The 46,928-nt window shown below is 72.3% G+C and carries 46 protein-coding genes and 1 rRNA gene (1 of these 47 only partly in view); 27 read left to right on the forward strand and 20 right to left on the reverse strand.

Going from position 1 to position 46,928, the window contains the following annotated elements; all coding sequences use genetic code 11:
- Positions 1–11: the final stretch of a putative quinol monooxygenase gene (locus ACH4PU_RS28445; protein ID WP_398277980.1), read on the forward strand. Its footprint begins 295 nt before the window's first position; 11 of the gene's 306 nt are visible here — the last part of the coding sequence; the start codon falls outside the window, past its left edge; its stop codon occupies positions 9–11.
- A gap of 110 nt (positions 12–121) precedes the next feature.
- Positions 122–1,249, forward strand: coding sequence for an AAA family ATPase (locus ACH4PU_RS28450; RefSeq protein ID WP_398277983.1), 1,128 nt, complete (start codon positions 122–124; stop codon positions 1,247–1,249).
- A gap of 184 nt (positions 1,250–1,433) precedes the next feature.
- Here the strand turns inward: ACH4PU_RS28450 and ACH4PU_RS28455 are convergent, their stop codons facing one another.
- Together ACH4PU_RS28455 and ACH4PU_RS28460 are read right to left on the reverse strand one after the other, a co-directional pair.
- Positions 1,434–1,889, reverse strand: a complete 456-nt coding sequence (locus ACH4PU_RS28455; protein WP_398277986.1) for a DUF6228 family protein — start codon at positions 1,887–1,889, stop codon at positions 1,434–1,436.
- Positions 1,890–2,277: 388 nt separating this feature from the next.
- Positions 2,278–3,114 carry a helix-turn-helix transcriptional regulator gene (locus ACH4PU_RS28460; RefSeq protein WP_398277989.1) on the reverse strand — a complete coding sequence of 279 codons (837 nt, stop codon included), beginning with the start codon at positions 3,112–3,114 and terminating at the stop codon, positions 2,278–2,280.
- A 114-nt stretch (positions 3,115–3,228) separates the two neighbouring features.
- On the opposite strand from ACH4PU_RS28460, the gene ACH4PU_RS28465 reads away from it, so the two are divergent.
- From ACH4PU_RS28465 to ACH4PU_RS28480, 4 genes are all read left to right on the forward strand, one after another.
- Positions 3,229–4,293, forward strand: coding sequence for an aldo/keto reductase (locus tag ACH4PU_RS28465; protein ID WP_398277992.1), 1,065 nt, complete (start codon positions 3,229–3,231; stop codon positions 4,291–4,293).
- Between the two features lie 405 nt (positions 4,294–4,698).
- Complete coding sequence (locus ACH4PU_RS28470; RefSeq protein WP_398277995.1) at positions 4,699–5,076, forward strand: helix-turn-helix domain-containing protein; 378 nt, start codon at positions 4,699–4,701, stop codon at positions 5,074–5,076.
- 43 nt (positions 5,077–5,119) lie between these two features.
- Positions 5,120–5,719 (forward strand): hypothetical protein, encoded by a 600-nt coding sequence (locus ACH4PU_RS28475; protein ID WP_398277998.1) that lies wholly within the window; start codon positions 5,120–5,122, stop codon positions 5,717–5,719.
- A 192-nt stretch (positions 5,720–5,911) separates the two neighbouring features.
- Positions 5,912–6,250, forward strand: a complete 339-nt coding sequence (locus ACH4PU_RS28480) for a DUF2516 family protein (protein ID WP_398278000.1) — start codon at positions 5,912–5,914, stop codon at positions 6,248–6,250.
- Positions 6,251–6,266: 16 nt separating this feature from the next.
- On the opposite strand, the gene ACH4PU_RS28485 is transcribed toward ACH4PU_RS28480, so the two are convergent.
- Positions 6,267–7,535, reverse strand: a complete 1,269-nt coding sequence (locus ACH4PU_RS28485) for a PP2C family protein-serine/threonine phosphatase (protein ID WP_398278003.1) — start codon at positions 7,533–7,535, stop codon at positions 6,267–6,269.
- Between the two features lie 607 nt (positions 7,536–8,142).
- The gene (locus tag ACH4PU_RS28490) at positions 8,143–9,195 is read right to left on the reverse strand and encodes an NlpC/P60 family protein (protein ID WP_398278006.1); all 1,053 of its coding nucleotides are present in this window, start codon (positions 9,193–9,195) and stop codon (positions 8,143–8,145) included.
- Between the two features lie 477 nt (positions 9,196–9,672).
- On the opposite strand from ACH4PU_RS28490, the gene pstS reads away from it, so the two are divergent.
- From pstS to pstB, 4 genes are all read left to right on the forward strand, one after another.
- Entirely contained in the window at positions 9,673–10,803 is a 1,131-nt protein-coding gene (pstS, locus tag ACH4PU_RS28495; RefSeq protein ID WP_185941614.1) for a phosphate ABC transporter substrate-binding protein PstS, read from the forward strand.
- 171 nt (positions 10,804–10,974) lie between these two features.
- Positions 10,975–11,943 carry a phosphate ABC transporter permease subunit PstC gene (gene pstC, locus ACH4PU_RS28500; RefSeq protein WP_398278113.1) on the forward strand — a complete coding sequence of 323 codons (969 nt, stop codon included), beginning with the start codon at positions 10,975–10,977 and terminating at the stop codon, positions 11,941–11,943.
- Between the two features lie 11 nt (positions 11,944–11,954).
- Complete coding sequence (pstA, locus tag ACH4PU_RS28505) at positions 11,955–13,022, forward strand: phosphate ABC transporter permease PstA (protein ID WP_398278116.1); 1,068 nt, start codon at positions 11,955–11,957, stop codon at positions 13,020–13,022.
- A gap of 33 nt (positions 13,023–13,055) precedes the next feature.
- Positions 13,056–13,835: a phosphate ABC transporter ATP-binding protein PstB gene (gene pstB / locus ACH4PU_RS28510; protein WP_398278009.1), complete on the forward strand. Its 780-nt coding sequence runs from the start codon at positions 13,056–13,058 to the stop codon at positions 13,833–13,835.
- 223 nt (positions 13,836–14,058) lie between these two features.
- Here pstB and ACH4PU_RS28515 read toward each other — a convergent pair whose 3' ends face one another.
- Positions 14,059–15,057 carry an inorganic phosphate transporter gene (locus tag ACH4PU_RS28515; RefSeq protein WP_185941616.1) on the reverse strand — a complete coding sequence of 333 codons (999 nt, stop codon included), beginning with the start codon at positions 15,055–15,057 and terminating at the stop codon, positions 14,059–14,061.
- Positions 15,058–15,063: 6 nt separating this feature from the next.
- Complete coding sequence (locus ACH4PU_RS28520) at positions 15,064–15,684, reverse strand: DUF47 domain-containing protein (protein ID WP_049716407.1); 621 nt, start codon at positions 15,682–15,684, stop codon at positions 15,064–15,066.
- Between the two features lie 288 nt (positions 15,685–15,972).
- On the opposite strand from ACH4PU_RS28520, the gene ACH4PU_RS28525 reads away from it, so the two are divergent.
- On the forward strand, positions 15,973–16,410 hold the full coding sequence (locus ACH4PU_RS28525; RefSeq protein WP_398278014.1) for a metal-sensitive transcriptional regulator: 438 nt from the start codon (positions 15,973–15,975) through the stop codon (positions 16,408–16,410).
- Between the two features lie 78 nt (positions 16,411–16,488).
- On the opposite strand, the gene ACH4PU_RS28530 is transcribed toward ACH4PU_RS28525, so the two are convergent.
- Complete coding sequence (locus ACH4PU_RS28530) at positions 16,489–16,683, reverse strand: hypothetical protein (RefSeq protein WP_398278017.1); 195 nt, start codon at positions 16,681–16,683, stop codon at positions 16,489–16,491.
- Between the two features lie 185 nt (positions 16,684–16,868).
- Positions 16,869–17,846 carry a hypothetical protein gene (locus tag ACH4PU_RS28535; RefSeq protein WP_398278020.1) on the reverse strand — a complete coding sequence of 326 codons (978 nt, stop codon included), beginning with the start codon at positions 17,844–17,846 and terminating at the stop codon, positions 16,869–16,871.
- 121 nt (positions 17,847–17,967) lie between these two features.
- Between ACH4PU_RS28535 and ACH4PU_RS28540 the strand changes: the two genes are divergently transcribed.
- Positions 17,968–18,159, forward strand: coding sequence for a hypothetical protein (locus tag ACH4PU_RS28540; protein WP_398278023.1), 192 nt, complete (start codon positions 17,968–17,970; stop codon positions 18,157–18,159).
- 101 nt (positions 18,160–18,260) lie between these two features.
- On the forward strand, positions 18,261–19,820 hold the full coding sequence (locus ACH4PU_RS28545) for an FAD-binding oxidoreductase (protein WP_398278026.1): 1,560 nt from the start codon (positions 18,261–18,263) through the stop codon (positions 19,818–19,820).
- Between the two features lie 64 nt (positions 19,821–19,884).
- Here ACH4PU_RS28545 and ACH4PU_RS28550 read toward each other — a convergent pair whose 3' ends face one another.
- The 4 genes from ACH4PU_RS28550 to ACH4PU_RS28565 all read right to left on the reverse strand — a co-directional run bounded on the left by ACH4PU_RS28550 (position 19,885) and on the right by ACH4PU_RS28565 (position 24,286).
- Positions 19,885–20,619, reverse strand: a complete 735-nt coding sequence (locus ACH4PU_RS28550) for a phosphatase PAP2 family protein (RefSeq protein WP_398278029.1) — start codon at positions 20,617–20,619, stop codon at positions 19,885–19,887.
- Between the two features lie 191 nt (positions 20,620–20,810).
- Positions 20,811–21,815, reverse strand: coding sequence for an NlpC/P60 family protein (locus tag ACH4PU_RS28555; RefSeq protein ID WP_398278033.1), 1,005 nt, complete (start codon positions 21,813–21,815; stop codon positions 20,811–20,813).
- Positions 21,816–21,965: 150 nt separating this feature from the next.
- Positions 21,966–23,744 (reverse strand): serine/threonine-protein kinase, encoded by a 1,779-nt coding sequence (locus tag ACH4PU_RS28560; protein ID WP_398278036.1) that lies wholly within the window; start codon positions 23,742–23,744, stop codon positions 21,966–21,968.
- A gap of 86 nt (positions 23,745–23,830) precedes the next feature.
- Positions 23,831–24,286 carry an ATP-binding protein gene (locus tag ACH4PU_RS28565; RefSeq protein WP_398278039.1) on the reverse strand — a complete coding sequence of 152 codons (456 nt, stop codon included), beginning with the start codon at positions 24,284–24,286 and terminating at the stop codon, positions 23,831–23,833.
- A 213-nt stretch (positions 24,287–24,499) separates the two neighbouring features.
- On the opposite strand from ACH4PU_RS28565, the gene ACH4PU_RS28570 reads away from it, so the two are divergent.
- The 3 genes from ACH4PU_RS28570 to ACH4PU_RS28580 all read left to right on the forward strand — a co-directional run bounded on the left by ACH4PU_RS28570 (position 24,500) and on the right by ACH4PU_RS28580 (position 25,924).
- The gene (locus tag ACH4PU_RS28570; protein WP_398278042.1) at positions 24,500–25,411 is read left to right on the forward strand and encodes a helix-turn-helix domain-containing protein; all 912 of its coding nucleotides are present in this window, start codon (positions 24,500–24,502) and stop codon (positions 25,409–25,411) included.
- A gap of 10 nt (positions 25,412–25,421) precedes the next feature.
- A complete protein-coding gene (locus ACH4PU_RS28575; protein WP_398278045.1) occupies positions 25,422–25,640 on the forward strand; it encodes a DUF397 domain-containing protein in 219 nt (72 codons plus the stop codon).
- A gap of 83 nt (positions 25,641–25,723) precedes the next feature.
- The gene (locus ACH4PU_RS28580; protein ID WP_398278048.1) at positions 25,724–25,924 is read left to right on the forward strand and encodes a DUF397 domain-containing protein; all 201 of its coding nucleotides are present in this window, start codon (positions 25,724–25,726) and stop codon (positions 25,922–25,924) included.
- 19 nt (positions 25,925–25,943) lie between these two features.
- Here ACH4PU_RS28580 and ACH4PU_RS28585 read toward each other — a convergent pair whose 3' ends face one another.
- The gene (locus tag ACH4PU_RS28585) at positions 25,944–26,483 is read right to left on the reverse strand and encodes a DUF3995 domain-containing protein (protein ID WP_398278051.1); all 540 of its coding nucleotides are present in this window, start codon (positions 26,481–26,483) and stop codon (positions 25,944–25,946) included.
- 432 nt (positions 26,484–26,915) lie between these two features.
- On the opposite strand from ACH4PU_RS28585, the gene ACH4PU_RS28590 reads away from it, so the two are divergent.
- The 3 genes from ACH4PU_RS28590 to ACH4PU_RS28600 all read left to right on the forward strand — a co-directional run bounded on the left by ACH4PU_RS28590 (position 26,916) and on the right by ACH4PU_RS28600 (position 28,755).
- Complete coding sequence (locus tag ACH4PU_RS28590; protein WP_398278054.1) at positions 26,916–27,512, forward strand: cysteine hydrolase family protein; 597 nt, start codon at positions 26,916–26,918, stop codon at positions 27,510–27,512.
- The gene (locus ACH4PU_RS28595; RefSeq protein WP_398278057.1) at positions 27,509–28,462 is read left to right on the forward strand and encodes a GlxA family transcriptional regulator; all 954 of its coding nucleotides are present in this window, start codon (positions 27,509–27,511) and stop codon (positions 28,460–28,462) included. Before ACH4PU_RS28590 ends, ACH4PU_RS28595 begins: the two co-directional genes overlap by 4 nt.
- 74 nt (positions 28,463–28,536) lie before the next feature.
- On the forward strand, positions 28,537–28,755 hold the full coding sequence (locus ACH4PU_RS28600) for a DUF397 domain-containing protein (RefSeq protein WP_004955360.1): 219 nt from the start codon (positions 28,537–28,539) through the stop codon (positions 28,753–28,755).
- A gap of 40 nt (positions 28,756–28,795) precedes the next feature.
- Here ACH4PU_RS28600 and ACH4PU_RS28605 read toward each other — a convergent pair whose 3' ends face one another.
- Positions 28,796–30,298 carry a serine/threonine-protein kinase gene (locus ACH4PU_RS28605; protein ID WP_398278061.1) on the reverse strand — a complete coding sequence of 501 codons (1,503 nt, stop codon included), beginning with the start codon at positions 30,296–30,298 and terminating at the stop codon, positions 28,796–28,798.
- Between the two features lie 402 nt (positions 30,299–30,700).
- On the opposite strand from ACH4PU_RS28605, the gene ACH4PU_RS28610 reads away from it, so the two are divergent.
- The 6 genes from ACH4PU_RS28610 to ACH4PU_RS28635 all read left to right on the forward strand — a co-directional run bounded on the left by ACH4PU_RS28610 (position 30,701) and on the right by ACH4PU_RS28635 (position 38,108).
- Positions 30,701–31,009, forward strand: a complete 309-nt coding sequence (locus tag ACH4PU_RS28610) for a hypothetical protein (RefSeq protein WP_004955155.1) — start codon at positions 30,701–30,703, stop codon at positions 31,007–31,009.
- 239 nt (positions 31,010–31,248) lie between these two features.
- Complete coding sequence (locus ACH4PU_RS28615) at positions 31,249–32,121, forward strand: hypothetical protein (RefSeq protein WP_398278065.1); 873 nt, start codon at positions 31,249–31,251, stop codon at positions 32,119–32,121.
- Entirely contained in the window at positions 32,111–33,478 is a 1,368-nt protein-coding gene (locus ACH4PU_RS28620) for a hypothetical protein (RefSeq protein ID WP_398278068.1), read from the forward strand. The genes ACH4PU_RS28615 and ACH4PU_RS28620 overlap by 11 nt, the downstream gene beginning before the upstream one ends.
- Positions 33,479–33,480: 2 nt before the next feature.
- Positions 33,481–35,034 (forward strand): SCO6880 family protein, encoded by a 1,554-nt coding sequence (locus tag ACH4PU_RS28625; protein WP_398278119.1) that lies wholly within the window; start codon positions 33,481–33,483, stop codon positions 35,032–35,034.
- Positions 35,035–35,151: 117 nt separating this feature from the next.
- The gene (locus ACH4PU_RS28630; RefSeq protein ID WP_398278071.1) at positions 35,152–36,573 is read left to right on the forward strand and encodes an ATP-binding protein; all 1,422 of its coding nucleotides are present in this window, start codon (positions 35,152–35,154) and stop codon (positions 36,571–36,573) included.
- A 2-nt stretch (positions 36,574–36,575) separates the two neighbouring features.
- The gene (locus tag ACH4PU_RS28635) at positions 36,576–38,108 is read left to right on the forward strand and encodes a type VI secretion protein (RefSeq protein WP_398278074.1); all 1,533 of its coding nucleotides are present in this window, start codon (positions 36,576–36,578) and stop codon (positions 38,106–38,108) included.
- Between the two features lie 49 nt (positions 38,109–38,157).
- Here ACH4PU_RS28635 and ACH4PU_RS28640 read toward each other — a convergent pair whose 3' ends face one another.
- From ACH4PU_RS28640 to ACH4PU_RS28660, 5 genes are all read right to left on the reverse strand, one after another.
- Positions 38,158–40,674 carry an FtsX-like permease family protein gene (locus ACH4PU_RS28640; RefSeq protein WP_398278077.1) on the reverse strand — a complete coding sequence of 839 codons (2,517 nt, stop codon included), beginning with the start codon at positions 40,672–40,674 and terminating at the stop codon, positions 38,158–38,160.
- Positions 40,668–41,426 carry an ABC transporter ATP-binding protein gene (locus tag ACH4PU_RS28645; RefSeq protein WP_398278080.1) on the reverse strand — a complete coding sequence of 253 codons (759 nt, stop codon included), beginning with the start codon at positions 41,424–41,426 and terminating at the stop codon, positions 40,668–40,670. The genes ACH4PU_RS28640 and ACH4PU_RS28645 overlap by 7 nt, the downstream gene beginning before the upstream one ends.
- 148 nt (positions 41,427–41,574) lie before the next feature.
- Positions 41,575–42,234, reverse strand: a complete 660-nt coding sequence (locus ACH4PU_RS28650) for a response regulator (protein WP_398278083.1) — start codon at positions 42,232–42,234, stop codon at positions 41,575–41,577.
- A complete protein-coding gene (locus tag ACH4PU_RS28655; protein WP_398278086.1) occupies positions 42,231–43,469 on the reverse strand; it encodes a sensor histidine kinase in 1,239 nt (412 codons plus the stop codon). Before ACH4PU_RS28655 ends, ACH4PU_RS28650 begins: the two co-directional genes overlap by 4 nt.
- Positions 43,470–43,577: 108 nt before the next feature.
- The gene (locus tag ACH4PU_RS28660; protein ID WP_398278089.1) at positions 43,578–44,567 is read right to left on the reverse strand and encodes a GlxA family transcriptional regulator; all 990 of its coding nucleotides are present in this window, start codon (positions 44,565–44,567) and stop codon (positions 43,578–43,580) included.
- Between the two features lie 129 nt (positions 44,568–44,696).
- On the opposite strand from ACH4PU_RS28660, the gene ACH4PU_RS28665 reads away from it, so the two are divergent.
- Together ACH4PU_RS28665 and ACH4PU_RS28670 are read left to right on the forward strand one after the other, a co-directional pair.
- Positions 44,697–45,635 carry an alpha/beta hydrolase gene (locus ACH4PU_RS28665; RefSeq protein ID WP_398278092.1) on the forward strand — a complete coding sequence of 313 codons (939 nt, stop codon included), beginning with the start codon at positions 44,697–44,699 and terminating at the stop codon, positions 45,633–45,635.
- A gap of 119 nt (positions 45,636–45,754) precedes the next feature.
- Entirely contained in the window at positions 45,755–46,726 is a 972-nt protein-coding gene (locus ACH4PU_RS28670) for a hydroxyacid dehydrogenase (protein ID WP_398278095.1), read from the forward strand.
- A 105-nt stretch (positions 46,727–46,831) separates the two neighbouring features.
- On the opposite strand, the gene rrf is transcribed toward ACH4PU_RS28670, so the two are convergent.
- Positions 46,832–46,928, reverse strand: a 5S ribosomal RNA gene (rrf, locus tag ACH4PU_RS28675); the annotation flags it as partial.

Here is a 46,928-nt window from a genome sequence, read left to right on the forward strand (position 1 = left end):
CGGCGGCCTGAACGCCGCGTCCTCGCGCGACGGGCGAGGGACGGTGACGGACGGGGGACGGTGACGGATGAGGGACGGCGGCGGACGGGCGGTTGTCAGACCCCTCCGTACGCTCGGAACCGTGCTCACCACCCTCGCCGTCGAGAACTACCGCTCACTGAACCGCCTCGTCCTGCCCTTGGGCCCGCTCACCGTGATCACCGGAGCCAACGGCACCGGCAAGTCGTCGCTGTACCGCTCGCTGCGGCTGCTCGCCGACGCGGCGCGCGGCGGCGCGGTCGCGGCGCTCGCCCGGGAGGGCGGGCTGCCCTCCACCCTGTGGGCGGGCCCCGGGAAGGCGGCGGGCCGCGACGCCGCCGCCCTGCGCCTCGGCTTCGCGGGCGACGACTTCGGGTACGCCGTCGACTTCGGCTACCCGGGCGGCGCGGCCGGCCACCCCGAGTCGTTCTTCGCCCTCGACCCCGAGTTCAAGTCCGAGGCCGTCTGGAGCGGCCCGGTGCTGCGCCCCGCCGCCCTGCTGTCCGAGCGCAAGGGCCCGTACGTCAGGGTGCGCTCGGCGGACGGCGGCTGGCACCGCCGGACCGGCGCCCTCCGCGCGTACGACTCGATGCTGAGCGAGGTCGCGGACCCGCGGCACGCCCCCGACGTCCTCGCGGTCCGCGAGCGGATCCGCGCCTGGCGGTTCTACGACCACGTCCGCACCGACGCCCACGCCCCCGCCCGCGAGGCCCGCATCGGCACCCGCACCCCGGTGCTCGCCGGCGACGGCGCGGACCTGGCCGCCGCCCTCCAGACGATCCGCGAGACCGGCGACGCCGCGGCGCTCGACGCGGCGGTCGACGCCGCCTTCCCCGGCAGCCGGGTGGAGATCGATTCGCTCGGCGACCGGCTGGACCTGCGGCTGCGCCAGCACGGCCTGCTCCGCCCGCTGACCGCCGCCGAACTGTCCGACGGCACCCTGCGCTACCTGATCTGGACCGCGGCCCTGCTCACCCCGCGCCCGCCGGAACTCCTCGTCCTCAACGAGCCCGAGACCAGCCTCCACCCGGACCTGCTGCCGCCCCTGGCCAACCTGATCCGTAACGCGGCCCGCCGCTCCCAAGTCATGGTCGTCACCCACGCCCACCCCCTCACGACCGCCCTCGCCCCCGCGGCCCACATCGTCGAACTGGTGAAGGAGTCCGGCCGGACCGCCGTCCGCGGGCAGGGCCTGCTGGACGAGCCGGCGTGGCACTGGCCCAAGCGCTGAGCCCGCGGCTTCAGCGGACCGTGCCCGCAGACAAGGGCGAGGACGGAGCCACCGGCCTCGTGGACCTCACCGGCCACCCATGCCTCGTCCCTCCGGAAGTGCGCTGCCCCGGTGCGCTGACCCGAAGGGTGCGGTCGGGCCTACCCGGATTCCGCCGAGGCCGGGGTGACACGGATGCCGGACGTCACGGCCGCTCCTCGGTGAGGAAGCTCCGGACGTCCGCCGTCAGGGAAGCCATCTGCTCGCCGGCCTCCAGCCAGGTGGTCACCGAGGCGCTCCAGCCCCCGGCGGCCTGGGGCCACGGTCGCACGGCCCAGGTCAGCCCGACGTGGCCGCCGGACCGGAAGACGGCCGACACCCTCAGGTCCCGGTCGTCCGTCTGCCAACTCCGCTCGCCGTCCCACCCCCGGTAGTCGGCGACGAGCCCTTCCAGGAACGTGGTGAGATCGCTGTCCCAGATCCAGGCGACGACCTCGGCGACACGAGCGGTCAGACCCGGGGCCCGCAGCTCGACGGCGTAGTGCACGGAGTCGGCATCGAAGCTGAACCGGTCGCGGAACGTCACGCCCACGGAGGGGTTGTCCCGGCAGCGGATGGTCACGCCGGGCTTGTCGTCGAAATCGCCGTCCGGGGATGTCATGCACCGAACGCTAGGTCGGCCCGCCTTGATCGTCATCCGGATTCACCGCCGGCGCCACGCTGAGCCGGAGCGCGATGGCTGTCGCTGAGGGCACCTGCCGACCTGCGACTTCGGTGTGGGTGAGACACGGTGGTCGTCACCGGTTCGGCGCGCTACGTGTCACCAGCGGCGCGCGCAGCACAAGGAGCGTCACCGGCTACGGGGGTCCGCCGGTCGCCTGAGCCGCACGGCGAATCAGCCAGTGAGCCTGGACACGGCGGTTGGACCCGGTGAGGGTCGGTGAGCTGTGGTTTCTGGCTCGTTGGGCACGCTTGTCGGCACCGATGTCACGCTTCTTGCGACCCAAGGTGAGTCGTCAGCCTGCCCGTCTTTCCGGCCCAGTGCCCAGTCACCGCGCGTACAGCCGGTCCAGGGACGCGCGGCTCTCCTCGTCCGCGGCGCGGTAGACCAGCAGGCGCAGTTCCGGATCCTGGAGCGGCAGCAGGACTTCGAAGTCGACGGTGATCGCACCGGCGACCGGATGCCGCAGCGACTTCCGGCCGCGTCCGTTGACGCTGACCTCCCGCTTCGACCACAAGCGGGCGAAGTCCTCGTCCTGCGTGGCGAATTCGGCGATGAGCCCGGACAGTTTCCGGTCCTCCGGGTACGCGGCCCATGCCGCGCGCAGGTGGGCGATCCCGTCCCGCAGCACCTGATCCCGGTCGGCGTAGAAGCCGCGCATCGCCGGGTTCAGCAGACACAGCCGCATCGCGTTGCGCCGTGACGGCGGAACGGCCTCGAAACCCGGTAGCAGCCGGGCTATTTCGGGGTTCCAGGCGAGGATGTCGTAGCGGTGGTCCAGCAGCATGGCCGGCAGCGGCGACAGGTCACGGACCAGCCGGGCCAGCGACGGCGCCGCACCGGCGGCCGGCCCACCGGTGGGGCCGGGGCGGCGGCGTCCGGCCAGATCGAACAGGTAGTCGCGTTCGCCCGGATCCAGGCACAGGGCACGGGCCAGCGCCGCCAGCACCTCTGCCGAGGGCCGCAGCCCGCGGCCCTGTTCCAGCCGGACCACGTAGTCGGTGCTGACCCCGGCCAGTTCGGCGACCTCTTCTCGGCGCAGCCCGGGCGTCCGCCGGGGCCGCCGGTGCGGCGGCAGGCCCAGCCGGTCGGGGTCAAGGCCTTCGCGCCTGCCCCGCAGGAAGGCGGCCAACTCCTGGGCGGTGTCCATGGTTCCGGTCGTCATGACCGGTCCAACCGCCAGGGTGGGACCGGTCTTCCCAGGAAGCGCCGTCCCTTACCCCCGGGCCGCCGCCACAGACTCGGCCCCGGCAACGGACCACGAGCACAGGAGGACCTGATGGCACTGACCCTCGACACCTACCGGCTGCTGGGCCGCTCGGGACTGCGGGTCTCACCGCTGGCCCTGGGCACCGCGACCTTCGGCACCGAATGGGGGTGGGGCGCCGAACGGGCCGAGGCCCGCAAGCTGTTCGACCGCTACGTCGGGCTCGGCGGCAACCTCCTCGACACCGCCGACACCTACACCGACGGCAGCTCCGAGCGCCTGCTGGGCGAGCTCGCCCGCGAGGAGCGCGAACGCCTGGTGCTGGCGACCAAGTACTCGACCCTGCGCCGCCCCGGCGACCCGAACTCCGGGGGCGGCCACCGCAAGGCGCTGTTCGGCTCGGTGGAGGGCAGCCTGCGGCGGCTCGGCACCGACTACCTCGACCTGCTGTACCTGCACGTCTGGGACTTCCGGACCTCGGCGGAGGAGGTGCTGCGCGGCCTGGACGACCTGGTCCGGCAGGGCAAGGTGCTGTACGTGGCGATCTCCAACACCCCGGCCTGGCAGGTGTCCCGGATGCAGGCGATCGCCGACCTGCGCGGCTGGTCGCCGCTGGTCGCGCTGCAGGTCGAGTACAGCCTGATCGAACGCACCGCGGAGCGCGACCTGATCCCCATGGCCCGGGAGCTGGGCCTGGGCGTGGTCCCGTACTCGCCGCTGGGCGGCGGGGTGCTCAGCGGCAAGTACGGCCGGGAGGACGTGGGCGCGACGGGCCCCGGCCCCGACGGGAGCACCCGCCGGAGCCACAACCTCGCCCTGGGCACCCTCACCGAACGCAGCCTCGGCGTGGCCGGGGTGGTCCGGGAGGTGGCCGGCGAGCTGGGGCACACCCCAGCCCAGGTGGCGCTGGCCTGGACGCTGCGGAAGCCGGGCGTGACGAGCACGCTGCTCGGCGCCCGCACCCCCGCTCAGTTGGAGAACAACCTGGGCGCCCTGGCGGTCGAGCTGACGGACACCCAACTGGCCCGGCTCGACGCGGCGGGCGCGATCGCCCTCGGCCAGCCGCATGAGCTGCTGACGAGCGAGCCCATCCGCCGGGTGACCACCGGTGACCTGCGGATCGAGACCCGCCGCTGACTCGGCCGCCGGCGGCGGGAGCCGGGGCATGGGGCCCCGGTCGGTTCACCGTCCGGGCGAGCCACGTCCGGATCGCTTCCTCCGTCGGGCTCCGCGGAACCCGGCGGCCTTCACCGTTCTCACGCCCCCGACCGGAGGTGGTTGATCACGGACTGCACGCGGGGGTCAGGGGCCCGCTCGGACACGGAGGTGGGCCCAGTCGGCACCGGTCGAACCGGTTCCCACTCTCGTGACCGGGTTCCAACCAGCTTGTCACAGCTCAATAGCCTGGTCAGCTTCAGCGCTCGTGTCGGCCAACCGGCACACATGGAAAGTGGCCGACCAGCGCGCCCGGTCACCCCGCCCGCGGCAACACCTGCAAGCAGTCGCTTGCAAAAGTTAGCACCATGCGGCAGCATCGACCGCATGGCATCGCTCAACGTCGGCAACCTCGGCGCGTACCTGCGCGAGCAGCGGCGCAGCGCGCAGCTGACGTTGCGTCAGCTCGCCGACGCGGCAGGGGTGTCCAACCCCTACCTCAGCCAGATCGAGCGCGGCCTGCGGAAGCCGAGCGCGGAGATCCTGCAGCAGCTCGCGAAGGCGCTGCGGATCTCGGCGGAGACGCTGTACGTGCAGGCCGGGATCCTCGACGAGCGGGCCCGGGAGGAGGCGGAGGTGCGCAGTGCGATCCTCGCCGACCCCTCGATCACCGAGCGGCAGAAGCAGGTGCTGCTGGACATCTACGACTCGTTCCGCAGGGAGAACGGGCCGAAGGAAGACGACGACGGCAAGCCCTCCGGCTGACCCCTTCCGGGGCGGCCGAAACGCGAGACGGGAGACCCATCGCATGGCCATCACCACCCAGGACATCCGCAAGGCGGCCACCGACACGGCCTACGCGGCGGCCGGTGCCGCGGACCTCGCCGCCGAGAAGCTCGGACAGGTGGTCGCCGAGGCGCCCGGGCGGCTGGAGCAGCTGCGGAAGACCGACCCGAAGGAGCTGGGCGGCCGGGTCGGCAAGCAGGCCAAGGAGGCCCAGACGCAGGTCACGGCCAAGGTCACCGGGCTCGTCGGGTCCCTCGACGGCGATCTGAAGAAGCTCGGGCAGACCGCGCAGGACCTGGCGCTCCAGGGCGTCGGGCAGGCCGTCGGGCTGGCCGCCCGGGGCGGCGAGACCTTCGAGAAGCTGGCCGAGCGCGGCCGGGAGGCCGTACGGGCCTGGCGCGGCGAGCAGCCCGCCGACGTCGCCGAGATCCCGGTGGCCACCGAGCCGTCCGACCAGTCCGCCACGGCCGGCGATTCGGACGAGACCGGCAAGGCCGCCGCCTCGGAGAAGGCCGACCAGAGCGACGCCAAGGACGACGCCAAGCCCGCCGCCCGGAAGAGCGGCACCCGGCGGACCGCCGCCAAGAAGGCCGACGACACCGGCGCCAAGTCGGACGCGTAAGGGCGCACGGGGGCGCGGCGGGGAGCTCCCGCCGCGCGACGGTCCGGTACGCGCCGTAGCGGTGCGTGCCGGGCCGTACGCCGGTGCGGGCGGGATCCGGGCACCTCCCCCGCCTTCCGGCCGTTCCCCGAGTACGGTGGGCAGCACGGGCGGACGGTACCCGGCGCACGGACGGACAAGAGGTGGGCGGCCATGCTGGTACAGGGCTTCAACACGATCTGGGCCTTTGTGTCCCTGGGCCTGCTGGTCTTCGCCATGGCCGCCTTCGTGAACGCGGCGGTCCACCGCGAGGACGCCTACCGGGCCGCCGACAAGCAGAACAAGGGCTTCTGGCTGATCATCCTCGGCCTCGCCGTCGCCGTGAACCTGTTCCTGGGCGTGTGGGGCTTCCTGCCGATCCTGGGCCTGGTGGCCACGATCGTCTACTTCGTCGACGTCCGCCCGGCCCTGAAGCAGGTCACGGGCCGCGGCCCGCGCCGCCGGGGGTCGAGCTCCGACGGGCCGTACGGGCCGTACAACGGCGGCCGTTGAGCCGTACCGGAACGCCTCAGCGATCGAGGCGATCGAGGCGGTCCAGCAGCAGCACGGCCAGATCGTCCGTCAGTTCCTCGCCGTTCAGGGCCCGCACCTCGGTGACGGCGGCGTCCAGCAGCTCCTCACCCGACAGCCCCTCCTTCATCTGCCGGGCGATCATCTCGATCATCCCCTCCTGCCCGAGCCGCCGGGCCCCGCCCTCCGGGCCACCCACCCGCCCCTCTATCAGGCCGTCGGTGTACATCAGCAGGCTCCAGGCGTCGCCGAGCGCCACCTCCAGCCGCGGCCAGCGGGCCTTCGGCAGCAGGCCGAGGGCCGGGCCGCCGTCGTCCTGCGGCAGCAGGCACGGCGGCTCGCCGGGGCGGGCCAGCAGCGGGGCCGGGTGGCCGGCCAGGAAGAGGGCGGCCGAGCGGCCGTCGGGCGCGATGTCCAGCGTGCAGAGGGTCGCGAAGATCTCCTCGTCGGCGCGTTCGTGCTCCAGGACCTCCTGAAGGACGCCGAGCAGCTCGCCGCCGTGGAGCCCGGCGAGGGTCAACGCCCGCCAGGCTATCCGGAGTTCGGCGCCGAGCGCCGCCTCGTCCGGGCCGTGCCCGCAGACGTCGCCGATCATCGCGTGGACGGTGCCGTCGGGCGTCCGGACGGTGTCGTAGAAGTCGCCGCCGAGCAGGGCGCGGCTGCGGCCCGGCCGGTAGCGGGTGGCGAACCGCAGGTCGGATCCGGCCAGCAGCGGGTGGGGCAGCAGGCCGCGCTCCAGCCGGGCGTTCTCCTGGGCGCGCAGCCGGGACTCGGTGAGCTGGTGCTGGGCCAGGTCGGCACGTTTGCGTTCGACGGCGTAGCGGATGGCGCGGCTGAGCACCCGGCCGTCCAGTTCGTCGCGGAAGAGGTAGTCCTGCGCGCCGACGCGGACCGCCTCGGCGGCCCGCTCGGCGTCGTTCTCCGAGGTCAGCGCGAGGACGGCGTGCCGTGGGGCGAGCCGCAGCACCCGGCGCAGGGTGTCCAGCTCGTCGCGGGGCGCGTCGGGGCCGCCGCCAGCGGACTCCCCGGCGGCGGGCAGGGCGAGGTCGAGGAGGATGCACTGGACGTCGTGGGTGAGCAGCCGCTCCGCCTCGGTGAGGTTGCGGGCGGTGCGGATGCGGACCGGCTTGCCGGCCACCACGGTCATGTCGGCCATCTCGGGCATGGAGAGCGACCCCGCCGGGTCGTCCTCGATCACGAGCAGGGTCAGCCCGCCGTCGGACGGTCCGGCGGCGGGCGCCACCGGGCCGGGTGCGGATACGGGCATCACGTCGGTTTCCTTCCTCCCCCGGCGATCGCCGGGAGGCGCCCCACCCCCGAGGGCGACGCCGCGCAGGTCGGCGGCGCCCGACGCGACAGTAGCGGCAGGCCGCGGGCGAACGGAATGGTACGGAGCCACCCGCCTCCGTCATATGCCGTCGCCAACGCCGCTTTTGGGGCGGGCCGGGAGGAAAACGTCATGAGAAACGTCACGTCGCACACGTGCGTACGAGAACGGGCCGCGCGCTCCCCCGAAGCCCGTACGACGCCCGCTCTGGAGCGCGAACCGGCCGCCGCGTGACGTGGGTTACGTGGCCCGCCTCACGTGCTGCCGTTCCTGTGACGGGAGTTACGTGACGGAGGTTACGTGATCACCGTTGCGCGGCCGCGGTCAACCGGAGTTACCGGCACAGCCCACGCGGTGGAAGTGACGCCCGTTACGAGACGGCGGTCACGCCCCGCCACCCGCCGTCGAGCGGGCGGCGGCAGCAGAGGGAGCACCCCGCGGTACCGAGGACGGGCCCGAGCTGCACCCGCCGTCGAGCGGGAGGCGCCGCAAGCCCCACGCCGCCCCCGGGAGCGCGCCTACAAACCCTCACGCCCCCCGCGCGGCCTCACGCCCCCGGCCTGACCACCCCGAGGATCGGCATGGACCCCGCCCCCGCCATCGTCACCTGCCGGCCGGGCCGCGGCGCGTGCACCATCATCCCGTCGCCGACGTACATCGCGACGTGGCTGGCGTCCGAGAAGTAGATGATGAGGTCGCCGGGGCGCATGTCCCGGACGTCGACCTTGGGCAGCTGCCGCCACTGCTCCTGCGAGGTGCGCGGTATCCCGAGGCCGGCCGTCGCCCAGGCGCGGGAGGTGAGGCCGGAGCAGTCGTAGGTGTCCGGGCCCACGGCGCCCCAGACGTAGTCCTTGCCTATCTGCGCGGTGGCGAACGCGACCGCGCGGCGGCCGATCTCGGTGGCCGACCCGGCGTCCTTGAGGGAGACGCCCTTGAGGGCGTCGGAGGCGAGCCACGTCCGCTGCGCCTGGCGGGCCTTCTCCTCCTCGATCTGCCGCAGCCGCTCGCGCTCCTTCTCCTCCAGGCGCGATTCCAGCTTCTTCGCGGCGTCGAGGCGGGCCTCGATCTCCTTCTTCGCCTCGTCCTTCTTCTTCCGCTCGTCCTTGAGCCGCTTCCACCGCTCGTCGGCGGCCTTGACGTACTTCTCCAGCTCGCCCTTGGCCGATTCCGTCTCGGTCAGCAGCCGGCGGGTGGCGTCCTGCCCCCGGCGGGTGGTGTCGAGCGCGTCGAGGAACTCCTCGGGCGAGCGGGCCATGAACAGCTGCGTGGACGGCGCCAGTCCGCCGGTGCGGTACTGGGTGCGGGCCAGCTCGCCGACGCGGTCCTTGAGCTCCTTCACCCGCTCCTGGGCGGCGGCGACCTGCTTGGTGAGGTCGCCGACGTTCTTCTCCTGGAGCCGGGTCTGCTCGTCCGCCGCGTTGTAGGCGTCCGTGGCCGACTCGGCCTTGCGGTAGAGGGCCTCCACCTCCTGGTGGACGTCTTCCAGGCTCTTCGCGGGCGGCGCCGGGTCGGCCCAGGCGGCCTGCGGGAGCGCGGCCCCGGCGGTCACGGCGGCGCAGACGACGGCCGTCGCGACGACCACTCTGCGGAATCCCGGCATCCGGTTCCCGGGTCTGCTCGCCCACGGGTCCCCCGCGACGTCCCTGTCCACGCCACCAACGGCTCCGCCGTTCCGCCCCACCGGATACCTCCGCGACTCGAACGCCACGTCCTCACATGCCGCGACGCGCGGAACGGATCGTGTCATGGGGGCGGGCGAACCGACAGAGATCTGCGTCACAGTTGTCCGGAATCCCGCGCTGGCGCGATTCGTTCGGTCCCGCCTCCCCGAATCCCGCGGTCCCCCCTCCCCGACCCCTGCCACCGCCCTGACGGCCGAGGTTCACCCCTCGTTCACCTCACTCCTTCGACGGCTTCACCTGATCTGCTTAATTTCGGCCGTAGAACAGGGGCTGGGCGGTCACCACCCGTGTGTGGCCGCTCCGCGCGCAGGACCGGACACCGCAGAATCCCGACACCGCACCACCTACCTCTCGCACGCCGCCCCAGCGGCGGCTCCCGGAAGGAACACCCGAAAGTGAAGCTTCAGCGCAAGAACCGGCTCCGGGCCGTCGCCTTCGGCGCCATCGCCGTCTCCGGCGCCCTGGTCCTCACGGCGTGCGGCTCGGACGACAACAGCGACAGCGGCCAGGGGGGCAACGGCACCGCCAAGACCGCGTCGAACGTCAAGTGCGAGGGCAAGGGCCAGCTCCTGGCCTCCGGCTCGTCCGCGCAGAAGAACGCGATGGACCTGTGGGTCAAGAACTTCATGTCCGCCTGCAAGGACATCCAGATCAACTACAAGGCCACCGGATCCGGCGCCGGCATCCAGGAGTTCCTGCAGGGCAAGACCGCCTTCGCGGGCTCCGACTCGCCGCTGAAGCCGGAGGAGGTCGCCAAGTCCAAGGACGTCGTCAAGGGCGGCCAGGGCATCAACCTGCCCATGGTGGGCGGCCCCATCGCCATCGGCTACAACCTGCCGGGCGTGGACAACCTGGTCCTCGACGCCGACACCCTCGCCAAGATCTTCGACGGCAAGATCGAGAAGTGGAACGACGAGGCGATCGCCAAGCTCAACAAGGACGCCAAGCTCCCGGACACCAAGATCCAGGCGTTCCACCGCTCGGACGAGTCGGGCACCACCGACAACTTCACCAAGTACCTCAAGGCCGCCGCCGGCAACTCCTGGCCGTACGCGCCCGCCAAGGCGTGGGCCCCCAAGGGCGGCCAGGCGGCGGACGGTTCGGCCGGTGTCTCCTCGCAGGTCAAGCAGGTCCAGGGCGCCATCTCGTACTTCGAGCTGTCCTACGCCACCGCCAGCAGCATCAAGACGGTGAAGCTCAACACCGGCGCCTCGGCCCCGGTCGAGGCCAGCCCCGACAACGCGTCCAAGGCCATCGCCGAGGCCAAGATCACCGGCACCGGCAAGGACCTGGCGCTCAAGCTCAACTACACCACCAAGGCCGAGGGCGCCTACCCGCTCACCCTGGTGACCTACGAGATCGTCGGCGACAAGGGCAACAAGGCCGAGACGCTGCCGGCCGCCAAGTCCTTCCTGACCTACATCGCCAGTGAGGACGGCCAGTCCGTGCTCAAGCAGCTCGGCTACGCGCCGCTGCCCGCCGAGATCGCCAAGAAGGTCCGCGAGAACGTCGCGAGCCTCTCCTGAACCCCCGTGCGACCGCCCCCGCAGGCGTTCGCACGATCCGGTGCACCGCCGCGCCACGGGCCGGACGCACAGCGCGTCCGGCCCCGCAGACCGGAGAATTCCGTGAATGACAAGGACATAGCCAACTCGGCACCGGCCGACCGGCCACCCGGCCAGGCCACCCCCGACCTGGTGGCGGCCCAGCCCGCCCCCGCCCTAGGGACCGGGACGACAAAGGCGACCAAGGCCACCGTCCGCCCCGGCGACCGGATCTTCCTCGGGCTCTCCCGGGGCTCCGGCGTCCTCCTCCTGGTGATCATGGCCGCCATCGCGGTCTTCCTCACCGTCCGCGCCGCCCACGCGCTCTCCGTCGACGAGGGCAACTTCCTCACCACGTTCGACTGGAAGGCCAACGCCGACCCGCCGGTCTTCGGCATCGCGGTCCTCGCCTTCGGCACCGTGGTCAGCTCGCTGATCGCGATGGTCCTCGCCGTCCCCGTGGCCGTCGGCATCGCGCTGTTCATCTCGCACTACGCGCCGCGCAAGCTGGCCGCGCCGCTGTCGTACGTCATCGACCTGCTGGCCGCCGTGCCGTCGATCGTGTACGGCCTGTGGGGCGCCCTGTTCCTCGTGCCGCACCTCGGCGGACTCTACGGCTGGCTGGACGAGTACTTCGGCTGGACCGGCGTCCTCGCCTACCACGACGGCGCCGCGCGCTCGCTGTTCACCATCGGCATCCTGCTGGCGATCATGATCCTGCCGATCGTCACCAGCGTCAGCCGCGAGGTCTTCCTCCAGGCGCCGAAGATGCACGAGGAGGCCGCGCTGGCCCTCGGCGCCACCCGCTGGGAGGTCATCAGGACCGCCGTCCTGCCCTTCGGCCGCTCCGGCGTCATCAGCGCCTCGATGCTCGGCCTCGGCCGCGCCCTCGGCGAGACGATGGCCGTCGCGACCGTCCTCTCCCCCAGCTTCCTGATCTCCACCAGCCTCCTCGACCCGGGCGGCGGCACCTTCGCCCAGAACATCGCGAGCAGCTTCAAGGAGTCCGGCGAGACCGGCAAGGACGCGCTCATCGCCTCCGGCCTCGTCCTGTTCCTCCTGACCCTGCTGGTCAACGGCGCGGCCCGGATGATCATCGCCCGCCGCAAGGAGTTCTCGTGAGCGACGTGACCATGAACCGTCCCGCGACCGCCGACGACGCGTCCCGGCCGGCCCCCGGCCTGCACCGGCCCAGGCTGCCGCGCTGGGCCCCCGCCGCCCTGGCCGCCCTCGCCCTCGCCATCGGCTGCGGCATCGGCCTCGGCGCCGGGATGGACAGCAAGGTGCAGTGGGGCCTGATCGCCGCCGTGCTCTACGTCGCCCTGACCTACGGCTTCACGGCCCGCGTCGAGGGCCGCCGGCAGGCCAAGGACCGGCTCGCCACCAGCCTGGTCTGGATGTGCTTCCTGATCGCCGTCGTCCCGCTGGTCTCGCTGATCTGGGAGACGATCGCCCGCGGCTCCAAGGTCCTCGACGGCGGCTTCCTGTCGCACTCCATGGCCGGCGTGCTCACCATCCAGCCCGGCGGCGGCGTCTACCACGCCGTCATCGGCACCCTGGAGCAGGTCGGCATCGCCACCGCCATCGCCGCGCCGGTGGGCCTGCTGACCGCCATCTACCTGGTGGAGTACGGCCGCGGCCGGCTCGCGCGGGCCGTGACGTTCTTCGTGGACGTGATGACCGGCGTCCCGTCGATCGTCGCCGGCCTGTTCATCCTCAGCTTCTGGATCATCATGCTCGACTTCGGCTACTCCGGCTTCGCCGGCTCGATGGCCCTGGCGATCCTGATGATGCCCGTGGTGGTCCGCTCCACCGAGGAGATGCTCAAGCTCGTCCCCAACGAGCTCCGTGAAGCCTCCCTCGCTCTGGGCGTGCCCAAGTGGCGGACGATCCTCAAGGTCGTCCTCCCGACGGCCATCGGCGGCATCGCCACCGGCGTCATGCTCGCCGTCGCCCGCGTCGCCGGCGAGTCCGCGCCCATCGTGCTGCTGGTCTTCGGCTCCCAGGTGATCAACAACAACCCGTTCGACGGGGCGCAGTCCTCGCTGCCGTACTACATCTACGAGCAGTGGGCGGCCGGAAACGACGCCAGCTACGACCGCGCCTGGGGCGCGGCCCTGGTGCTGATCGCCTTCGTCATGGTCCTCAACCTGGTGGCCCGCGGCATCGCCCGCTGGAAGGCCCCCAAGGCCGGTCGCTGACCCGCCCCGCGTAAGAAAGCAGAAGTGATCATCATGGCCAAGCGCATCGACGTCAGCGGCCTCTCCGCCTACTACGGCGCCCACAAGGCCATCGACGACATCTCGATGACCGTCGAACCCCGCTCCGTGACCGCCTTCATCGGCCCCTCCGGCTGCGGCAAGTCCACCTTCCTGCGCACCCTCAACCGGATGCACGAGGTCACCCCGGGCGGACGCGTCGAAGGCAAGGTGATGCTCGACGACGAGAACCTCTACGGCTCCGGCGTCGACCCCGTCTCCGTCCGCCGCACGGTCGGCATGGTCTTCCAGCGCCCCAACCCCTTCCCGACCATGTCCATCTACGAGAACGTCGCCGCGGGCATCCGCCTCAACGGCGGCCGGATCCGCAAGTCCGAGCTGGACGGGGTCGTCGAGAAGTCCCTCCAGGGCGCCAACCTCTGGAAAGAGGTCAAGGACCGCCTCAACAAGCCCGGCGCCGGCCTCTCCGGCGGCCAGCAGCAGCGCCTCTGCATCGCCCGCGCCATCGCCGTCGAACCCCAGGTCCTGCTGATGGACGAGCCCTGCTCGGCCCTCGACCCGATCTCCACCCTCGCCATCGAGGACCTCATCGGCGAGCTGAAGGAACGGTTCACGATCGTCATCGTCACCCACAACATGCAGCAGGCGGCGCGCGTCTCCGACCGCACGGCCTTCTTCAACCTGGCGGGGGTGGGGCAGCCCGGCAAGCTCGTCGAGATCGACGACACGGAGCGGATCTTCTCCAACCCGTCGGTGCAGGCGACGGAGGACTACATCTCGGGGCGCTTCGGGTAGGGACAGCTTCCAGCCCGTCCGGCGATTGAGGACAACCGCGCGGAGCGCGGTCCCGGGGGTCCGGGGGCTTGCCCCCGGGAAGCGGCGAAGGGGTGGGACCGGGGCACCCCCACCGACTCGCCCCGCGGCGCTGCATGGCGGTGCCGCCGCGGAGCGAAAAGGGCCCGCCCCCTGGGTGGCAGGGGGCGGGCCCGATCCGTCAGACAGCGTCGGACAGCCAAGGTCACCCGAAGGCGAGCTGCACGATCCAATAGCTGAACGCGGCCACGATCGCCGCGGCCGGCATGGTGATGAACCACCCCATGACGATGTTCTTGGCGACACCCCACCGCACGGCCCGCGACCCCTTGGTGGACCCCACGCCCATGATCGCGGAAGTGATCACATGCGTCGTCGAGATCGGCGCGTGGAACATGAACGAGGCCGTGTACATCACGGAGGCGGCCGTCGTCTCGGCGGCGAACCCCTGAGGCGGGTCCAGCTCGATGATCCGCCGCCCGAGCGTCCGCATGATGCGCCAGCCGCCCGCGTACGTCCCCAGCGACAGCGTGATCGCGCAGACCAGCTTGACCCAGAGCGGAATCGCGGCGTCCTTGTCCTGGACGTCCCCGATGACCAGGGCCATGACCACGATGCCCATGGTCTTCTGCGCGTCCTGCAGACCGTGCCCCAGCGCCATGCCCGCCGCGGAGACGGTCTGAGCGATCCGGAAGCCCCGCTTCGCCTTGTGCGGGTTGGACTTCCGGAACATCCACATGATCACGACCATCACCAGATAGCCGATGATCAGGCCGACGAACGGCGAGAGGAACATCGGGACGACGACCTTCTCGACGACGCCCGACCAGATGACGGTCGTCCCGCCCGCGAGCGCCGCGCCCACCATGCCGCCGAACAGCGCGTGGCTGGACGACGACGGCAGACCGAAGTACCAGGTCACCAGGTTCCAGACGACCGCTCCGACCAGCGCGGCGAAGAGGATGCCCATCCCCTTGTCGCCGACCGGCGTCTCGATCAGGCCCTTGCTGACGGTCTTGGCGACGCCGCTGCCCAGGAAGGCACCGGCGAGGTTCATGACCGCCGCCATCGCCAGGGCCGCGCGCGGGGTCAGCGCCCGCGTGGAGACCGAGGTGGCGATGGCGTTCGCGGAGTCGTGAAAGCCGTTGGTATAGGTGAATCCGAGCGCGACCGCGATGGTCACGACAAGTGCGAACGTATCCACCGGAGGTCAGGACTCCTTGACCGCGATGGTCTCGACCGTGTTCGCGACGTGCTCGAACGCGTCCGCCGCCTCTTCCAGCACGTCCACGATCTGCTTCAGCTTGAGCACCTCGATGGCGTCGTACTTGCCGTTGAAGAGGTGGGCGAGCAGCTTGCGGTGGATCTGGTCGGCCTGGTTCTCCAGGCGGTTGACCTCGATCCAGTACTCGGTGAGGTTGGTCATCGTGCGCAGGTTCGGCATGGCCTCGGCGGTGAGCTCGGCGGCTCGTGCGAGGACCTCGATCTGCTGCTCGACGCCCTTCGGCAGGTCCTCGATCTGGTAGAGGACGACCAGGTCGACCGCCTCTTCCATGAAGTCCATGATGTCGTCGAGCGAGGACGCGAGGGCGTAGATGTCCTCGCGGTCGAACGGCGTGATGAACGAGGAGTTCAGCTGGTGGAAGATCGCGTGGGTCGCGTCGTCCCCGGCGTGCTCCGCTGCCCGCATCCGCTCGGCGATCTCGGCCCGGGCGGACGGCTCCGCACCGAGCAGTTCCATCAGGAGCTTGGAGCCCGTGACGATGTTGTCCGCGGACGCGGCGAACATGTCGTAGAAGCTCGTCTCCCTGGGGGTCAGACGAAAGCGCACGTGGGATCCTCGGGGTGCAGCGGATTCGGTCTCGTTGATGCTAGGCGCATCATCCGGCCACAGCTAACTGGCATTCCCTCAGTGTCGCCCATCGGGCAGAGTGCACACCAAGCCGGTACCACTCTCTCCACGGCCGTACGCCGGGGATTTCGGTAACATATACCCGGTAGGGGTATGCACATGGGGTATAAGCCGGACAGCCACACGGGACGCGCCGCGGCCCCGCCCCCGAACGGACGGCGACGCGCCGTCCGACGGCGCGGAACGCGCGGAACAACGGAGGACGCCATGACCACCACGGGTACCACAGCGGCCGGCACCGGCGAACCGGCCGCGGCGTCCTGCCACGGCGGCCCCGCGCCCACCGCGGAAGCCGCCGGAGCCACCGGAAGCGACAATGCTCACAGCCCCCAGAGCGCTCACAGCGGCGGGGCGCACCACGGCCCCCACGGCTACAGCCACCAGAAGGACCAGCACCTCAAGCGACTGCGCAGGATCGAGGGCCAGATCCGGGGCCTCCAGCGCATGGTCGAGGAGGACGTCTACTGCATCGACATACTCACCCAGGTCTCCGCGGGCACCAAGGCGCTGCAGTCCTTCGCCCTCCAGCTCCTCCAGGAGCACCTGCGGCACTGCGTCGCCGACGCGGCGGTCAAGGGCGGCGACGAGATCGACGCCAAGGTCGCCGAGGCGACGGCGGCCATCGCACGGCTGCTGCGCTCCTGAGCCGACGCGGGGCGGGGGAGTACGACCAGAGGGCGTGCGGCCAGGGCGTACGAGCCGTCACCCGGTGTTCGATCGCCCTCAGCCGTCCACCTCACCCGGCGGAGCCGGCCGCCGGGACCGGGGCCGTACGACCCTGAGCACCTCGTCGATCCGGTCCGGACTCAGCCGGTCCTCGGCCGCACCCGTGGCGGCGATCATCAACTCGCCGTAGAGGTCGATCTCGATGAGGGCCACGGGGTCCGGACCGGGTGCCGAACCGCGCCGCGAAACCACGTGATTCACCTCCTCGGGCCTTGCGTGTCTGGTACGGGAGCACTCTGGAGCACTCACTCACTGGCCTCCGGCCGGGCGGACCGGCCGGGCGTCTTACGAGGGTCCGGTTTCCAGATTAGTGATCGGTACACACGCCGCGCATGGCACAGAAGGACCATTTCCATGGCCAACCAGGCCCGGCTCCGCTATTTGCGGGGTGAGGCGACCGTCCCCGCATAAATATCGGCGGGAGCCGGGAGGCGGATGTCGGGCGCGAATCCGAACGAGGTGAGTTCGACCGTGGAGACCACGGTCATCGGCGCACCGGCGGCGGGGGCGGCCGTACGGCCCGGAGAAGCACCGCCCTCCGCCCCTTTCCCCCGCTCCGCTTTCCCCCGTTCCGCGTCCTCCCGGACGCTGAACCGGTAGCGCAGCATCCGCGCCCGGCCCGCGTCGTCGAGGAAGGCGTCGAAGTCGACGGTCCCCGAGGAGAACCCTTTCGCCGCCGCGGCCAGCGCCGCCCGGTCACGGGCCGGGGCCCGGCGCGCCGCCTCCGCCAGGTCGACCTTCCCCCGGTAATGCCGTACGGGGACGCCGTCCACGCCCTCGTCGCGCGTCCAGGTCACCTCCCGCGCGCCCCCGAGCAGTTCGGCCGCCGCGAGCGGGTCCGTCGCGCCGCTGGTGAGGAGGTCGCCGTCGGCGAGGGTGCCCGTTTCGAGGCGGACCCACTTGTCCGCGGGGACGCCCGCGCCCCGGTTCTTCATGTACAGCGCGCCCGGCGTGAACACCTCGGTGATCGGCCGGTGCTCGGCGTCCCCCCGGGCGTCCTCGGGCACCAGCACCGTCAGTCTCCCGGCCGGCCGCGCGAAGTCGTAGGCCCCGGCACCCCGGATCGTCAGCCGCGTCCCGCCGCTCTCCGTCTCCATGACCGTACGGACGCGGGCGCCGCCCGCCGCGGCCAGGGCCTCCCGCACCCCGCGCAGCGCCTCGGCGGCCCGCCCCGGCCGGGCCTCGTCGGCCGTCCGCACCGCCCGCAGCACCCCGCCGTGCCCGCCGCCGAGGGCCTCCCGCGCCTCCCCGCCCGGTTCCGGTTCGGCGCAGCCGGTCACCAGCAGACCGAGGGCGAGGCCGCCCGCCACCGCCGTGGCCACCGCGGCCCTGCGTCCGTGCCCCTGCACCGCCATGACCGTCAGCTCCCTGCCGTGCGCTGGTGGAACCTGTTCTCTTCCAACGACCGCGTCCGGGCCGCCGTCACGGTCGCGGAAGGCGGCGGACGGGGGCCGGTCCGGCCGGTAGCTTGGTGGTGTGTCCGAGACGCACCCGGCGCGGCACTCCGCGCAGCCCCCGGCCCCCACCGCCGAACACCACGTCAGCACCAGCGAACGCGGCGCCTTCTGCTCGGCCCGCTGCACCTGCGGCTGGCTCGGCCCGGCCCGCCGGGCCCGTTCCCAGGCCCGCACCGACGCAGACGGGCATCTGGCACAGACCGGTCACTGACCCCTCGCCCCTGCCCTGGAACCGTTCCCCCGCCCTGATCATCTGTTCCTTACGTCGGAACGGGGATCAGGGCACACGGGAACAACGGGGGCGAACGCACCATGGACAGGCGCACACTGCTGACGGCGGCGACGGGACTGACGGCGGCGGCCTGGGCGGCGCCCGCCCTCACGGGCGGCACGGCGACCGCGGCCCCGGCCACCACGGCGGCTCGCACCACCGCGCGCTCCGCCAAGGTGCGGGCCGCCGACTGGACGGCCCTGGGCAAGGGCCTCAAGGGCGGCATCGTGCGCCCCGACGACGCCGACTACGGCACCGCCCGCCAGCTCTACAACACCCGTTACGACGGGCAGCGCCCGGCCGGCGTCGCCTACGTCGCGGGCACCCAGGACATAGCCGCCTGCCTCTCCTTCGCCCGCCGCTTCTCCATACCGGTGTCCATACGCAACGGCGGCCACAGCTACGCGGGGTGGTCGAGCGGCGACGGGCGGCTCGTCCTCGACGTCTCGCGGCTGAGGACCATCCGCACCCCCACCTCGTCCTCCGCCGTCATCGGCGCCGGCGCCAAGCTCATCGACGTCTACACCGGCCTGGCGGCGAGCGGCGTCACCATCCCCGCGGGCTCCTGCCCCACGGTCGGCGTCTCCGGCCTCACCCTCGGCGGCGGCCACGGCGTCCTCTCCCGGGCGTACGGTCTGACCTGCGACAGCCTCACCGGCGCCACCCTCGTCACCGCCGACGGCAAGACCGTCGAGTGCGACGCCAAGCGCAACCCCGACCTCTTCTGGGCCCTGCGCGGCGCCGGCAACGGCAACTTCGGCGTGGTCACCGAACTCCGCTTCCGCACCCGCCGGGTGGGCGACGGCGTGACCGGCTACGTCTCCTGGCCGTGGGCCAAGGCCGCCGACGTCCTCCGCGCCTGGCAGGAGTGGGGTCCGAGCCAGCCGGACGAGATCTGGTCCGCCTGCGACCTCTCCGTCACCCCCGGCCGCACCCCGCACATCGCCGTCGCCGCCTTCTCCCTCGGCTCCAAGAGCGGCCTCGCCAACGCGCTGGACAAGCTGGCCGCCAAGGTCGGCGGCGGCAAGGCGAGCATCTCGGTGCGCAGCCGCCCGTACCTGGACAGCATGCGCCGTTACGCCGGCTGCGCCGACCTCACCCTCGCCCAGTCCCACCTCCCGGGCCGCACCCCCGGCCGCGACAAGGCCGGCAAGCTCGGCCGCGAGACGTACGCGGCGCGCTCCGACTTCTACGACCGCTCGCTCAGCGCGGCCGGCATCCGCACCCTCCTCGACCAGACCGAACGCTTCGGCCGCAAGGGCGGGGGCGGCGGCGGATCCATCCAGCTGACGGCACTCGGCGGCGCGGTCAACCGCGTCAAGCCGCTGGACACGGCGTTCGTCCACCGCCGCTCGCGGTTCCTGGCCCAGTACCTCACCTCGTGGGGGACCACGGCGTCCGGCGGCCCGCAGGTCGCCTGGCTGGACGGCGTCCACACGGCGATGCGCCGGTACGCGTCCGGCGCCGCCTACCAGAACTACGCGGACGCGGGCCTGAAGGACTGGCGCACGGCGTACTACGGCGACGCGGCGGACCGCCTGACGAAGCTGAAGCGGCAGTACGACCCGCAGCGGGTGTTCAGCTTCCCGCAGGCGCTGTAGTACGCGCTCGGCCCCGGTCTCCTGTTCTTCTTCAGGAGGCCGGGGCCGAGCGCGTACGTGCCGTCTACGCGGCCAACCCCTTGTCATGCCGCTGCGGCTGACGTCCCGTGACCTCGCCGCCGTCCGACTCCTCCGCGACGACGACCGGCGCGGGCGCGCTCCGTGACCGTACGAGCCACCCGGCCCGCGACGCGGCCACCCACCCGGCCAGCGGCGTCAGCAGCATCATCGCGAGCGGCGCCAGCAGCAGCACCACGGCCGTGCCGAGCGCCAGACCGCCGATCACGTCCGTGGGGTAGTGCACCCCCATGAAGACCCGGCAGAAGCCCTCCAGGAACGCGAGGCCGATGCCGATCAGCCCGTACCTGCGGTGCGCCACGAACAGTCCGACGCCCAACGCCATCGTCAGCGTGGCGTGGTCGCTGACGAACGAGAAGTCCGTCTTGCCCTTGACCAGCACGTCGAGCCCCTGGTGCTCCAGGAACGGCCGGGGCCGCCGGACGAAGCCGCGGATCGGCACGTTGACGAGCAGCGCCAGGCCCGCCGCCAGGGGCGCCCACAGCAGCGCGGCGACACCACCGGAGGCGTCCGGGCCGCGGCGCACGCTCCACCACGCACAGACCATCAGTAAGCCGAGCCCGACGACGATTCCGTACTCGCCGACGAACTCCATCGTGTGGTCGAGCCAGCCCGGGGCGTCCTTGGCCAGCCCGTTGATGTCGTACAGCAGGCTGACGTCGGGGCCCGACGAGCCTCCCTTGGCCTCCGCCAGGGGATGGACCGCCTCGTGTCCGGGCATGTGGTGCCCCCTTATCTGTCGCCTGTAGCTCGGTGCAGCTGCCAAACCCCCGTGGTCCGTGCGCCCATGGTGAGGCGCGGCTCGCCCACCCCCATGGAACGCGCCCATCCGACCCGGCGTTCCGCTCTCCACTCAATGATCACCAGGACGTTATCCAAGGGTGACCAGGGGCGGAGCAGGAGGCCCAGGGTTCACACGCCGTTCGCCCTGGGCAACGCCTTCGCCCCCGCATCCGTCACGCGCGTGGCACCGATGTAATCCGGCGTGTCGATTTTGTCGAACCGGTTCACGGCCCCCGTGTGCGGCGCGTTGATCATGTAACCCCCGCCCACGTACAACCCCACGTGATGGATCGAACGCGGGTCGTTCAGATTGTGCGCGAAGAAGACGAGGTCCCCCGGCATCAGCTCATCCCGCTTCGGGTGCGGCCCGGCGTTCCACTGGTCGTTCGCGACGCGCGGCAACTCGATCCCGACGGACGCGTAAGCCGCCTTCGTCAGCCCCGAACAGTCGAACCGCCCCCCGTCCGCCGCGGTCCCCTCCCCGCCCCACAGGTACGGCTTCCCCAGCTGCTCCTGAGCGAAGTAGATGGCCCCTGCCGCCTGCTGCGAGGGGGCTACGCGGCCTACGGGGCGGGCGAAGCTCTTCTCGAGGTCGCGGATGGATCTGACGTAGCCCTGGGTCTCGGAGATCGCGGGGACGCCCGCGGCCTTGATGACGCGGTAGGCACCGGCGTTGTACGCGGCCAGCATGTTGTTCGTGGCGTCGCCCGGAATGCCCTTGACGTCCCGCGCCAGGGCGCAGTCGTAGGTGGCGGCCGACGCGATGGCGTCGGCCGGTTCCCATATATCCCGGTTTCCATCGCCGTTGGCGTCCACCCCGTACTGAGCCCACGTCTCGGGGATGAACTGGGCGATCCCCAGCGCACCGGCGGGACTCCGCGCTTTCGGATTCCAGTTGCTCTCGGTGTAGAGCTGCGCCGCGAGCAGCGGCGGCGAGATCGCGGGGCAGAGATTGCCCCATTTCTCGATCAATGGTTGGTACTCCACGGGAACCGCGCCCTTGGCCAGGCCCACGGCGCCCCGGGCGCCACCCGCGATGTTGCCGGCAATGGTGAACGTCGCGAAGAACAGCAGCCCGAGGAGGCTCATGCCCAGCCCGATACCGATACCGATGCCCATCCACCACTTACGCACCCGGCAATACTCCCCCAGCGCGGCGTCATATACCCGCGGTTCGCAAGGCTTTGGCCGAAGGTACAGAGCGGGGGAGCGCGTTCGCCCCGGCCGGTGCGACCGAGCGTGAGCCGGTGCGTGCGGCGTCGCGCACGGAGGGCGGCCCGAACGCTACCGCACCGTGAATCCCCGGCACATCACGCTGGCGTACTCCTTCGGCCCCTTGACGTGATAGAAGATCACCGTCCAGTCACCCGGGTCGGCGTGGAACGGGGCGGCCTTGGCGTAGGGCCTGCCGTCCTGCATGACCCGGAAGTCGTCCGGGTACTTCAACTCGACGTCCTTCGTCGGGTCGCCACTGGCGAACAGGTCGACGGGGGTGCTGGTGTACCCCATACCGAGGTTGGTGAACTTGGACGCCTTACCGGTCCCGGGATCGATCTCGTGCGGCGGTTTCACCGCCACCGACACGTAATACGGCCTTTCCAGCTTCGGATCCGCGTACTTGAGGCGGAAGGAGATCCCCCCGCCGTCGGCGGTCACCACCGGCCCCTCGGCCGGGTTGGCGATAGCCGGGATCGACGCCTGGAAGTACTCGCTCCGCTCCTCGGACGGCATGTTGCAACTGCCCATGCCGGATCCGCCGGCCGGACTCCAGAAGTCGCGGTTCGGATTCGTGGCCTCGATGTATTTCGGCTCCTCCCGCGGCCCCGCGGGCGGTGCGGCACTCGTGGGCGCGGCACTCGCGGACGCGGAGCCCTGGGGCGCACCGCCCGGCTTCCCGGCAGGAGCCGGGGTGCCGGCGGGCAGCCCGGAGGACACGGCGGCCGGCTGCCCGGACGGGCCGCCACCGGCCGCGCCGGTCCGCGCTGCGCGGTCGCCGTCGTCCGGCAGGGCGACCACGAGCCCGATGGCGACCCCGAGCGCCACGGAGCCCGCCGCCGCGCCGATCCACAGCCCCCGCCGGGACCGGCGCCGCGGCGGCTCGGGAGCCTGCGGCGGTACGTACGTCGGGGCGTACGTGGGCGTGTACGCGGCCCCCACGGGCCGCTGAGGTATCAGGCCGGCCGCCATCGCCGCCGGAACATCCTCCGGAGCCCGTTCCCCGAGCCCGGCGAACGCGCCGTACACCGGGTCGTCGACGAGCGACGACGTCACCCCGCACCGCCCGATCACCTCGGAGAGGGCCGGCCGCGCGCCCGGGTCCGCCGCCGTGCAGGCCCGGACGAGCTCGGCCAGCCGGGGCTCGACCCCGTCGACGTCGACCTCCCCGTGCACGACCCGGTAGACGACGGACTCCAGCGAACCCTCGCCGTACGGCGGCCGGCCCGTCGCCGCGCAGGCGATCGTCGCGCCGAGCGCGAACACATCGGCGGCGAACGTCACTTCGTTCCGCGTGATGACCTCGGGCGCGGTGTAACCAGGCGTACCGGCCGCGACACCGGTCCGCGTGAGAGCCGTCTGCTCCGCGCCCCGCGCGATCCCGAAATCGATCAGCTTCGGGCCGACCGGCGACAGGATGATGTTGTGCGGCTTGAGGTCACGGTGAGTGATCCCGTGCTCGTGCACCTGCGCCAGCGCCTCCGCGAGCGCCGCGAACAGCCGGAAGCACGTCTCCGGCGGCAGCGGTCCCCGCTCGACCGTCACCCGTGTCAGCGTCGGGCCCGGCACGTACTCGGTGGCCAGCCAGTACGGCGCCGTCTCCAGTGCGGCGTCCACCAGGTTGGCCGTGTACGCGCTGCGCACCGCCCGTACCGTCTCCACCTCGCGCCGGAAGCGCGCCGCCGCGTCGCCGGACTGGGCGAAGTCCTCCCGGATCACCTTGATCGCCAACTGCCGGCCGCCGGGCGACCTGCCCAGGTACACCTGTCCCATGCCGCCGCTGCCGAGCCGGGCGAGGAGCGTGTGCGGGCCGATGGCCGGGGGGTCGTGAGGGCGCAGGGGATCCACGGGCCAGACTCTGCCACAGGCGGGGCGGCCCGGGAGGGTCCGGGAGAGCACCGTGGACGAAGATCACACACGGCGTCCGGCCCTTGTCAGGAACCGAGCTGGAACCAGACCGTCTTCCCGGTCCCCGGACCGTGCCGGCACACCCCCCAGTCCGTCGCGCACGCCCCGACGATCAGCATGCCGTTGCCGCGCTCCGGCCGCTCGTCCGGCTCCCACCGCCGGGCCGGCACCGGCAGCCCCGGCGCGTCATCCCTCACCAGCACCCGCACCCCACCCGTCGCCCACTCCACATGCACCCCGACCTGCGCCGGGCATCCGGCACGGCGACAGGCGTCGATCGCATTGGTGACCAGCTCGGACGTCAGCAGCATGGCCATCTCCGTCAGCTCCGACGTGTGGATGTCCCCGACCGCCGTCCGCACGGCCTCCCGCGCGACCCCCACCCACGCGGGTGCGGGCGGGAACGCGAGGGTGAAGTCGGTACGAGGACGGAGGTGCGGATGCGGGTCGGCGGCCGGGGCCAGGGTGGTGATGGGACACATGCGTGACTCCTTGGGTTCACCGGTGCCCGTCCGTCTCCTGCGGTGGCAGTGCCGTCGACGCGCGCGGCTCCGCTCGACGGTGCGCTTCCGGCTTACGGCGGCGGGAAGGGCGGTCGCGACGAAGCTAGAGGACGAGGTTTAGCTAGCTCAACTAGATCGCCCACATTCGCCCCAACGAGTGGACCAACCCCCGTCCTGGACGGCAGACTTCGCGTGATCGCGAAGGGGAACGAACCCATGGGCCTACGCGCCAACCCGAGCCAACGCCAGCGCCGCTTGGGCGAGGAGCTGCGCAAGCTGCGCGAAGCCAGCGGCCTGTCCGCCACCGAGGCGGGCAGCCACGCCGGGCTCGGGCGCGCCCACATGAGCCACATCGAGACCGGTAGAACAGCTATTCCCGAGGACAAGCTGTGCACCTTGCTGACGCTCTACGGTTGCACCAGCCATCCCTACCGCGAAGCCCTCATCGAGATGAACCGAGCCACGGGCCGCGGCTGGTGGGCGGACTTCAAGCAGAGCCACAGCGTGCACGCCCGCGACCTGGCCGAGCTGGAATCTGCTGCCGTTGCCCAACGCCAGTTCCAGTGGCTATACATGCCGGGGCTGCTCCAAAGCGCGGAATACACACGGGCACTGATCCAGAGCGGAGAAGATCAGGCGAGCGCCGAGCGAGTGGACAAGTACATCGAGTTCCGATTGCGTCGGCAACGCGTGCTGGCCGATGGATCGGCCAGCTATCACGCCGTGATCCATGAGACGGCCATGCACATGCGTTTCGTACCGAGAGAGGTCATGCGTGACCAGCTACTCCATCTCGTGGATGTCGCTCAACTGCCCAATGTGACCGTCCAACTCCTCCCCTTCCAGGCGACGCTGTCTGCCGCTCTCCCTGGGATCCCGTTCATCGTGTTTCAGGCTGTGGTCCCTGAGCTGAACACGGTCTACGTCGAGCACCCGGTGTCGTCCTCGTTCCTCACGCATGAGGCACATCTGGCCCAGTACACGCAGGCGTTCGAACGGCTGGCCTCGGCAGCGTTGCCGCCTATTACTCTCCCTACCGAACGCAAGTCCTACGCCGAACAAGACTCGTTCGGGCTCATCCAGCATCTGCTTTACGCCCTGTGAGGACAGACACGTGTCAGGTTCCCCTTGGAGGAAGTCGAGCTTCAGCAGCGGCATAGGCAACCAGGACTGTGTGGAAGTGGCGGCCCTCGAACCCGGAATCCTCTACCTCCGCGAGAGCGAGGACCCCAAAACCGTCCTCGCCCTCACCCCCACCGCCCTGCGTTCCCTCTTCGCGATGGCCTGCTGCGGGAGGCTCGACGCCGACAGACGATCTCCACGCCACCCTTGACCCCGATAGAGCAGCCGCGTTCCCTACGGGAAGAGGCTCGCTGAGCCCTGCCCACCACGTGCTGGGCCCCTGAGAGGTGCCCCATGCGAGCGGCCCCCTGGCAGAAGTCGAGTTTCAGCAGTACCGGCGGCAACGGCGACTGCCTGGAGGTTGCCGCACTCGGAGCCAGCACCCTCCGCCTCCGTGAGAGCAACGAGCCCGGAACCGTCCTCGCCCTCACCCCCACCGCGCTCCGCTCCCTCCTCGCCCTGATCCGGAACGGGCGTCTACACGCCGACCGTTAGTGCCGCGGCCGAGGCGCTTTCAGCTCACGTTCGCGCTCCGGAGATCGAACGCGCCCTCCGGGCGCCCTGCTCGGCGGCCGAGGCAGGCGAGGGCGAAAAGCAGCCCGCCGGCCATGAAGAACGGCTCGTACAGGAAGGTCGCGAACCTGCTCATCGCGTCGAGGTCGGAAGCCGTACGAGCACCGACGGCCAGGGCCGCCCAGTCGGGAACGGACGGCATGGCGTGGAAAAGCAGCAGTGCGGTGGTCCCCCAGAGGAGGACGGTGAGCGGTCCGGCCGGCAAGCGTGTGCCCCAGGGCCGGACGAGCGCCAGGGCCAGCGCGGCGGCCACGGCGCAAACCGGGACGGCGAGGACGTCGATGACGAGGAGCGCGGTGTTGCCGCGCACGGAGAGACCGGCCGGCAGGCCGATCCGGCCGTCGAAGAGCCAGTACAGGTGGACCAGGGAGAACGCGATAGCCCAGGCGGCGGCTGCGTAGGCGGAGGCCCGAAGGAGCGGCTGGGGAAGTCGGGTTGTCCGGCGGACGGTGGCGTGGGGGTTGGGGCCCGTGGGGTTCATGGGTCCACCTTCGCCGGGCGGGCGTGCCGGGCGGATCGTCCGGGCGGACGGTCCCGCTCCCCCGTCAGGGGGAGCGGACCTCCTCCGCGAGGCGGGGCACATGGGCGCAGTGGCGAGCCGGGACGGCCGCTTGAGACCGTGTCCGCGCGGCACGGGACGCACGGCGACAAGGACCGGCCGCGAGGCCCTGCGGCCTGCCGGCCGATGCGCTGAGGCGCTGAGGCGCTGAGGCGCTGAGGCGCTGAGGCGCTGAGGCGCTGAGGCGCTGAGGCGCTGAGGCGCTGAGGCGCTGAGGCGCTGAGGCGCCGCACCCGCGACCGTCCGCCGGGCTCCCGCACCGGCAGCGGCACCGGCACCGCGTGACTGGATCGTTCCGGGTCGGGGCCCGATCAAGCCTTCAGCCGGCAGGCTCCCGCGCCGCAGGATGAAGCCATGAACAGCGCACTCATCGTGATCGACGTCCAGGAGTCCTTCCGGCAGCGGGCCAACTGGGCCGCCACCCACAACCCCGACGTCGTCGAGAAGATCAACCGCCTGCTGGCGGCCCAGCGGGCCAAGGGCGAGGGGGTCGTGTGGATCCTGCACTCCGAGCCGGGCACCGGCACCGTCTTCGACCCCGAGCGCGGCTTCAACCGGCCGATCGAGGGGCTGGAGCCGGCGGAGGGCGAGCCCGTGCTCGTCAAGTCGTCGCACAACGCCTTCACCACCACCAACCTCCAGCAGTACCTCACCCAGCAGGGCGTCCGCGAGGTCCTGATCACCGGTATCCGCACGGAGCAGTGCTGCGAGACGACGGCCCGGGTGGCGTCGGACCTCGGGTACGACGTGACGTTCGTGACGGACGCAACGGCCACGCACCCGATCGAGCACCCGGACGCCCCGGAGGGCCGCTCGCTGGAGGAGATCCTCGCGGACCCGCGTACGCTGCAGACCGACGCGATCGTGGCCCGGACCGAGTACGTCCTGGCGGGCCGGTTCGCGCGGATCGCCACCGTCGACGAACTGACCGAGGAGCTGACCGGATCGTGACCCGCGTCGTCTTCCTGCTCGTGCCGCGACTCCACCTGCTGGACCTCGCGGGCCCCGCCCAGGTCTTCTCGACGGCCGACGACCTCGGGCACCCCTACGGGATCACGTACGTGAGCGAGCGGGAAGACGTCCCCACGGCCCAGGGCATCACTTTGCGCGCCGGTACCGAGTGGCCGGCGCTGACGCCCGACGATCTCGTCGTGGTCCCGGGCTGGCGCACCAAGGGCCTCCGGGAGCACGTGGACATCCCCCGGGCGCTGCTCGACCGGCTCGTCGAACACCACGACGCCGGCGGCACGGTGGCCAGCATCTGCGCGGGCGCGGACGCCCTGGGCCGCGCCGGCCTCCTGGACGGCCGGCGCTGCACCACGCACCACGACGTCCAGGACGCCCTGGCGCGGCGCTACCCGAAGGCGCAGGTGGTGCGGGACGTGCTGTACGTGACCGACGGGCGGTTGATCACGTCCGCGGGGATCGCCAGCGGCATCGACCTCGCCCTCCATCTCGTCGCCCTCCGGCACGGCGCGGCGACCGCGGCGCGGGTCGCCCGGGAGATGGTCGTCTTCGCCCGGCGGAACGGCGACGACCAGCAGCACAGCGCGATGCTGCGGCACCGCGCGCACCTCAGCGATGCGGTCCACCACGCGCAGGACCTCATCGACTCCCGCTACACCTCCGTCCTCCGCCTCTCCGACCTGGCCTCGTCCGTCGGACTCAGCGAGCGCTCCCTCACCCGTCACTTCACTCACGCCACCGGGCTGACGCCCCTGCGGTACCAGCAGGAGCTGCGCGTCGAGCACGCCGAACACCTCATCGCCCAGGGCTCGACGGTGGAATCGGCGGCCCGCGCCGTAGGCTTCCAGGACGCCCGGATGCTCCGCCGGCTCAGGGGCCGGGCGCAGGCCTGCCCCGCTCCCGCCGGAGACCGCGAACCGGCCGGCCTCCGGTAGCCCTCCCCCTTTCCCCACTCCTCTATGGTGAGCGGACGTCAGCGTCGCAACAGGAACGAGAGGGTGGGGACATCGTGCCGCAGCGCGTACCGGACGGTCTGAACTGGATCCCGGCCACCGACGACCCGACGGACACCACGTACCTCGAGGTCGCGTTCGACGGCGAGGGACAGGTCTACCTCCGCGAGAACCTCACTCCGGAGAAGGTCGTCATCACCACGGAACGCAAGTGGGAGGCGTTCGTCCTCGGCGTGCGGGCCGGTGAGTTCGACCACTTCGTCGAGGACGTCTGATCACCCGGGCGACGCCCGCCGTCAGCCGTCGTCCCCGCCGTCAGTCGTCGCCCCCTTCATCCCCACCGTCCCCACCGTCCCCGCCGTCCCCTTCGTCCGCGCCATTGCCGTGGCGATCGTGCCGGGTCGAGCCGCGGTGATCCTTCTTCCCCTTCTTCTTCTCGCTCCCGTCACCCCGCGACGCGTGCGAAGGCGTGGCGGCAGGCGACACATGCCGGGTCGTGTCCGCGGCACCGCCGTCCTGCGGCAGCCCCTCGCTCATCTCCCCGGTCTGCCCGCCGCCCGGGCGGACCCCGTTGTCGTCACCGCCGTCGGAGGCGAACAGCGACGCCCCGATGACCGCCGCCACGGCGAAGGCCACCACTCCCGCCACCGCACCGGCCACGGCCTTCGGACTGCGCAGGCCCTTGCCGCCGCGCGTTCCGTGCCCGGCCCTGCCCCGGCCGGCGTCGGCGCGGCGGTGCCCGGTCAGGGCGGGGGTCGAGCGCGTCGCCGGAGAGCCGGGGAGGGCGTACGTCGTCACGCTCTCCTGGTGGAGCATCGGGTCGTGGCCGGCCCCGGGCATGCCCGGCGCAGGCCCCGCGACCGGCCCCACCGGACCTGCCGGGGGCGGGGGCGCGTACGACGGAGGCGCGTACGGCGGGGAGGACGGCACCGGCGGCGGCGAGAACGCCGCGCCCACGGGCACCCCGGCGGACAGCGGCGGCCGCGCCTGGACCGGCGGCTGCCGATCGCTCCGCCAGGCACCGCTCGCGAACCAGTCGGCCACCTCCCGCGCCGAGGGCCGCTCCTCCGGCTCCTTGGCGAGCATGCGCAGCAGGTAGCCGTCCAGGGCCTGCGACACGTCGGGCCGGTGCTGCCGCGGCGGCGCCGGCGGGGTGTCGACATGGAGGTAGAGGAGCGCGGTGGGGCTCTCGGCCCAGAACGGTGGCTGCCCGACCAACAAGTGGTAGAGAACGCACCCCAGCGCGTAGACGTCCGACGCCGGGCCCGCCACGCGCCCCAGCGCACGCTCGGGCGCGAGGTAGGTGCTCGTACCGACGATCTGCCCGGCCCGGGTCAGCCCGGCCGACGTCTCGTCGACGAAGCGGGCGATGCCGAAGTCGCCGATCTTCACCGTGCCGCTGCGGTCCAGCATGAGGTTGCCCGGCTTCACGTCCCGGTGGACGACCCCTTGCTGGTGGGCGGCCGCCAGCCCCGCCGCGGCCTGCGCCGCGACGTCGGCGACCCCGGCGGGCGAGAGCGGGCCGCGCGCGGCCAGCTGCTGGGCCAGGCTGGGGCCGTTCACCAGCTCCATCACCAGATAGAAGCGGCCGTCCCAAGATCCGAAGTCGTAGACCGACACCACTTGAGGGTGATTCAGCCGGGCCGCCGTCTGGGCCTCCAGCCGGAAGCGCTGGGCGGCGGAGTCGTCTCCGTCGTCGCCAAGGAGCAGCTTGACGGCGACCTGACGGCCCAGCACCTCGTCCTGGCCGCGCCAGACTTCGCCCATTCCGCCCCGGCCGAGCAGCTCCCCCAGCCGGTAGCGTTCGGCAACCAGCACCCCTACCACCCTTGAACTCGACGCACCCCACGAACCATGCGATGAGTGCGATGAACGCGATCAACCGGCCCCGCGACCGCCCCCTGCGGCGCGTGCGAGAGCGGCCCCCACAGCCTACCGACCACACCAACGGTTCCCCGAACATCCGTACACCCCCTGCCCTCACGCCCATTGCCCGCCGTGGGCATGCGTGATACACAGAGTCACCATAGGGCTACCCACTGACAACGGCCGGCGGGCCGAGTGGCCGCACCGGCCGAAGATGCCGCAGGCATATGCGGGTTCCATCAAAAAATGCCGCCAAGTCGACATGCAAGTGCGGCATCGTCAGCGAAGATAGGTACCGACCTTTGCCGTGCGGCAGAGGCGGCACAACTACCCTCTAGGGGCGGTGAGTTACGAATGTTCTTGGCAGCCGGAAAAGGCGACATCAACACCATTATCGGCGGAATCGCCCCAAACTGGGGGCCTTTCGGCAGCCTGGGCCGGGAGGCCCGGGTAATGATCGAGGTCATCATGGCCGTATCGATCCTGCTCTGCCTCGCCATCGCGATCTGGGGCGCGGCGAAGCAGCGCATCGGCGCGACGGCACTCCGCGACACCTTCAGCGCGGAACAGGGCAAGGGGCTCATCGTCGCGGGCCTGACCGGTGTGTTCATCATCGGCTCGCTCGGCACGCTGTTCACGATCGTCTACGGCATGGCCGTGTGATCCGGCGTCCGCCGGACCCGGCCGCCCCGGCCGGCGGACACCCGGCGCGCCCCTGACCCCGGCGCGCCCGTACGGCGTCTCCACCCCGCGCGAACCCGCTCACCCGCGGGTCCCCCCACCCAAGGCTGCTTCCTGATGCCCCCTCACTCCCTCACGCCCTCCCCCCGGAAACCGTCCGCACCGCTACCGTCGTCTCATGGCGGCAGGCCCGCGACGACGCATGAGGGAGCAGGCACGCGATGAGTCTCGGTGACGACGGCTACCGAAGCGGTCAGGGCTCCGGCGGCGACGGCGGGGGTTACGGCGGGTACGACGCCGACGACCACCACCTGACCCGCACCCGGCTCCCCGAGGGCGAGGTCGACCCCTACGCCCCCCAACGCCGCCCGGTACGCCCCAGCCGGAACCTCATCACCATCGTCGCGGTGGTCGTCCTCCTCGTCGCCGCCATCGCCTTCGCCAACCGCGGCGGTGACAAGTCCTCGTCGGACGGCGACAACGGGAACTCGGCGAAGGGCGGCAGCAGCGCGACGGCGCCGTCGGGGGTGAAGCCGGTGGACGGGAAGAGCGGGGGGATCCCGTCGGGGTTCGCGCACGACGAGCAGGGGGCTCAGTCGGCGGCGGCGAATTTCGCGGTGGCCCTGGTCTCGGCGGACATCGTGAAGCCCGACCGGCGTCACGAGATCATCCCCAAGGTCTTCGCCGGTGACAAGGTCGCCGATCTGCAGAGCAAGTTCGACAGGACTTACTCGAAGGACTTCCTCGGCAAACTCGGCCTGAACGAGCAGGGAGAGGCCGCCAAGGGCATGACCTACGTGTCCCGGACGATGCCCGTGGGCACCAAGGTCACCGAGTACAGCTCCTCCAACGCTTCCGTCGAAGTGTGGTGCACCGGTGTATACGGCACGGCGGGTGTCGGTTCGACGAACCCCGTGGCCAATGACTGGTTCACGATGACGATCGCCCTGCGCTGGGTCGATGGTGATTGGAAGGCCGATTCCTTCTCGCAGAAGAGCGGTCCCGCACCCGTCAACGGGGACAAGCCCGCCTCGCCGGCGGACGAGATCTCCAAGGCAGTCGAGCAATACGGAGCGTTCACCTATGCCCGTTAGGCCCCGCCGTGCCGTGACGCTCGCTGCCGTCCTGGCCGGCGTCCAAACAACCGTGGTGCTGCTGGCGAGCCGTGCCATGGCGGCACCGACGCCCACGCCGACTCCCGGGACCACCGCGCGTCCGACACCCGGAGGAAGCACATCGCCTTCGCCGGGCGCGACCGTGACGCCGAGCCCCAGCTCGTCGGTGAAGGACTCCTGCGACCTGATCGTCGGCCCGGCCCGCCAGTACTGCCAATCCAATCCCGACAAGGCCAAAAGCCCCCCCGACACCGCCACCGCCCTAGACCCCGCCGCCGCCCTGGCCAAAGGCTGCGCCGAAGCGGCCCAGTGGACGGTCGAGAAGCTGTCGGAAGCCGTGAAGAACACGAGCAACGTGGACTTCACGAACAGCACCTTCCTCCGCCAGTACGCCGTCGTCTTCGCCGCGTCGACGATCCTGACCCTCGTCCTCTGGCTCCTGGCCGTCGCCAAACGCGCCGTGCGCGGCGTGCCGTTCACCGAGGCCGTGACGGAAGCGGTGGGCTTCCTGTGGCTGACGGTGCTGGCCTCCGCCTTCACCCCCCTCATCCTCTACACCGTCGTACAAGCCACGGACGCCGTGACGGAGGCCATCGCCTCGGGCACCGGCGCGAAGAACGACCAGTTCTTCAGCGCGTTCTCGCAAGCGCTCAAGCAAGGCAACGGCATCGGCGGCGGACCGATCATGCTGATCGTCGTCTCTCTCGTCTCCGTCCTCGCCGCCGGCGTGCTCTGGCTGGAGCTGGTGATCAGGGCCGCGCTGCTCTACGCGGGCGCGCTGCTCGGCACGGCGGTCTATTCGGGGCTCGTCGACAAGAACATGTGGGGGCACGTCCGCCGCTGGGCGGGCATCATGATCGCGGTGATCCTGGTGAAGCCGATCATCGTGATCGTGCTGGCGCTCGCCGGAGCGCTCTCCTCCGGGCAGGGCCCGAAGGAGCTCTCCGCCGTCGTGTCCGGCCTGGCGATCATCATCCTCGCCATCTTCTCCAGCGCGATGATCTACCGCTTCGTCCCCGGCTTCGGCGACGAGATCATCAGCAGCCGCAACGCCAGCCGGGACGCCGCGTCCCGCCAGGCGGCGGCCGTGATCTCCTCCCCCGCCACCCTGGTCAAGCAGGGCATCACCACCCACAGCGCCCGCGGCGGCGGGGGCGGGGGCGGCGCCCAGGCCGCCCGTCCCGCCAACCCCCTCTCCGGCGGCGTCGCCGCCCACAGCGCCCGCCGCCCCCCGAGCACGGGCGGCGGCGCACCCGGCGGCGGCACCCCAGGCGGAGCCGCCCCGGCACCGCGGGCACAGAACAACGGCAATACCTCTGGAGGTGAGCGGAGTTGACGATCGAGGCGCAGTCCCCGCCGGTCGCGGCCCGCCGTACGTATCTGATCGGCCGGGCCCGCCCCAACGCGGTCGTCGGCAAGAACCGGGAGACCGGTGAGATCGGACTGATCATCGCGGGGGCCTTCCTCGGCATGATGTGCGGCCTGCTGGTCCCCATCCTGCCGCTGCGGATCCTCACGCTCACCGGCTTCCCCGCGCTCGCGCTCGCCGCCGTCTACGTGCCGTACAAGCAGCGCACCTTCTACAAATGGTTTGAAATCAACCGCAGCTACAAGCGCGCCCTGCGCCGCGGCGTCACCTACCGCTCCGCCGCCGTCGAGGCCGGCACCCGGCTCGACGGACGCGAGGTCGAGGTCGGCCCGCCGCCCGGCATCGGCCGGATCAACTGGCTGTCGGCCCCCTTCGGCCCGGACGAGATCGCCGTCCTGCTGCACGCCGACCGCCGTACCGTCACCGCCGCGATCGAGATCGAGGGCCCCGGCGTGGGCCTGCGCGACTCGGAGGACCAGGAGGCCCTGGTCGAACGGTTCGGCACGCTGCTCAAGCACGTCGCCAACGGGGACGGCTACGTCACCCGCCTCCAGATGCTGGCCCGCACCCTGCCCGCCGACCCCGACGCGCACGCCAAGGACGTCGAGCGGCGCGGCGACGACAGGTCGCCGGAGTGGCTCAAGGAGTCCTACGACCAGCTCCAGTCGATGGTCTCCACCTCCTCCGAGCAGCACCGCGCCTACCTCGTCGCGTGCATGCACTACACCCGCGACCTCTCCGCCGAGGCCCAGGCCATCGCCCGCGCCTCCCGGCACGGCGGCGGCAAGCGGAAGCTCGACCGGGACGGCGGCCTCGCCGTCGTCATGGCCCGCGAGCTGACGGACATCTGCGCCCGGCTCGCCGAGGCCGACATCCGCGTCCGGCAGCCGCTCGGCCAGAGCCGGCTGTCGTCCCTCGTGCACTCCATGTACGACCCCGACCACCCCATCGACCACATCCAGGCCATGACCCAGCGCAACGCATGGCCCGCCGAACTCGACGCCCTGCAGCCGACGTACCTCCAGGCGAAGACCCGCGAGTCGTCGACGCGCGAGCCGTGGTGCCACGCCACCGCGTGGATCAAGGAGTGGCCGATGACCCCGGTGGGCGTCAACTTCCTCGCCCCGCTGCTCGTCCACACCCCGGACGTCATCCGCACCGTCGCCGTCTGCATGGACCTGGAACCCACGGACGTCGCCATCGAGCGGATGCTGACCGAGAAGACCAACGACGACGCCGACGCCTCCCGCGCCGCCAAGATGAACCGCGTCGTCGACCCGCGCGACGTCGCCCACCACTCCCGCGTCGACCAGCGCGGCGAGGACCTGGCCAGCGGCGCCGCCGGCGTCAACCTCGTCGGCTACATCACCGTCTCGTCCCGCTCCCCCGAGGAACTGGCCCGCGACAAGCGGACCATAAGAGCGTCGGCCGGCAAGAGCTACCTGAAGCTGGAGTGGTGCGACCGCGAGCACCACCGGGCCTTCGTCAACACGCTGCCGTTCGCGACCGGCATCCGGCGATGACCGGCATGCCCGGAAGAACCGGTAAGACCGGCAGAACCGGCACCACCAGCACCACCGGCACGACCGGCCCATGAACGCCAGACGCCGCAGACGACGCTAGACCTAGGGGCGACCGCCGTGCTCGATCCGCTCTCCGCCATCACCAACGCCTTCACCAGCTTCCTCTTCGGGAAGGTGGAGACGACCCGCCTGCCCGTCCGCACCTCCACCGGGCAGGCGCAGGCCGTCTACCTGCCCACCGCGGCGCCCGGCCTGGGCGACTCGGGCGTGATCATCGGGCGCGAGGTGTACTCCGGCAAGGGCTACATCTACGACCCGTTCCAGCTGTACGGCCAGCAACTGCCCGCGCCGCACTGGCTGGTCCTCGGAGAGTCCGGCAACGGCAAGTCGGCGCTGGAGAAGACGTACGTCCTGCGGCAGCTCCGGTTCCGCGACCGGCAGGTCGTCGTCCTCGACGCGCAGGGCGAGGACGGCGTCGGCGAGTGGAACCTCATCGCCCAGCAGCTCGGCATAACCCCGATCCGGCTCGACCCCATGTCCGCCCTCGACGGCGGCATCCGGCTCAACCCGCTCGACCCGTCCATCACCACCACCGGCCAGCTCGCCCTGCTGCGCACGATCATCGAGGTGGCCATGGGCCGCGGCCTCGACGAACGCTCGGGTTTCGCGCTCAAGGTCGCCCACGCCTACGTCAACGAGTCGGTGACCGACCGGCAACCGGTGCTGACGGACATCGTCGAACAACTCCGCCATCCGGAGGCCGAGTCGGCGGAGTCCATGAACGTCGACATAGACGACGTGCGCGCCTGGGGCCTGGACGTCGCGCTCGTCCTCGACCGCCTGGTCGACGGCGACCTGCGCGGCATGTTCGACGGACCGACGACCGCCGGCATCGACCTCGACGCCCCGCTGATCGTCTTCGACCTCTCCCACATCGACCGCAACTCCATCGCCATGCCCATCCTCATGGCGATCGTCGGCGTCTGGCTCGAACACACCTGGATCCGGCCCGACCGCAAGAAGCGCATCTTCCTCGTCGAGGAAGCCTGGCACATCATCAACTCCCCCTTCGTCGCCCAGCTCTTCCAGCGGCTGCTGAAGTTCGGCCGCCGGCTCGGCCTGTCGTTCGTCGCCGTGGTGCACCACCTCTCCGACGTCGTCGACGGCGCGGCCGCCAAGGAGGCGGCGGCCATCCTCAAGATGGCCTCCACCCGGACGATCTACGCCCAGAAGACGGACGAGGCCCGCGCCACCGGCCGGGTCCTCGGCCTCCCCCGCTGGGCCATGGAGATCATCCCGACCCTCACCCCGGGCATCGCCGTCTGGGACGTCAACGGCAACGTCCAGGTCGTCAAACACCTGATCACGGACGCCGAACGCCCGCTCGTCTACACCGACCGCGCCATGACCGAGGACGGCGTCCTCGACCGCGGCCCGGCCCCCGAACGGACGGCGGCGGACCGCGCGGCCGCGGCGCGCGAACGGTATCCCGACCCGGACGAGGTGTACGGCACGACGCCCCGGTCGACGGTGGCCTGACCGTGGCGCAGGGTTCGCGGCCCCCGGGCGAGCGGGGCACCGGCGGGGTACCGGACGGCCTGCTGGTCGGCGCCTTCGCCTTCCTGCTGGGGATAACGGTGCTGCTGTGGTCGGCGACGGGCCTGGCGGGCTTCTTCGCGCACGGCGGCTGGCCCGAGGCCGTCACCCTCACCCGCACTCCCCTGGCTCTGCGGCACCTGATGTCCGACCCGCGCGACCTGTCCGCCGCCTGGCCGGACACCCCGCCGGACGAACTGTCGGGGTACGGGCTGTTCTGGGGCATGGCGATCAGCGAGGCGCTGGTGTCCGTGGTGCTGCTGGTGTTCGCACTCGGCACGCTGGCCCGCCGGCGCCGCGTCCGACGGGCCCGGCGGGACGCGGCGGTACGCGCGGTGGGCGGCGGCCCGGGGCCCGCGGAGGAGGCACCCGCGGCGGGTCCCCCCACGGCCGTACCCCCGGCACCGACCGCACCCACGGCCACCGAGGCACCCACGTCGCCGGAGCCCCGGCCGTCGACAGCGCGGCCGGCCCCGGCGACGGAACCGTCCCCGCCGGAGCCGGCCACCCCCACGAACGACCGCCCCCCACACGTCCCTTCACCCCGCTCGCCCGCCACGCCCCCACGCCTCGTCTACGGCACCGACCGGCGCTCCGCCGCGGCCCGGGCGATCCTGGAGGCCGCCGGGCCGGTGCTGGTCACCACCAGCGACCCCGAACTGTGGGCGGAGACGAAGGACTCCCGCGCGAAGCTCGGCCCGGTCCGCGTCTTCGACCCCGGGCACCTCCTCGACACCCCCGACCGGCTCCGCTGGAACCCGTCCGCCGGCTGCGAGTCGCGCACCACGGCCGCCGCCCGCGCGAACGCGCTCCTCGCGCCCGTCCGCCCGTTGAGCGCCCTGGACTCGCTGACCGCCGAGACGGCGGAGACGCTGCTCGGCTGCTGGCTGCACGCCGCGGCCGTGGACGGCCGCCCGTTCCGGCAGGTGCACCGCTGGGCCCAGGGCGCCTCGGCCCACGAGCCCGTACGGATCCTCCGCACCAGCCCCAAGGCGGCGGCCGGTGCGGCGGGCGAACTGGAGTCCGCGCTGACCGGCCACCCGGAACGAAGAGACATGGCCCAGGAGTTGACGGCGCGCGCCCTCAATGCGCTGTCTTCGGTCCACATCCGCGACGCGTGCAATCCAAATCGGTCGGATGTGCTCGCGCTGGAATCATTCGCCGCGGAGATGGGAACGCTCTACGTGGTGGGTGAGGCGATTGAGGATCCGCGCACCCGCCCGGGTGCGATGCCCTTGCTGACCGCACTCGCCGCGAACGTGGTCGAGCGCGGCCGGGGCGTGGCCGAACGGTCACCTTCCGGTCGGCTCGACCCACCACTCACCCTGGTCCTGGACGACGTGGCGGCCGTCGCCCCGCTGCCCGCCCTCCCGGACCTCCTGGAAGACGGCGCCGAACTCGGCATGCCCACCCTGGCCCTGATGCGCTCCGAGGAACAGGCCCGCACCCGCTGGCCCCGCCGCACGCTGACGGGCTGACGGGCCGGCCGTGCCGATCACTCACCCACCGGCTCACGGCCCGGATCCGTCATACCGACGCCCCGCCCCGTCCCACCCGCGTCACCGAAGACGCCACCGAAGACACCACCGAACGGGCCGCCGGAAGCACGACCGGCAGCACCGCCGCGGCCGTCGCCACCACCGCGCACACCACCGCCGTCGCGCCGACGGGCCCCCAGGGCACGGCCGGCCCGTACCCGTCCGCGATCCGGTCCAGCGACAGCCGCTGCACGGCCAGGACGGCCGCCCCCGCCCCCGCCGCGACGATCCCGCCCACGCCCACGGCCAGCAGGGCCTCGCCCCCGGCCATGCACAGCACCTGGGCACGCGTGGCGCCGGTCAGGCCCAGCGCGGCGAACTCCCGCCGCCGCCCGGCCGACGCCATGGCGAGCGTGTTGGCCACAGAGATCAGCGCGTACCCCACCGAGATCCCCAGCACCACCGTGGCCGCGGTGTCCGCCTTCTCCCTCAGGCCCGTCTCCATGGCCGTGAACCAGTCGCCGACCGTCGCCGTCCGGGCCGGACACCCCCGCAGCGCCGCCGCCAGACGGTCCGCCACGGCAGCCCGGTCCGTGCCCGGCCGGTACGTCAGCAGGACCCGGTCCGGGGTGATGCCCGCCCTGTTTCCCGCCGGCAGCAGGGCGGACGACATATAGGTGGTGTCCCCCGAGAGGCCCGTCCGCACCACGGCCGCGATCCGCAGCTCGTGCGGCACTCCGTCCGGCAGCCGGACGACGACGCGCTCCCCGAGCGTGAGACCGTTGCTCTCGGCCGTCCGCCGGTCGATGACGACCGCGTCGTCCCCGAGCCCGTCCAACGAGCCCTCCACCACCCGCGGCCGGAGCACGTCACCGAGCGCGCCCGGCGCCACGGCCTGCGCGCTGAGGGAGTCGAGAACGGGACCGGAGCGCTTCCCGATGTAAGCGCGCACCGGTGTGACGGACGTGGCGGCCACCCCGGGGACGGCCCGGAGCGCCTCCAGCGTCGGACGGTCGAGCCGTCCGCCGGCAGCCGCCGGGACGACCACCCGGTCGGCCCGGGTCTCCTCGCGCGCCTGCGCCAGCCGGGCGCGGTCACCGTTGGCCTGGACGCAGAGCATGGTGGCGACCAGACCGACCGCGATCACCGCCGGCACCATGGTGGCGGCCGCGCGCCGCCGGGAGTTCAGCATGTTCTGGCGCACCAGCAGCGCTCCGGCCCCGCGCCGCGTCCACGGCCGGGTCGCCAGCCGCACGGCGGCCGGGAGGACGAGCGGCGCCAGCAGCGCCCACCCGCCGGTGAACAGCAGCGGCACCGACCCGTACTTGCGCGGGTTCACGGCCGTCTCCGGCGCCTGCCGCGCGATCACCCATCCCGCGACGACCGCACCGGCCAGCATCCCGACGCCGAGCACCGCCCGCACGGGCGTCAGGGACCGCCGGCCCACGGCGGCCTCCCGCATCGCCTCCGCCGGGCGCACCCGCGCCGCCCGCAGGGCGGCCGACGCGGCACCGAGCAGCGCGGAGCCGACCCCCGCGAGGAACGCGCAGGCCGGTGCCACGGGTTCGAGGCCGATGGAGAACCAGCGCGGCGCCACCCCGTGGCCGGTCATCCACGCCTCCAGCACGCCCGTCGCACAGACCCCGAGGACGCATCCGACCGCGGACGCCACGGCCCCCACGACCGCCGCCTCCGCCAGCACGGTCCGCCGGACCTGCCGGGGCGTCGCGCCGACCAGCCGCAACAGGGCGAGTTCACGCCGCCGCTGCTCCACGGCGAAGGCGAAGGTGGCGATCACGAACATCGCCACGGAGGCGGCGATCACCATCGTCGTCCCCGCCATCGCCTGGGCGTCGGACAGGGCGGCGGCGCCACCGGACGGATCGGGATCGGCGTCGACACGCCCGTCCCCGGTACGGACGAGGGCCCCCGGGCCCGCCGCCGCCCGCACCCGGTCCGGGGGCGCGTAGGCCACCAGGGCGTTGACCGGCGGCGACAGCCGGGCCGCCGTCCGGTCGCCGAAGAAGACCGCGTCCTCGAACCAGACCGGCGCCGTCACCCCCGCCACCGTGTACCGCCGCACCCCGTCCGCCGTGCCGACCGACAGGGCGCGCCCCACGAGCTCCGCCGCGCCCCCGCCGACCACGACCTCGCCGTCCCCGGCGGGCGCACGGCCGGCGACGAGCCGGTACCGGCCGAGACCGGCTGCGGACCAGCCGTGGCCGACCGCGCTCCGGCTCCCGGCCGACGGACCGCCCGGCACCCCACTCGACACGGTGACCGGGAAACTGCGGTCGGCCGTCACCCGTCCCGTCGCGGCCACCGCGGCGACCGTCCGGTCCGGAAGGGACGCCGGGGGCCGCGCGCGGTCGCCCCGCGGATCGGCGGGTACGACGACGGCCGGGGCGGCGGCGAAGCGCTGCGGGCCGGGGTGCGGGGTGCCGAAGGTGGCCCCGAGGGTGAGCGCCATCATCGCGATCACCGCGGTACCGAGGACGAGGGCGAGGAACGCTCCGGCGAAACCCGCCCGCCGGGTCCGCACCGTCGCCAGCGCGAGACTCAGCACGCGACCGCCTCCAGCCCCGCCATCCGGGCGGCGACGCCCGCGGCCGTCGGCCGGTCCAGCTCGCCGACGACCGCGCCGTCCGCCAGGAACACCACGCGGTCGGCACCGGCCGCGGCCACCGGATCGTGGGTGACCATGACGACCGTCCGTCCGTGCCCGTCCACGGCCCGGCGCAGCAGGGCCAGCACGCCGCGGGAGGCGGTGGTGTCGAGGGCGCCGGTCGGCTCGTCGGCGAACAGCACATCGGGGCGGGCCACCAGGGCGCGGGCGATGGCCACCCGCTGCTGCTGACCGCCGGACAGCTCCCCGGGCAGGTGCCCCGCCCGGTCCCGCAGTCCGACCTCGTCCAGCGCCCGGTCCACCCGTGCCGCGTCGGGCCGCAGCCCGTCGAGCCGCAGCGGGAGTTCGACGTTCTGCCGGGCCGTCAGCGACGGCAGCAGGTTGAAGTGCTGGAAGACGAAGCCCACGCGGGAGCGCCGCAGCACGGTCAGCTCCGTCTCGGTCAGCGTCGCCGGGTCGGCCCCCGCGAGCTCCACCCGCCCGCCGTCCACCCGGTCGAGCCCGGCCGCGCACTGCAACAACGTCGACTTGCCCGATCCCGAAGGGCCCATGACGGCGGTGAAGCTCCCCGCCGGGAAGGCCAGGTCGACCCCGGCGAGGGCGGTGACCGCGTTCTCCCCGGAGCCGTACGTCTTGCGCGCCCCGACGAGGCGGACGACGGCGGGGGCGGTGCCGGTGGCGGGCAGGGTCACGGTGGCTCTCCGGATCGGGCGACGGCTCGGCCTCCATGCTGGCGCCGACGGTGTGCCGCGCACATCGCCGACACCGGCGATCCGGTGGTCACCGGCATCCCTCACACGGGGGAGGGCCGGCGGGTTCCCGTGCGCCCCCGTCAGCCGCTCACTCCGCTCCGGGCGCGATGAGCCCCGTCTCGTACGCGCAGATGACCGCCTGCACACGGTCCCGCAGCCCCAGCTTCGCCAGAACGTTGCTCACGTGCGTCTTCACCGTGTGCTCGCTGACCACCAGGCGGGCCGCGATCTCCGGGTTCGACAGCCCCCGCCCGAGCAGCAGGAGCGTCTCGCGCTCGCGCGCCGTCAGGACGTCCAGCCGCCCGGCGTCCTCCGGGACGCCCGGCCCGCGCCGGGTGAAGTCCGCGACGAGACGCCGCGCGACGGACGGCGCGAGCAGCGCGTCCCCGGCGACGACCACCCGCACCGCGTGCACGAGATCGTCGCGCCGGACGTCCTTGAGGAGGAAGCCGCTGGCGCCGGCGTGCAACGCGTCGTACACGTAGTCGTCCTGGTCGAAGGTGGTGAGCATGACCGCCTTGGTGGACGACTCGGCGCAGACGACGCGGGCCGCCTCGATCCCGTCCATGCCGGGCATCCGGACGTCGAGCAGCACGACGTCCGGCGCGTGGGCACGGACCGCGGCGACGGCCGCCGCGCCGTCGCCCGCCTCCGCGACCACCTCCATGTCGGGCTGCGCGGAAAGGATCATCGCGAAGCCGCCGCGCACCAGTTCCTGGTCGTCGGCCACCACGACGCGGATCGTCACGTACCCACCTCCGCGGGCGAGCAGATCACGATCGGGAGGGTGACGGCAACGCGGAAGCCCCGCCCGGCGACGGCCGGCCCGGCGACGACGGTCCCGCCGTGCGCCGCGGCCCGCTCCCGGATGCCGATCAGCCCGCGCCCGCCGCTCGTGGGCGAGGTACCCGACGAGCCAAACGGGCCGGTGCCGGGGCCGTCGTCCACCACGGAGACCGTCAACAGCTCATGTCCCCAGGAGAGAAGGACGGTCGCCGTACGGGCATCGGCGTGCCGGAGGACGTTCGTCAACGCCTCCTGCACCACCCGGTAGACGGTGACCTGCAGGTCGGCCGCGAGGGGCACAGGCTCGCCCTCGACCTCCAGGGCGACGTCGAGGCCGGTACTCCGGACGTCGTCGACCAGCTCACCGAGCCGGTCCAGCGTGGGCTGGGGCGCCCGGCCGGCCCGTTCGCCGTCCGCGGACTGCCGTGGGCCGCCGACCTGTCCGCGCTCCTCCAGAAGGCCGAGCATCCGCCGCAGTTGGTGCATCGCGTCCCGCCCGGCTCCGGAGATGGCGTCGAAGGCCCGTACGGCCCGGTCGGGATCGGAACGCACCGCCAACGGTCCGGCCTCCGCCTGAACGATCATCAAACTGACCGCATGCGACAGGATGTCGTGCATTTCGCGCGCGATTCTGGCCCGTTCCCGCTCGGCGGCCCGCTCGATCTCGGCCTGCCGGGAGCGTTCCAGCTCGGCGGCGCGTGCCTCGACCGCCGCCGTGTACGCCTGCCGGGTCCTGGCGAGGGACCCCAGGGCGTAGGCCATGCCGAAGACGAAGAGGTTGAAGAGGTGTTCGCGCACGGAATCGGAATGCACCATGTTGCCGGCCACGACCAGCGGCACCCCCAGCCCGAGCACGGTCCGCCGCTGCCGCACACCACCGGCCGCGGCCACCGTGAACACCGCCACCAGCGGGCTGTACGGCAAGGGCTGTCCCGGCCCGCCGAACGGCTCGTGGGCCGCCACCGCCGCCACGACCAGCAGAAGGACGGCCAGCGGCGCCCGCGAGCGCCACAGCAGCGGCACCACCGTCAGCGTCGTCATCCCGTACGCACCCCAGCCGGCCGCCGCCGCGCCGGGCGCGCGCGGCACCGCGAACGGGATGGTCACCGCGGCCTGGACCACCAGCGCGACCAGCAGGTCCACGGCGGCGGGACGGGAACGGAGGCGGTCGAGCCGGCCCGAAAGGGTGAGGTGCACCCGAAGATGGTGACGGGTTCTCACCCTCTGGAACAACGGCGGACGCTTCCCCCACCGTGTGGACCGGATCGATCCCACGTACAAGCCCGTCACAGGCAAGGCCCGGACCTACGACGTGTGCGCGGCCGGAGAGGCACGGAACGCCCTGCGGTAGGCGGAGGGGGTGGTGTCCAGGGCGTCCCGCATGTGCTGCCGCAGGTTCGTCCCGCTGCCCAGACCGGTCCTGGCGGCGATGTCGTCCACGGGCAGCTCCGTCGACTCCAGCAGGTGGCGCGCGTGGTCCAGGCGTGCCGACCTGAGCCACGCGGCGGGGGACAGCCCGGTCTCCTGCCGGAACCGCCGGGTGAACGTCCGTACGCTCATGTGGCAGTGCGCCGCGAGGTCCTTGAGGGACAGCCGCCGGTCCAGGTGCTCCGTCATCAGCGCCCGCGCCCCCGCCGTCGAGGTCCCCGCGTCCTCCCTGACCGGGTGCTCGACATACTGCGCCTGCCCGCCGTCCCGCAGGGGCGCGACCACGTTGTACCGGGCCACGCGGTTGGCCACGGAGCTGCCGTGGTCCTCCCGGACCAGGTGCAGGCACAGGTCGATGGCCGCCGCGCCGCCGGCCGAGGTCAGGATTCCGCGATCGGCGACGTACAGCGGGTCGGTGTCGAGGTCGACCGCGGGGAAGAGCCGCCTGAACTGCCGCGCGTACCGCCAGTGGGTCGCGGCCCGGCCGCCCTCCAGCAGGCCGGCGGCCGCGAGGACGAACGAGCCGGTGCACAGGGACACCAGCCGGGCGCGCTGCCGGGCCGCACGCAGCGCCTCCACGACCCGGGGGTCCACCGTTCCGTTCTCGACCACGTCCGGACAGCGGGTCCCCGCCACGATCACCGTGTCGGCGTCCTCCAGCAGGGACAGGTCGCCCTGGGGTGTGACGCCGTACCCGTTCACCGTCGGCACCGGCGAGCCGTCCGGCGTGAGGGTGCGCACCTCGTAGGCCGCGTGCCCCGCCCGGGTCTCGACCCCGGACAGCATCTGGGCCGGGATGCTGAGATCAAAGGCCACCACCGGCGCGAGGGCGAGAACGGCCACACGATGAGGTGCCACAACGGTCATGGCCCAATAGTTGCAGATGGTGGCCCCCGGGCCACTTCTGTGCCCCTCGTCGTCGGCAGAAACTGAGGTCGGTCCCGCACACGAACGCCGGACAACTCCCGTTCCCCCCTCGGAAGGTGGCCATCAGCCATGCCCGTCCCCGCCGTCGATCCCGAGATCCGGACCCTCCTCGACACCGCCGACACCGGCGTCTTCCCCGTCCACGGCCTGGACGCGGTCCTCGCCGACCCCCAGCGCTACGCACTCCTGCGCGCCCGCCCCGACACGCCCCTCGACGACCGGGTCACGGTGCGCGACCTCTGCATACCCGGCCCCGGAGGCCGGCTGCGGCTGCGCGTCTACCGGCCCGACACCCCCGAAGACCTGCCGGTCATCCTCTACGTGCACGGCGGCGCCTTCACCTACGGATCCCCCGAGGCCGAGGAGGGACGTTCCCTGCGGTACGCCCGTGACGTCCGGGCCGTCGTCGTCTCCGTCGACTACCGCCTCGCCCCCGAACACCCCTACCCGGCCGCGGCCGACGACGCCTACGCCGCCCTGACCTGGATCGCCGCCGACCCCACCGGAATCGGCGGCGACCCCGCGCGCATCGCGGTGGCCGGCGGCAGCGCCGGCGGGAACATCGCCGCCTCCACCGCGCTGCGCGCCCGCGACCAGGCGGGACCGCGCGTGCTCTTCCAGTCGCTGACCTACCCGGTTGTGGACGGCAGCCTGACCACGGCCTCGGTCCGGGAGTTCACCGACACCCCGGTCCTCAACCGGGGCGCGATGGGACTGGCCTGGGCCTACTACGCGAAAGACACCCACCCGGACCCGTACGCCTCCCCGATCCGCGCCGCCGGTCTCGGCGGACTGCCGCCCGCCTACATCGCCGTGGCGGAGGTCGACCCGCTCCGCGACGAGGGCCGCGACTACGCCGCACGCCTGTCCGCCGCCGGCGTCACCACCGAACTCGTACAGGTCCCCGGCGCCGTCCACGGCTTCGACCTCCTCTTCCCCCAGGCCCGCATCAGCGAACGCAACCTCGCCGACCAGGTACGCGCCCTGCGCGAGGCCCTCCACCCCTGACCGGGCACAGCCCGCCGCACCGGAGGAGTGCGGGTGCACTCGAAGATGGTGGCGGGTTCTCACCCCCTGGAACCACGGGGGACGTTTCCCCCACAGGGGGGAAGGGCAAAGCGCGCTAGGTGACGGTGGCGACGGAACTGCGCGTATGGGTGGCGATGGGCCGGCGGCAGGAAGCCGCCATCCTCCCTCCGGAGCTGCTGGCACGGCTCGCGGCATGGGCGACGCCGGCCGGGTCGCCGGCGGACGCGGACGTCGTCGTCACCGGCTGGGGGACGTCCCTCGTCCTGGACGAGGAGACCCTCGCGGCGGCACCCCGCTTGCGGGCGCTGGTGCACACGGGGGGCTCGGTGAGGACGATCGTCACCCCCGCGGTGTGGGAGCGCGGGCTCGCCGTCTCCTCGGCCGCCGACGTCAACGCCGACCCGGTCGCCGAATTCGCCTGTGCCCAGATCACCTTGGCCGCGAAACGAGCCCTGGGCGCGTCGGCGGGTTACCGCGCGGGGCGGTGGCCGGCGTTCGGGGCGCGGGAGGGCGCGGACGGCCGGACCGTGGGGATCGTGGGTGCGTCCCGTATCGGCCGGCGCGTCCTCGCCCGGCTGCGCGCTTCGGAGGCCGGCTACCGGATTCTGCTGTACGACCCTTACATCTGCGCCGCGGACGCGGAGCGGCTGGGCGCCGCGTCCGTCGATATCCACACCCTGTGTGCAACCAGTTCGATCGTCACGCTCCACGCCCCCGAACTCCCGGAGACTCGGCAGCTGCTGAACGCCGAACGCCTCGCCCTGCTGCCGGACGGCGCCACCGTGGTGAACACGGCGCGCGGCGCGCTCATCGACACGGCCGCGCTGGTACGGGAGTGTGCCGCGGGCCGGCTGGACGCCTTCCTCGACGTGACGGACCCGGAACCACTGCCCGTCGGCCACCCGTTGCTCTCCCTCCCGAACGTCTTCCTCACGCCGCATATCGCCGGGTGCCAGGGAGGCGAGGTCCGGCGGCTGGGAGCGTTCGCGGTGGACGAAGTGGGGCGGCTGGCGCGGGGCGAGCCGCTGGTGGGGACGGTACGGCGGGAGGAATGGGCGCGGATGGCGTGATCGGGGAAATGCGTCAACCGGATCGGCGAAATGTTCCGTGAACGCAGAAAAGCCCCGGGCCGGATTGTTTTCACAATCCGAGCCCGAGGCTCTTCATCAAATTTAGTTCGGCGGCGTCCTACTCTCCCACACGGTCCCCCATGCAGTACCATCGGCGCTGAAAGGCTTAGCTTCCGGGTTCGGAATGTAACCGGGCGTTTCC

Origin of the sequence: Streptomyces sp. NPDC021100, from assembly GCF_044333095.1 — a bacterium.
In the GTDB taxonomy this organism is placed as follows: Bacteria; Actinomycetota; Actinomycetes; order Streptomycetales; family Streptomycetaceae; genus Streptomyces.

Excerpts from the sequence above, each read along its gene's own strand:
- pstB (WP_398278009.1), top strand. The coding sequence starts at position 13,056 with ATGGCCAAGCGCATCGACGTCAGCGGCCTCTCCGCCTACTACGGCGCC.
- ACH4PU_RS28545 (WP_398278026.1), top strand. The coding sequence starts at position 18,261 with ATGGACAGGCGCACACTGCTGACGGCGGCGACGGGACTGACGGCGGCG.
- ACH4PU_RS28585 (WP_398278051.1), bottom strand. The coding sequence starts at position 26,483 with ATGAACCCCACGGGCCCCAACCCCCACGCCACCGTCCGCCGGACAACC.
- ACH4PU_RS28475 (WP_398277998.1), top strand. The coding sequence starts at position 5,120 with ATGGCCATCACCACCCAGGACATCCGCAAGGCGGCCACCGACACGGCC.
- ACH4PU_RS28470 (WP_398277995.1), top strand. The coding sequence starts at position 4,699 with ATGGCATCGCTCAACGTCGGCAACCTCGGCGCGTACCTGCGCGAGCAG.
- ACH4PU_RS28535 (WP_398278020.1), bottom strand. The coding sequence starts at position 17,846 with ATGGCGGTGCAGGGGCACGGACGCAGGGCCGCGGTGGCCACGGCGGTG.
- ACH4PU_RS28660 (WP_398278089.1), bottom strand. The coding sequence starts at position 44,567 with ATGACCGTTGTGGCACCTCATCGTGTGGCCGTTCTCGCCCTCGCGCCG.
- ACH4PU_RS28665 (WP_398278092.1), top strand. The coding sequence starts at position 44,697 with ATGCCCGTCCCCGCCGTCGATCCCGAGATCCGGACCCTCCTCGACACC.
- ACH4PU_RS28590 (WP_398278054.1), top strand. The coding sequence starts at position 26,916 with ATGAACAGCGCACTCATCGTGATCGACGTCCAGGAGTCCTTCCGGCAG.
- ACH4PU_RS28490 (WP_398278006.1), bottom strand. The coding sequence starts at position 9,195 with ATGCCGGGATTCCGCAGAGTGGTCGTCGCGACGGCCGTCGTCTGCGCC.
- ACH4PU_RS28485 (WP_398278003.1), bottom strand. The coding sequence starts at position 7,535 with ATGCCCGTATCCGCACCCGGCCCGGTGGCGCCCGCCGCCGGACCGTCC.
- ACH4PU_RS28465 (WP_398277992.1), top strand. The coding sequence starts at position 3,229 with ATGGCACTGACCCTCGACACCTACCGGCTGCTGGGCCGCTCGGGACTG.
- ACH4PU_RS28620 (WP_398278068.1), top strand. The coding sequence starts at position 32,111 with ATGCCCGTTAGGCCCCGCCGTGCCGTGACGCTCGCTGCCGTCCTGGCC.
- ACH4PU_RS28610 (WP_004955155.1), top strand. The coding sequence starts at position 30,701 with ATGTTCTTGGCAGCCGGAAAAGGCGACATCAACACCATTATCGGCGGA.
- ACH4PU_RS28550 (WP_398278029.1), bottom strand. The coding sequence starts at position 20,619 with ATGCCCGGACACGAGGCGGTCCATCCCCTGGCGGAGGCCAAGGGAGGC.
- ACH4PU_RS28580 (WP_398278048.1), top strand. The coding sequence starts at position 25,724 with ATGCGAGCGGCCCCCTGGCAGAAGTCGAGTTTCAGCAGTACCGGCGGC.
- ACH4PU_RS28565 (WP_398278039.1), bottom strand. The coding sequence starts at position 24,286 with ATGTGTCCCATCACCACCCTGGCCCCGGCCGCCGACCCGCATCCGCAC.
- pstA (WP_398278116.1), top strand. The coding sequence starts at position 11,955 with ATGAACCGTCCCGCGACCGCCGACGACGCGTCCCGGCCGGCCCCCGGC.
- ACH4PU_RS28455 (WP_398277986.1), bottom strand. The coding sequence starts at position 1,889 with ATGACATCCCCGGACGGCGATTTCGACGACAAGCCCGGCGTGACCATC.
- ACH4PU_RS28480 (WP_398278000.1), top strand. The coding sequence starts at position 5,912 with ATGCTGGTACAGGGCTTCAACACGATCTGGGCCTTTGTGTCCCTGGGC.
- ACH4PU_RS28460 (WP_398277989.1), bottom strand. The coding sequence starts at position 3,114 with ATGACGACCGGAACCATGGACACCGCCCAGGAGTTGGCCGCCTTCCTG.
- ACH4PU_RS28615 (WP_398278065.1), top strand. The coding sequence starts at position 31,249 with ATGAGTCTCGGTGACGACGGCTACCGAAGCGGTCAGGGCTCCGGCGGC.
- ACH4PU_RS28525 (WP_398278014.1), top strand. The coding sequence starts at position 15,973 with ATGACCACCACGGGTACCACAGCGGCCGGCACCGGCGAACCGGCCGCG.